Origin of the sequence: Mycobacterium gordonae, from assembly GCF_002101675.1 — a bacterium.
Classification (GTDB): Bacteria; Actinomycetota; Actinomycetes; order Mycobacteriales; family Mycobacteriaceae; genus Mycobacterium; species Mycobacterium gordonae.
The window spans coordinates 1-57,671 of sequence record NZ_LQOY01000251.1; the positions used below are offsets into that span (position 1 = coordinate 1).

At 66.8% G+C, this 57,671-nt stretch carries 50 protein-coding genes (1 of these 50 running past the window's edge); 15 read left to right on the top strand and 35 right to left on the bottom strand.

The genetic code is table 11. The features are described from left to right. Positions 1–126: 126 nt before the first annotated feature. On the bottom strand, positions 127–735 hold the full coding sequence (locus AWC08_RS32940; RefSeq protein ID WP_082986683.1) for a hypothetical protein: 609 nt from the start codon (positions 733–735) through the stop codon (positions 127–129). Between the two features lie 170 nt (positions 736–905). Further along, positions 906–1,748, bottom strand: a complete 843-nt coding sequence (locus AWC08_RS32945) for a hypothetical protein (RefSeq protein ID WP_065136576.1) — start codon at positions 1,746–1,748, stop codon at positions 906–908. Positions 1,749–1,932: 184 nt separating this feature from the next. Between AWC08_RS32945 and AWC08_RS32950 the strand changes: the two genes are divergently transcribed. Further along, positions 1,933–3,054 carry an acyl-CoA dehydrogenase family protein gene (locus AWC08_RS32950; protein WP_065136531.1) on the top strand — a complete coding sequence of 374 codons (1,122 nt, stop codon included), beginning with the start codon at positions 1,933–1,935 and terminating at the stop codon, positions 3,052–3,054. Continuing rightward, a complete protein-coding gene (locus AWC08_RS32955) occupies positions 3,051–4,286 on the top strand; it encodes an acyl-CoA dehydrogenase family protein (protein WP_085088769.1) in 1,236 nt (411 codons plus the stop codon). Before AWC08_RS32950 ends, AWC08_RS32955 begins: the two co-directional genes overlap by 4 nt. Before the next feature lie 6 nt (positions 4,287–4,292). Here AWC08_RS32955 and AWC08_RS32960 read toward each other — a convergent pair whose 3' ends face one another. The 4 genes from AWC08_RS32960 to AWC08_RS32975 form a co-directional block, all read right to left on the bottom strand. Continuing rightward, positions 4,293–6,257: a SpoIIE family protein phosphatase gene (locus AWC08_RS32960; protein ID WP_069434143.1), complete on the bottom strand. Its 1,965-nt coding sequence runs from the start codon at positions 6,255–6,257 to the stop codon at positions 4,293–4,295. Between the two features lie 140 nt (positions 6,258–6,397). Continuing rightward, complete coding sequence (locus AWC08_RS32965) at positions 6,398–6,823, bottom strand: anti-sigma factor antagonist (protein ID WP_065136534.1); 426 nt, start codon at positions 6,821–6,823, stop codon at positions 6,398–6,400. Between the two features lie 152 nt (positions 6,824–6,975). After that, the gene (locus tag AWC08_RS32970) at positions 6,976–8,181 is read right to left on the bottom strand and encodes an amidohydrolase family protein (RefSeq protein ID WP_069434144.1); all 1,206 of its coding nucleotides are present in this window, start codon (positions 8,179–8,181) and stop codon (positions 6,976–6,978) included. A gap of 69 nt (positions 8,182–8,250) precedes the next feature. After that, complete coding sequence (locus AWC08_RS32975; RefSeq protein WP_065136536.1) at positions 8,251–9,276, bottom strand: hotdog fold thioesterase; 1,026 nt, start codon at positions 9,274–9,276, stop codon at positions 8,251–8,253. A 132-nt stretch (positions 9,277–9,408) separates the two neighbouring features. On the opposite strand from AWC08_RS32975, the gene AWC08_RS32980 reads away from it, so the two are divergent. The 3 genes from AWC08_RS32980 (at position 9,409) to AWC08_RS32990 (ending at position 12,203) form a co-directional block, all read left to right on the top strand. Further along, positions 9,409–10,212, top strand: coding sequence for a hypothetical protein (locus AWC08_RS32980; protein WP_069434145.1), 804 nt, complete (start codon positions 9,409–9,411; stop codon positions 10,210–10,212). Between the two features lie 148 nt (positions 10,213–10,360). Next, positions 10,361–10,684 (top strand): hypothetical protein, encoded by a 324-nt coding sequence (locus AWC08_RS32985; protein ID WP_142283949.1) that lies wholly within the window; start codon positions 10,361–10,363, stop codon positions 10,682–10,684. Between the two features lie 37 nt (positions 10,685–10,721). Then, a complete protein-coding gene (locus tag AWC08_RS32990) occupies positions 10,722–12,203 on the top strand; it encodes a hypothetical protein (RefSeq protein ID WP_156803100.1) in 1,482 nt (493 codons plus the stop codon). Positions 12,204–12,209: 6 nt separating this feature from the next. Here AWC08_RS32990 and AWC08_RS32995 read toward each other — a convergent pair whose 3' ends face one another. The 10 genes from AWC08_RS32995 to AWC08_RS33050 form a co-directional block, all read right to left on the bottom strand. Beyond that, on the bottom strand, positions 12,210–12,980 hold the full coding sequence (locus AWC08_RS32995; RefSeq protein ID WP_159460045.1) for an ESX secretion-associated protein EspG: 771 nt from the start codon (positions 12,978–12,980) through the stop codon (positions 12,210–12,212). Positions 12,981–13,001: 21 nt separating this feature from the next. Beyond that, positions 13,002–14,387, bottom strand: coding sequence for a hypothetical protein (locus AWC08_RS33000; RefSeq protein WP_069434148.1), 1,386 nt, complete (start codon positions 14,385–14,387; stop codon positions 13,002–13,004). A 35-nt stretch (positions 14,388–14,422) separates the two neighbouring features. Beyond that, on the bottom strand, positions 14,423–14,749 hold the full coding sequence (locus AWC08_RS33005; RefSeq protein ID WP_142283951.1) for a hypothetical protein: 327 nt from the start codon (positions 14,747–14,749) through the stop codon (positions 14,423–14,425). Positions 14,750–14,960: 211 nt separating this feature from the next. Continuing rightward, on the bottom strand, positions 14,961–15,572 hold the full coding sequence (locus tag AWC08_RS33010) for a hypothetical protein (RefSeq protein WP_069434149.1): 612 nt from the start codon (positions 15,570–15,572) through the stop codon (positions 14,961–14,963). Further along, complete coding sequence (locus AWC08_RS38850) at positions 15,569–17,098, bottom strand: hypothetical protein (RefSeq protein WP_232007932.1); 1,530 nt, start codon at positions 17,096–17,098, stop codon at positions 15,569–15,571. Before AWC08_RS38850 ends, AWC08_RS33010 begins: the two co-directional genes overlap by 4 nt. 61 nt (positions 17,099–17,159) lie before the next feature. After that, a complete protein-coding gene (locus AWC08_RS33020; protein WP_069434151.1) occupies positions 17,160–17,411 on the bottom strand; it encodes a hypothetical protein in 252 nt (83 codons plus the stop codon). After that, positions 17,408–21,712 carry a glycohydrolase toxin TNT-related protein gene (locus AWC08_RS33025; RefSeq protein WP_069434152.1) on the bottom strand — a complete coding sequence of 1,435 codons (4,305 nt, stop codon included), beginning with the start codon at positions 21,710–21,712 and terminating at the stop codon, positions 17,408–17,410. The genes AWC08_RS33020 and AWC08_RS33025 overlap by 4 nt, the downstream gene beginning before the upstream one ends. A 75-nt stretch (positions 21,713–21,787) precedes the next feature. Further along, complete coding sequence (locus tag AWC08_RS33040) at positions 21,788–22,081, bottom strand: hypothetical protein (protein ID WP_065136547.1); 294 nt, start codon at positions 22,079–22,081, stop codon at positions 21,788–21,790. Positions 22,082–22,109: 28 nt separating this feature from the next. Then, the gene (locus AWC08_RS33045) at positions 22,110–22,625 is read right to left on the bottom strand and encodes a hypothetical protein (protein ID WP_065136548.1); all 516 of its coding nucleotides are present in this window, start codon (positions 22,623–22,625) and stop codon (positions 22,110–22,112) included. Positions 22,626–22,712: 87 nt separating this feature from the next. Beyond that, positions 22,713–23,030 (bottom strand): WhiB family transcriptional regulator, encoded by a 318-nt coding sequence (locus tag AWC08_RS33050; protein WP_065136549.1) that lies wholly within the window; start codon positions 23,028–23,030, stop codon positions 22,713–22,715. A gap of 347 nt (positions 23,031–23,377) precedes the next feature. Between AWC08_RS33050 and AWC08_RS33055 the strand changes: the two genes are divergently transcribed. After that, complete coding sequence (locus tag AWC08_RS33055; protein ID WP_083271214.1) at positions 23,378–24,505, top strand: FHA domain-containing protein; 1,128 nt, start codon at positions 23,378–23,380, stop codon at positions 24,503–24,505. Here the strand turns inward: AWC08_RS33055 and AWC08_RS33060 are convergent. Then, entirely contained in the window at positions 24,498–25,274 is a 777-nt protein-coding gene (locus AWC08_RS33060) for a DUF5336 domain-containing protein (RefSeq protein ID WP_069434153.1), read from the bottom strand. The two genes, AWC08_RS33055 and AWC08_RS33060, sit on opposite strands and share 8 nt — an antisense overlap. Positions 25,275–25,293: 19 nt before the next feature. Then, on the bottom strand, positions 25,294–27,003 hold the full coding sequence (gene eccE / locus AWC08_RS33065) for a type VII secretion protein EccE (protein WP_069434154.1): 1,710 nt from the start codon (positions 27,001–27,003) through the stop codon (positions 25,294–25,296). Positions 27,004–27,138: 135 nt separating this feature from the next. Between eccE and eccB the strand changes: the two genes are divergently transcribed. Continuing rightward, a complete protein-coding gene (eccB, locus tag AWC08_RS33070) occupies positions 27,139–28,626 on the top strand; it encodes a type VII secretion protein EccB (protein ID WP_232007934.1) in 1,488 nt (495 codons plus the stop codon). 6 nt (positions 28,627–28,632) lie between these two features. On the opposite strand, the gene eccD (AWC08_RS33075) is transcribed toward eccB, so the two are convergent. Continuing rightward, entirely contained in the window at positions 28,633–30,117 is a 1,485-nt protein-coding gene (eccD, locus tag AWC08_RS33075) for a type VII secretion integral membrane protein EccD (protein ID WP_069434155.1), read from the bottom strand. A gap of 118 nt (positions 30,118–30,235) precedes the next feature. On the opposite strand from eccD (AWC08_RS33075), the gene eccCa reads away from it, so the two are divergent. The 5 genes from eccCa (at position 30,236) to AWC08_RS36075 (ending at position 40,735) form a co-directional block, all read left to right on the top strand. Next, positions 30,236–34,246: a type VII secretion protein EccCa gene (eccCa, locus tag AWC08_RS33080; protein WP_085088772.1), complete on the top strand. Its 4,011-nt coding sequence runs from the start codon at positions 30,236–30,238 to the stop codon at positions 34,244–34,246. Next, positions 34,243–35,697, top strand: a complete 1,455-nt coding sequence (eccD, locus tag AWC08_RS33085) for a type VII secretion integral membrane protein EccD (protein WP_232007948.1) — start codon at positions 34,243–34,245, stop codon at positions 35,695–35,697. Before eccCa ends, eccD (AWC08_RS33085) begins: the two co-directional genes overlap by 4 nt. Then, positions 35,697–37,076 carry a type VII secretion-associated serine protease mycosin gene (gene mycP, locus AWC08_RS33090; RefSeq protein WP_065136553.1) on the top strand — a complete coding sequence of 460 codons (1,380 nt, stop codon included), beginning with the start codon at positions 35,697–35,699 and terminating at the stop codon, positions 37,074–37,076. The genes eccD (AWC08_RS33085) and mycP overlap by 1 nt, the downstream gene beginning before the upstream one ends. 98 nt (positions 37,077–37,174) lie before the next feature. Next, positions 37,175–40,126, top strand: a complete 2,952-nt coding sequence (locus tag AWC08_RS33095) for a nucleotide-binding protein (protein WP_069434231.1) — start codon at positions 37,175–37,177, stop codon at positions 40,124–40,126. A gap of 405 nt (positions 40,127–40,531) precedes the next feature. After that, on the top strand, positions 40,532–40,735 hold the full coding sequence (locus tag AWC08_RS36075) for a hypothetical protein (protein ID WP_069434232.1): 204 nt from the start codon (positions 40,532–40,534) through the stop codon (positions 40,733–40,735). A 99-nt stretch (positions 40,736–40,834) separates the two neighbouring features. On the opposite strand, the gene AWC08_RS33100 is transcribed toward AWC08_RS36075, so the two are convergent. From AWC08_RS33100 to AWC08_RS33140, 9 genes are all read right to left on the bottom strand, one after another. Then, complete coding sequence (locus AWC08_RS33100; RefSeq protein WP_065136556.1) at positions 40,835–41,131, bottom strand: hypothetical protein; 297 nt, start codon at positions 41,129–41,131, stop codon at positions 40,835–40,837. A 17-nt stretch (positions 41,132–41,148) separates the two neighbouring features. Next, positions 41,149–41,424: a hypothetical protein gene (locus tag AWC08_RS33105; RefSeq protein WP_065136557.1), complete on the bottom strand. Its 276-nt coding sequence runs from the start codon at positions 41,422–41,424 to the stop codon at positions 41,149–41,151. 66 nt (positions 41,425–41,490) lie between these two features. Beyond that, a complete protein-coding gene (locus AWC08_RS33110) occupies positions 41,491–42,309 on the bottom strand; it encodes an ESX secretion-associated protein EspG (protein ID WP_065136558.1) in 819 nt (272 codons plus the stop codon). Beyond that, a complete protein-coding gene (locus AWC08_RS33115; protein WP_069434233.1) occupies positions 42,306–43,385 on the bottom strand; it encodes a PPE domain-containing protein in 1,080 nt (359 codons plus the stop codon). The genes AWC08_RS33110 and AWC08_RS33115 overlap by 4 nt, the downstream gene beginning before the upstream one ends. A gap of 58 nt (positions 43,386–43,443) precedes the next feature. After that, entirely contained in the window at positions 43,444–43,734 is a 291-nt protein-coding gene (locus AWC08_RS33120; protein WP_065136560.1) for a PE family protein, read from the bottom strand. A gap of 10 nt (positions 43,735–43,744) precedes the next feature. Next, positions 43,745–45,115, bottom strand: a complete 1,371-nt coding sequence (locus tag AWC08_RS33125; protein WP_069434234.1) for a hypothetical protein — start codon at positions 45,113–45,115, stop codon at positions 43,745–43,747. Positions 45,116–45,125: 10 nt separating this feature from the next. Further along, entirely contained in the window at positions 45,126–45,413 is a 288-nt protein-coding gene (locus AWC08_RS33130) for a hypothetical protein (RefSeq protein ID WP_069434235.1), read from the bottom strand. 188 nt (positions 45,414–45,601) lie between these two features. Further along, complete coding sequence (locus AWC08_RS33135; RefSeq protein WP_065136563.1) at positions 45,602–45,952, bottom strand: YbaB/EbfC family nucleoid-associated protein; 351 nt, start codon at positions 45,950–45,952, stop codon at positions 45,602–45,604. Next, positions 45,949–46,290: a hypothetical protein gene (locus AWC08_RS33140; protein WP_232007949.1), complete on the bottom strand. Its 342-nt coding sequence runs from the start codon at positions 46,288–46,290 to the stop codon at positions 45,949–45,951. The genes AWC08_RS33135 and AWC08_RS33140 overlap by 4 nt, the downstream gene beginning before the upstream one ends. Positions 46,291–46,471: 181 nt before the next feature. On the opposite strand from AWC08_RS33140, the gene eccA reads away from it, so the two are divergent. Continuing rightward, the gene (eccA, locus tag AWC08_RS33145) at positions 46,472–48,307 is read left to right on the top strand and encodes a type VII secretion AAA-ATPase EccA (RefSeq protein ID WP_069434236.1); all 1,836 of its coding nucleotides are present in this window, start codon (positions 46,472–46,474) and stop codon (positions 48,305–48,307) included. Positions 48,308–48,432: 125 nt separating this feature from the next. Further along, entirely contained in the window at positions 48,433–49,851 is a 1,419-nt protein-coding gene (locus tag AWC08_RS33150) for a MinD/ParA family ATP-binding protein (protein ID WP_232007950.1), read from the top strand. A gap of 14 nt (positions 49,852–49,865) precedes the next feature. Here the strand turns inward: AWC08_RS33150 and AWC08_RS33155 are convergent, their stop codons facing one another. The 5 genes from AWC08_RS33155 to AWC08_RS33175 are packed head-to-tail and all read right to left on the bottom strand — an operon-like array spanning position 49,866 to position 55,594. Continuing rightward, positions 49,866–51,356 (bottom strand): class I adenylate-forming enzyme family protein, encoded by a 1,491-nt coding sequence (locus tag AWC08_RS33155; RefSeq protein ID WP_069434238.1) that lies wholly within the window; start codon positions 51,354–51,356, stop codon positions 49,866–49,868. After that, complete coding sequence (locus AWC08_RS33160) at positions 51,353–52,288, bottom strand: acyl-CoA dehydrogenase family protein (protein ID WP_069434239.1); 936 nt, start codon at positions 52,286–52,288, stop codon at positions 51,353–51,355. Before AWC08_RS33160 ends, AWC08_RS33155 begins: the two co-directional genes overlap by 4 nt. Continuing rightward, positions 52,285–53,442, bottom strand: coding sequence for an acyl-CoA dehydrogenase family protein (locus AWC08_RS33165; RefSeq protein ID WP_174900801.1), 1,158 nt, complete (start codon positions 53,440–53,442; stop codon positions 52,285–52,287). Before AWC08_RS33165 ends, AWC08_RS33160 begins: the two co-directional genes overlap by 4 nt. Further along, positions 53,439–54,533 (bottom strand): acyl-CoA dehydrogenase family protein, encoded by a 1,095-nt coding sequence (locus tag AWC08_RS33170; RefSeq protein ID WP_065136568.1) that lies wholly within the window; start codon positions 54,531–54,533, stop codon positions 53,439–53,441. Before AWC08_RS33170 ends, AWC08_RS33165 begins: the two co-directional genes overlap by 4 nt. Beyond that, the gene (locus AWC08_RS33175) at positions 54,530–55,594 is read right to left on the bottom strand and encodes an acyl-CoA dehydrogenase family protein (protein ID WP_069434240.1); all 1,065 of its coding nucleotides are present in this window, start codon (positions 55,592–55,594) and stop codon (positions 54,530–54,532) included. Before AWC08_RS33175 ends, AWC08_RS33170 begins: the two co-directional genes overlap by 4 nt. Before the next feature lie 76 nt (positions 55,595–55,670). Between AWC08_RS33175 and AWC08_RS33180 the strand changes: the two genes are divergently transcribed. After that, positions 55,671–56,522, top strand: a complete 852-nt coding sequence (locus AWC08_RS33180; RefSeq protein WP_069434241.1) for an LLM class flavin-dependent oxidoreductase — start codon at positions 55,671–55,673, stop codon at positions 56,520–56,522. Here the strand turns inward: AWC08_RS33180 and AWC08_RS33185 are convergent. Together AWC08_RS33185 and AWC08_RS33190 are read right to left on the bottom strand one after the other, a co-directional pair. Next, on the bottom strand, positions 56,485–57,213 hold the full coding sequence (locus AWC08_RS33185) for an SDR family oxidoreductase (RefSeq protein ID WP_069434242.1): 729 nt from the start codon (positions 57,211–57,213) through the stop codon (positions 56,485–56,487). The two genes, AWC08_RS33180 and AWC08_RS33185, sit on opposite strands and share 38 nt — an antisense overlap. Then, positions 57,210–57,671, bottom strand: the 3' portion of a protein-coding gene (locus AWC08_RS33190; RefSeq protein WP_069434243.1) for a FadR/GntR family transcriptional regulator. It continues 360 nt past the right edge of the window; only the last 462 of its 822 coding nucleotides appear in the window; the start codon falls outside the window, past its right edge; the stop codon is at positions 57,210–57,212. The genes AWC08_RS33185 and AWC08_RS33190 overlap by 4 nt, the downstream gene beginning before the upstream one ends.

Genomic DNA, 57,671 nt, shown 5'->3' on the forward strand with positions numbered 1-57,671 from the left:
GACACCCCCGCCCAACGCTTAGCAGCCCTGCTCGATCAAGCCGCCTAACCGCGTTGCACTAACCACTTGACATTGAGGCGCGATTCCCCGCCCTCAGTTCACGCTCGGCGACATGGACGGGCCCGGCTAAACCGGCGTGAACTTGGTGATCAGCCACTTCCCGTCGACCAGGGCGAGGTTCACCAGCGCACTGCTGGCCGCCATCGACGGTTCGGGGTTGTCCTTACTGGTCGTGCTCTGGTCCACGAACACCAGCACGACCGCGGAGTCGGGGTGCAGTTCCTGCACCGCAGCACGCATGACGTGAGCCGAGGTCTTCAGCGACTTCTGCTTGGCCGCGGGAGCGACGATCTGCTGGGTGAACTGGTCGTAGTACGACAGGAAGTCACCGGTCAGGTGCGAGCGGGCGGCGGCGAAGTCCTTGTCGAGGCTGTCGGGGGAGTAGGACAGCAATGCGACTGTCCCGTCCGAGGCCGCACTGACCGCCGCGCGTGCCACGCTGGGGCTGGTCCGCTGATCCGGCTTGTAGTAGTGGGCGTACAGCCACGCTGTCACACCACCGGACAACAGGACGAGCACGATCAGGATCACCGGGATGGGCTTCACGGTGATCTGCCGGCGCCAGATGTCGCGCCGCCAGTTCCGCTTGGGCTCGGCGGGCCGGGCCTCCTCGCCGGCGGCAACCTCGGTCTCGTCCTCGACGTCGGCCGCCGCGGCCCCGTCGACGTCGTCCACAAAGGCGTCGTCATCCACGTAGGCGTCGTCGTCCGCGTAGGCGTCGTCGGCGTAATTGTCGGGATGGTCGTCGGCGTAGCTGTCGAGTCCCGCGTCGTGCTCTTCGCCGACGGTGTCGATCACTGCGGTTTCGGCATCTTTGTTCGCGTCCCGGTCGCGCACGTCGTCGCTCACGGCACGAACTCGACTTTCGACATCTTGTACTGTCCGTCCTCTTCGGTCACGGTCACCCGCAGGCGCCAGGCGCGGGGTTCGTCCTTGGCGCCCGCGGAATTGGTGACCCGGGAGGTTGCCGACACCAGCACCTGAGCCGTACGGCCGTCCATGGATTCGATCGCTGCCGCGTTGACGGTTCCCTCGGTGACGACCTTGGACTGTTCGACCACCTTGGTGAAGTCGGCGGCCCGCTGCTGGAAGTCATCGCGGAATTCGCCGGTGGAGCTGTCGATGACTCGTTGGACGTCTTCCTTGGCCTTCTTGAAGTCCAGCGAGGTCATATTGACTACGCCTTTCTTGGCGCCGGCAATGAACGCCGCTGCCTTCTGCTCCCGGTCGGTGGCCTCGTGGTGTTGCCACATGAAGTACGTGCTGAGGCCGATGAAGCCCAGGATGAGCAGTACCGCCGCCAGTTTGGCGATCGTGGACAGCCTCGGGAACCGCACGGCGCCGCGGATCCGGTCCCGGCGCGAAGGCTTCGCCGGGGCTTCGGGCTCGACCTCGCTGTAGTTCTCCGACTCGTCGTATTCTTCCCGGTCTTCGTCGTCGTCGGCGTCTTCGTACTCCTCGGACTCGTCGTAGTCTTCGTAGTCCTCCGACTCGTCGTACTCATAGTCGTCGTCATCGTCGTCGTCGTCGGCCGCGGCGAGCGCTTCACGGCGCAGCCGGGCGGCACGGGCCTTAGCGCGCGCCGCGGCGGCCAGCGCTTCGGCTTCGGCTGCCTCGGCCTCGGCCTCCTCGGCCAGCGCCAGCACATCGGCCTTCGACGGCACCGCGCCGTCGTCTGTCTCAGCCATCACGGCCACCGATCGTCATTATCGACTGAACTCCGGTATCTCTTACGGTATCGCCCATTGGTAACATCGGAGTCGCCAGCGAACTCCGACGAGGACCGATCAGGCGGATGATCAATCACCCAATCTTTTCCCCCAGCTTCCTTCGCGACGGCGACGGAATGCCGAGGAAAGTCCGGTCGGCATCATGACCGCTGTCGACTCACCCGAAAAGATACTCTTTACCACCACCAGCCAAGCCTTTCTGTCCAAAGAAGCGTCGCTGCGTCATGTCCGCGAACTGCATGCCGCGGGCGCATCGTGGGATCCGGCGTGGTGGCGCCGCGCTGCCGAACTGGGCTGGACGGGCCTGCTGGTTCCGGAGGAACTGGGCGGCGGCAGCGTCTCCGGTGACGGGCTGGCCGATCTGGCCGTGGTCGCCGAACTGCTGGGCAAGACGGTGGCGCCCGGGCCGCTGTATCCGGTCAGTACCGTGCTCGCCGCCCTGGCGGACTGCGCGCAGCGCGACACCCATGCGGCCTTGATTGAATCGCTCATCTCTGGGGAAACGGTGGCGTCCTGGGCCGTGTCTGAGCCGCATCGGGGCTGGGCCCCTGATGATCCGACAGCGACCGCGACCGCGGTCGGGTCGGGATACCGCATTGACGGCACCAAGGACCGGGTCGAGGCCGGCGCGCAGAGCGCGGTGCTGTTGGTGGTGGCGCGCTGCGAGGACGGTGTGCGCCAGTTTCTGGTGCCGACGGATGCGCCCGGCGTGCGGATCACACCGCTGCAATCGGTCGATCTGGTCAAGCAGTTCGCGCGGGTGGAGTTCGACGGAGCGGTGGCCACGGCGGAGGTCGGGAGTGCCACCGAGTCCGCCGGGATCATCGACCGGCAGAGCCAGATCGCGCAGGTGCTGCAGTGCGCTGAATCGGTCGGCATACTCCAGACCGTTTTCGACTTCACCGTGCAATGGGCCCTGGACCGGCACAGCTTCGGCCGCCCGCTGGCGTCGTATCAGGCGCTCAAACACGGATTCGCCGATATGAAGCTGTGGCTGGAGGCCGCCCGCGCGACGACGGCCGCGGCGGTCGCCGATATCGCCGCGCGTGCGCCGGACGCCGGTCTGTCGGCCAGCATCGCCAAGTCCTACGTCGGTGAGGTGGGCGGTGAGATCGTGCAGCGGTGCGTGCAGATGCACGGCGGCATCGGTGTCACCTGGGAGCACGACCTGCACCTGTACCTGAGACGAATCACGTTGTATCGCTCCATGTTCGGCACCCCAGAGGAGCACAACGTCAGGGTGTACCGGGCTGGTGTGAAATGAGCTCCGTGGAGACCGTCGCCGACTTCGCCGCACGCGCCAGAAGCTGGCTGGCCGAGCACATGCCGCGCATCGATCCGGAATCGCCGCCGGCCGTGCCGCGCGACGCCGAGCAGTCCTGGCAGCGCGCGCGTGAGCTGCAAAGGCGTTTGTACGCAGGAGGATTCGCCGGCATTTGCTTTCCGCGTGAGTATGGCGGCCTCGGCTTGGATTACGAATACCAGCGGGCCTTCGACGTCGAATCCCTCAGCTACGAAATGCCGTTGATCCTCAACATCCCCACCTTCACCATCTGCTGCGCCACGCTGCTCGACACCGGCAGCGAGGAGCAGAAGAAGCAGCACATCGCCGCCTCGTTGCGTGGCGACGAGGTCCTGGTGCAGTTGCTGTCCGAGCCCAGCGGCGGATCGGATCTGGCCGGGGTGATCACGCGCGCCGAACGCCAGGGCGACCGCTGGGTCATCAACGGCGCCAAGACGTGGAGCACCAGCGCGTTCGCCGCCGACTACGGACTGTGCCTGGCGCGCACCAACTGGGACGTGCCCAAGCACGACGGGCTGACCATGTTCCTGGTGCCGATCAACCACCCCGGGATCACGTTGCGCCGCATCACCCAGGTGAGTGGTGGTGCGGAGTTCTGCGAGGAGTTTCTCGACGGAGTGGACGTCGGCGACGACGCGGTGGTCGGTGAGGTGAACAAAGGTTGGGCGGTGGCGTCACGCCAGCTCTATCACGAACGCCGCGCCGTCGGACAGGGCTCGGAGTTCGCCAGCGGCTCGGGCAGCGAGGGCGGACACAATACGCCGGTGGACTACGCCGACCTGCTGGCGCGGACCGGTCAGCCGGACAGCGAGCGCGCACAGGAACTCGCCGGCCGGGCCCTGGTGCATCGCGCGGTGGCCGAGCAGCTGATCAGTCATGTCTACCGCAGTGTCCAAGACGGCTCACTGCCGCCGGCGGGCGGAACGCTGATCAGGCTCTTCCACGCGGAGACGGTGATGCTGGAGATGGACACCGCCCTTGCGCTCGCCGGGGCCGCCGGCGTGGTGGGGGAGGTCGGCGAGGGGCTGCAATGCGGGCTTCGTTACCTGTCACGCCAGTCGGTCGCGATCGGCGGCGGCACCACCGAGATGGCCCGCAACGTGATCGGCGAGCGGGTGCTGAACTTCCCGCGGGAATACGCAGCCGACCGCGGCGTGCCGTTCAATCAGGTGCGGCACGGCAAGCCGCGGTAGTCCCGGTCAGTCTTCGACGAGGATGTCCTCGGAGTCGCCGCTGACGACGGGAATCTGAACCAGCGACAACACGTGGTGGGCGGGGCTTCCCGGCGGTGCCACCAGAACGCAGTCGCCGCCCTGTTTGCGGGCACGCTCGCGCGCCGCGGCCAGGGCGCTGACCCCGGCTGACCCGAGGTGGGTGACAGCGCTCAGGTCGATCATCAAAGATGCGATGCCCGAACGGCTTTCGACGGCAATCTGGCGATCCAGGGTAGCTGCGGTATTCGAGTCGACCTCGCCGCGAACCACGATCCGGCCGTCGTCGGTGACCAGTGAAACGAATTCGCTGTCGAGTTCCTGCGGTTGGCTGATCCGGCTGGCCACCGGGTCGCTGATGAAGTTCACCGGCCTGGTGAGGCGGTGACTGAGCGACGCGGTCGTGCCGTCGAGGCTGTGCGTGACGTGCGATTCGCTCACCAGCGCTTCGGCCATCGCCAGGCCGCGGCCGCGGCCTTTTTCTCCCTCACGATGGTCCTTCCATTCCCCACGATCGACGACCGAGGCTCGCAGCCTGCCGTCGCCGCCCAGCGAGGCTTCGACGATCAGGCCGTCGGAAACCTCAGTGCCGTAACCGTGTTCGACCGCGTTCTCGACGAATTCGGAGATGGCATGCACCACATCGGAGATGTCGGCGGAATCGGCACCGATCTCGGAGAGCCAGTCGCGCAGCTTGGACCGGATCGCCCGGGCGGCGTGGATGGTGGCATCCGACATGATGTACAGGGGCGGCGTCGGCGTTCGGCGCTGTACCGCCAGCAAGGTGACGTCGTCGCTGTAACCCGTGGAACGCAAGAGCAATTCAAGTGTTTCCGAACAGAGCCGGTCGACGGGCCGGGCGGGCAAGTCGAGCACGAAGCCGCGGGTGCCGGCGGCGATACTGGCCGCCAGGTCGGCGAATTCGGCGGTGCTGGCCATCAGCGGACGGCCCGGGCGTTCGATCAGGCCGTCGCTGTAGAGCAGCAGGGCGTCGCCGATGGCGAGGGTCTCGCTGCGCAGCGGAAAGCCCGTGCCGCTGCCCAACGGCCCGCCACCCGACGGTTGCACGTAACGCGCGCTGGCATCGGCCGCGACGATCAGCGGGGGCGGGTGCCCGGCGGTGCAGTACTGGAACTCGCCTGTCGCCAGGTCCAGTGAACCGACGCAAAGGGTGGCCGACTTCGACCCCGGCACGTGCTCGTGGAAGTCGTCGAGCGCCTCCAGCGCTTGGTTGATCGGGCGGCCCGTGGCCAGCTGCATCCGCAGGGCGGTGCGCAGCTGTGACATCACCGCGGCGGCTTCGACCCCGTGGCCGACGACGTCGCCGACGACGAGCACCAGGCGGTCACCGAGGGGCAGCGCGTCGAACCAGTCCCCGCCGGCGGCGGTGTCCTCGGCCGCGACGAGGTACTCGGCGGCGATGTCGGCGCCCGGAACGACCGGAACCGACGGGGCCAGCAGCGTCTGCTGCATCAGGATGGCCGAATCGCGGACATTGCGGTACCGCTTCGAAAGTTCCTCTACCCGTGCCTCTGAGGCCAGGCGCGCCTGGACACGGGCGGTGACATCGTCGAACACCAGCTGCACGCCTTCGATGGATCCGTCCGGCGCGCGCCGCGGCGTGACGAGGAAGTCGAAGTACCGCTCCTCGAGTCCGGACCCTTGCAGGTCGACCTGCAGCCGCCATTCGGATCCCTGCTGCGACTCGCCGGTGTGGTAGACCCGGTCGGACATGTCGTAGATCTGCTGGCCTTCCAGCTCCGGATAGATCTCCTTGGCCGTCTTGCCCACGATGTTCAGCGCTGTATTGAAGGCGCGGAAGGCCGCGTTGACCGCGATGAAGCGGTGCTCGGGCCCGTCCAGGCCGACCACCATCGCCGGGATGTTCTCGAAGATGCGCCGCACGTCATCAGCCGCGCCCACCGTTCCGTCCCAGTCCATCTCGGCCGACATTCTGGCCGTACCTCCCGCGGACCGATGTAGCAAACAAGTCGGGTGCGTTGACGACAGCGTCAAGCAACACATCCAGACTAGCAATGTGCGGGACATCTACCACGCACCAAAATTTTTGAGCGGCGCGGCGTCCGCTCAAGCTACGCCGCGGACAGCGCCGATTCCGTCGTGGGGTGAACCGGCAACATGTGCCCGAACCCGCATGCGTCCACGATGCGGGCGATGCCGGGGTCGCTGCTGACCAGCCGCAGCGTGACGCCGCGGCGGCGGCTGCGCTCCGCCTGGTCGGCCAGCACCGCGAACGCACAGCAGCCCATGAAGTCGAGTCCGCTGACGTCGACGATCAGCGGTCCGGGCCGGCTGGCCACTGCCGAAGCCTCGGCCAGCAGCCCACGCCAGGTGTGTTCGTTGGCAGCGTCGACTTCGCCGCCGGCGCGGATGACCACCGCCGAGCCGCTGCGCACCGTGCTGGCCCGCAGTGTGCTGCCCGGTTCACCCAGCTCCAGGGACAACCGGTCGCTCAACTGCACCGGGATCGAGAAAGAGTCGGATGGACCCAGGTTCATCGTGCACCCCCATTGAGGGCCGCGCCGGCAAAATCCCCCCGATGGAATGTCCACTGCGCGCCCGTAAGACAACGTGATGCCTTGTGTATAGCAGAAACTATTGCCGGTTTAGGGCGAATGGCCAGATCGGTAGAAGACCGTGAGCAGCGACGTCAGGCCGACACCGGCTTCTTGGCCGGCGCGGACACCTTCATGAGCTTCATCAGGTTGCCGCCCATGATCTTTGCGATGTCCGCCTCGTCGAAGTCGGTGAGCTCGTCGACGAACGAGATCGGGTCCTTCAGCCCTTCTGGGTGCGGCCAGTCGGAGCCGAACAGCACCCGGTCGGTGCCCACCATCTTGACGATCTCGGTGAACCGGTCCTCCCAGAACGGGGTGATGTAGACGCAGCGCTTGAATGCCTCGATCGGGTCCTCGCTGAACGCCTGCGGCATCTTCTTGTAGACACCCTTGAGGCCTTTGAACAGGTCCGGCACCCAGTCGGCGCCGTTCTCGATCGACAGGATGCGCAGCTCCGGGTTGCGGGACAGGGCGCCGTGGCACACCAGCGCACCCATCGCGTCCAGAATCGGCCGGTGCCCCATCGCGAAGCTGCGGAAGGCGGTCGGCTTGAATGGCAGAAACTCGTCGCCGGGCTCCCACACGTTCGCGAACTCCGAGTAGCCGCTGTCCGAGGCGTGCATCGACACCGGTAGCTCGGCCTTGATGCAGGCTTGCCAGAACGGGTCGAACTCCTCGAGCCCGAACGACCGGCTGCCCTTGTAGCCGGGCACCGGCGCGGGGCGGACCAGGACGGTGCGCGCGCCGCGCTCCAGGCACCATTGGAGTTCCTCAAGCGCGCGCTCGACGATCGGCAGGGTGATCACCGGGGTCGCGAAGATCCGGTCCTGGTAGTTGAACGACCACTGCTCGTACATCCACTGGTTGAGCGCGTGGATGACGTCGTGCGTCATCTCCGGGTCGTCCTTCATCCGCTCCTCGACCAGACTGGCCAGCGTCGGGAACATCAGGGCGTAGTCGATGCCGAGCTCGTCCATGACCTCGAGGCGCGCGCCCGGTTCGCGGAAGGCGGGGATGGCCTTCATCGGTTCGCCGAGGATCTCGCGGTACGACTTGCCCTGCGCGCCGTTGCGGAAGTAGTCCTCCTGGGCGCCGGGGCGTGCCACCACCTCGAACGTCGGGTTGGGAATGTATTCGCTGATGTGGCCGCGCACGACGATCTTGGTGCGGCCGCGCACCTGCACATAGTCGATGACACGCTTGCGGTTTTCGGGCAGGAACTTGGTCAGCGCTTCCTGCGGCTCGTACATATGGTTGTCGGCGTCGAAGACGGGGAAGTGAAGTTCGCGAGACGGCATGGCGATCTCCTGTAGAAGTCCGGATCTCAGTGTCTGGTAATCACGTTACCACCCGGTGCAAGCGGGGCGTCAGCGGTCGGCGGCGGCTTCGCGGTCCGGGTTGCCGATGATGGCGAAATTCACGGTGGCAGTGGCGGCGAGCTCGCTGTCGCTGTCGCCGTAGATGTCGATCTGCATGACCAGCGAGCGCCGGCCGGCTCGCAGCACCTTCGGGACGGCCAGGGCCGAGCCCTGCCTGATCGGTCGCAGGTAGCGGATGACCAGGTCCGAGGTCGTCATCGCGGTGCCCGGTTGCAAGTACTCCAGACCCAACTGGCCGCCCGCCACGTCGGCCAGGGTTGCGATCAGGCCGCCCTGTAGGGCACCCGAGGTGTTGACCACCTGCGGGCTGACCGGCATCGTCATCGCGAATCCATCGTGAAAGCTGGCCGGGCGCAACCCGATCTGCGCGAACAGTTCGGCCAGCGAGGGTTCCGGGGTCTCGTCGTCGGTCTCACGGATACCCAGAGCGCGGCTGCAGAAGTCATACAGCTGGCCCGAGTCGATCGGGGTACCGTTCAATTCCGTTCCCAGCCAATGCAACCGGAGCGCGCCGACCATGGTCTGCATGACGATCGCCGCGGCTGCGCCGACATCCAGGCCCGGGTTGAACACGCCCTCGGTGATGCCCTGCACGATGATGTCGCGCATCAGTCGGTGCAGGGGCGACAAGACCCGGGCGTACTCGCGGGGCCGGGTCTCGGCCAGGTTCTGGTTGTACAGGCTCAGCGCGCGATTGAGGCTGTCCTGCGTCGTGGACTCCGGTTGGGCGCCGACGCGGTCGATGATCAGCTTGAGCGCCGCGGTGCTGCTCAGGTCGGCGGTCTCGGCGCGCCAGGTCTGCGCCGCCTGCGCCATCGTGCGCTCGAAGAGCGCCAGCAGCAGTTCGTCCTTGCTGGCGAAATGTTGGTAGAACGCGCGCAGCGAGGTTTTTGAGCGGGCGACGACTTCTTGGACGGTGAAGTCCGTGCGTCCGGTCTCGCCCAGGATCTCGACCGCTGTCTTGATGAAGCGGTCGGCGCGGGTGACTTCGGCTTCGTCGGCAGGGCCGGCCATGGGCAGTCTCCTCTTCAGGCGTCAGAACCTGTGAGAATGAGGTTACCGCCTGTGCGCGTTCGTATGCTCACGGTGGGAGCCGCGGCGATTCAGATCCGCGGCTTCGCGTGCCTCCGTCGGTAGGGTTGACCCGTGAACGCCGGCGCCATTGGTGGGGGAGCGGTCGATGATCGTGGCCTGGTAGAGCAGGCGGTTGCCCTGGTGCTTGGCGAAGCGCCGCCGGGTTGGACGCGCCTGAATATCGCATTCGACGCGGCATCGTCGGAGGTGACGGTGACGGCGGACGGACGGGTGGTGCAATTGCCGGTGTCTCCCCAAGCGGTCGAAGTGCTCAGTGAATACCACCGTCAGGCCGTGTTCAATGGCTCGTCGTGGCGGCGCCTGTCGATCGGTTGCGGGTCCGACGGGACGTTGTCAATGCGCAAAGATGATGGTGCGCGCGGTGTTTCGCGGCGGTGGCCGCAGCGCGTACTGGCGGCGATCACGGTGTCCTGTCTGGCCGCAGCCGCGGTGGTGTTTGCGGTCGGATGGCGGCGGTCGGAGCCACCTCGCCTGGGTGTGCTCGCCGTGCCACCCCCGGCACGTGCCAAGGCGGCGTTCGCGGTGCTCGAGGAATGGTATGCCGCCGAAGACCATGGCGACGCCGCACGCATGCGGGAACTGTCCTGCGCTCATCCGACGCAGTCGCTTAGCGATTGGATCAACACCATCGCGTACTACGGGCAGGACCAGGGTCTGGTTTTTCCCGATGCGTTGACCCAGTTCCGCGACGACGGGGCGGCAGTGTGGGTGAAAGTGGCGGTGCGGATCCGGCCGATCGACGACCGGATGAAGCGCGAAGTCGAGGAGGCGCAGGCCCATGGCGGGTTCTTCTTCGAGACGGTGACCTTCTCCGACGAAGGCGGCACGCTCAAGGTGTGCGATGGCCAGCGCTGAATTGGGTGGGGCCCGGCGCCGGGCGCGAATCATGTTGTGTCTTTGGTCTTTCGCGGCCGTATCTTCGATCGCGCTGTTGGTGGTCGCGGTCGTCGGTCGAGACCATGGAGACGGGCCGACGCTACGGCCGAGGGCGGTCAGTGACTCGATGAGCGAATCGCAGGCTTACGAGGCTGCCGATTCCACGGTGCGGGCGTGGGTGCGCGAACGCAACGCACGAAACCTGGCCAACCTCGAGGCGCTGACGTGCCCGGATAACGAGGGCACTGTGACCGCCGAGGTCAGTGCGGTCCGGAAGAAGGAGGCGCTCGGCAAGCCGATGCACGTGGTCTCCACGGGGGCGCTCGGCCGCCACGAGTCGCTCTGGACCATCAGCACGCACTTCGACAATGACGTCAGCGTTCAGTTCGTGCTGGGGGTGCGCGGCGGCGAGTTGCAGGTCTGTCGGATCGCGTCGGCTCCGGTGCCATGACTAGCGTGATCGCCAAGACACTGTCGAAGGGCGGGTGGTGATGGTGCCGGAATCCTCGATGCCGCCGAAGGGGTTTCGCTGGGTCGAGCCGCCGCCACCGCAGCGGCGCGCGCGGCGTTACTGGTGGATCGGTGCGGCGGTCGTCGTCATGCTTGCGGTTGTCGCGGTAGGGGTTGTCGTGGTGTTGTGCCGTAATGCGCCAAGCCATGGCGCCGAGGCACCCGCCGGATCCCCACCCATCGGGACACCGCAAGACCTGCTCGTGTCTTTTCCGCTGAATCGCCAACCCGTTCCGGGTTGGCAGGTCAGCGGCGCTGACATCGGACTGCCGCCCGGGGTCAAGGTCGGAGACCTGTTCTCCCGCAACGGCACCAAGGCCTACTTCATCGCCTTGGAGGGCTGCGACAAGTCCTGCCTCAATCCGACGGGCTGGGTGTACGGTCTCGAAACGACGACTGGTGCACGGCTTTTCCCGCCGCTGGCGCTGCCGGGCTTCTTCGGCACCAACTCGGATTGCCATAGCAATGGTCCTGCGGTGGCCGTCTGCACGAGCCGCACCGAAGGACAGGAAGCTCATCTCCCGCCACCGGGAGCATGGGTGATCGACCTCGACCACGGCGCCTTGACGTATCACGGGCCAAACACCCTCAATCCCAGCATCATTGGCGGTAGCCTCCAACTCGAGGCGGTGGGCTACAAATACGGCCCCTCTTACCTGTTGGCCGCGCGCCCCGGAGAGGGTCTGCACGGTATCGGCGCACATGCCGAGCTGACCTGGTTCCTGCCCGGCAGCGGGGAGATTCAAGATCCGGGAGCTTGGAATCCCGACATTCCGCCACTGACTCTTGCCGTGCAACCGGTGAAGTCTCCCAGCGATAAGCGGGGAGATCAGGTCTTTTCGGTGGTTGACGGCAAAGACCTGACCCCCACAGCGCCTTCCGGCACGCGACTGGAGGAGGCTGTCGTATACAACGGCGGGTTTGCCTACCAGGTGGACGCGGGCACGGCAACGGGCACCCGGATGTACGACGCCACCGGACGTGAAGTGGGTCGGCAGGCACCCGAGCGCAGTTACCCGCAGCAGAACGCCGCGATGTTGACGCTCGTGGTGGGTGGCAACTTCCAGATCTACGATGCGGCAGGCAAACTCGTGACGACGATCCCGTCGCGCGGCCTGGCCGCTAATTTCATGACCATCGGCGCCAAGGTGTACATCAGGACAGCGGGCAGTGGTGACGGCACGGAATCTGCCTGGCAGCAATGGGACCTGCAGACCGCAGCGCCCGGTGCTACCTGCACCATGGCCCTGGGGCCGGACTACGCCGCCTCCGATGGAACCGTCGTGGTCACCAACAGCCATAGCGGCGACGGGTCCCACTACGTGGCCATCGACACCAAGAACTGCGAAAGCCGTTGGGAAATAACCGGAAAGACCTGGATCCACAAGGTAGGCACGGGCCTGATCCAAGTGGACCATGACCGGGACATGGTCTTTTCGCTGCGGGAACCTCCGAAGTAGCGGTCGTCACTGACGTGACTCGCGCAGATTGGCTATGTCCTCGGCGATCATGGCGTCGATCCGGTCGCGAAGATTCTGGACGGTCATCGGCGTCAGGTAGTCGAACCCTGGCGAGTAGATGTAGTCGCCGTCGTTCTTGACTGCTAAGCACGCGACAGTGGTCTTGCGACGGTCGAATCCCCAGTTTCGCGCTGGCTGCCAACGACTTTGAATGCGGGTGTACCGCGTCACCGCCGTCCGAGATATCGACGGTAGACCAAACGCGCTATCGCGTTGCCGGACTGTTGACCGCCCTTCAACGGGTATGCCGCGTTGAGGTGGTTGCCGCACTAAATCGGGAATGACGATTCGTGGGTGCATGCCGGGTTGCGTATGTGCGAGTGAACCGGCTACTGCCGAGCCGAGCTCATAAGGTGGTACTTCGAAGATGTCGACACAATGGTCCCCCGGGTTCTGGGCGGCGATGAATCCCAGTTGACCACGGCGATGTGCCAATAGCCGTCCCCGCTGGGAGCCGACGATGCTGACAACGCATTCGACCCGGATATCGGCCTCCACGTATGACTTAAGCCACCTGCTCATGTCAACAAGATCGCCGTGGGCGAGCCGATCGGGAACTGCCGCCACATAGGCCCGGTACTCCTGAAAACTGCCGAAGCGTGACGGCCGAGTCACGACAAACGGGTGCGGTAGAAAGTCCCGTCCGAGGCTGTCGCTGATTGCTTGCAGGTCGACCAGGTCGAGACTGCCGACTCGGCTCAACGCGGTGCGCTTCACGATGAATTGCTTTGCGCTTGTTTACATCCGATCTGTTGGATTGGCGCCCTTGGACTCGTCGCCGACGACGGGAACCACCCCTTCGGTTTCACCGATCACCTCTTGGCCGTGCTTGGTGTGGCGCATCGCCTTGCCGATTCTATGTTCTTTGGCGGCGCCACCTTGGCCGCGCTGACCGGCGACTGGCGTGCCCGCGCCGGCTGACCCGCCTCCGGCAGCCACCCCTGACCTCGCGGCCTGCGCGGGCGTGACAGCCTTGCTCGGTTGCGTCAGTTGGCTGGACGGCCTGCTGACGGCAGGAGATCGTGTGCCCGTACCGCCGGCCCCTCCGGCGCGCGCGCCCGATTCCGAACCGGTGGTCGCGCCCTTGAGCCCTCTTGGCCCTAAACCCAACACACCCTCCGGCAGGCCACCCGTGTCGCCCTGCCCGGCTTTCGGCGTCTGACCGAGTGCTTGGTTGGGGGCATTGCCAGCCTGGCCGGCGGCATTCTGCGCCTGCTGGCCCGCTTTGTCGGCCGCGTCGCCGGCGCCCTTCGCGGCGTCGCCGAGGCCCTGAAGCCCATTCGCCGGCATGGTCGGTGGGCCGGGCTGCGGTGTCGTCGCGGCGGGTAGCGCGAGTCCACCGGGTGACGGAATTTCCGGTGTTCCCAGACCGCCGGGCTTCAGGCCGCCAGCGGGCCCGCCGCCCAACCCGCCCGCGCCGGGTGAAGGAGAGCCCGCGACCTGTGGCGGTCCGGCCGACATGTCGGGATGCCGTTGGCCGATCCATTCGATGGGTGGGTTGTAAAACGCATGGATTGTTTGCTGAGCCTCACGGTTGTAATGAGCTACAAGTAGGTCGTCTCTGGCCTCGTTTTCCGGTATGTCCATATACGCGGCCCTGGCTTTGGCATCGGTGTCCAACTGTGCCTTGGCGGTCATGAACCAGTCACGCGTTTCTTTGATGTCCCGCGAAAACGTGTCGACCAGCGGATCCATCCGCTGGGTCGCGTCGGTCAGCGCTGTGAGATAGTCAAGCGATTCCCTGGCTTTCTGAAATACGGCCGCCGCCGTTGCACCCGACAAGCTGTTTTCGGCTGCTGCAATCGCATCCCGGAAGGCATCGTGAGCGCGTTGTAGCGCGGTGCTGATGTCCTTCCAGAGGTTATGGTGTCCGACCGCGATATCGTCCGCGGCGTCCTTCAAACCGTCATATCCCTCGAAGAACGTGTTGATGTGCTCCAGTGGGGCAGCTTTGATCGCCTGACCCGCGTTCTTAGTGCTGTCGAGGTTGTTCAAGTCGTTGAAAAGTGTCTGGCCGATATACGACTTGATGAGGTGGGGCAGCTTATAGTCCTCGGGGCCGGGGTCGCCGAGATATTGGTCGTCGTGAACCGTCCACTCTAGATCGGCGGGATCATTGGACATTGTTGAAGCTCTGAATCGTCAATGGCCGACATTCCTCAACGGTCGGCGTTGAGGAGCGCGTTGTATGCCGCGTTGGAGAAGTCCCGCAGTGCCGTGGCAAAGGCTGCATACTCGCTGATCCGCTGTCGGATAGCGTCGCCCGTGTCATTCAGATTGCGAGCGGTGACTCTTGCTGACTGGAAGTTGCCGACGACGCCCTCGTTGATTTTCAGGTTGCTGGCGGCGGCCGCTTGTTCGTTCAGCGCATCCACGAGTCGTCCTGCCGCGGCGAACCATTGGCTCATCGCTGCCCGGTCGAGTTTGAGGATGTCCTCCGGTACGTTCTGCCCCCACTGTCGCAGTTGTCGGGTCGGATCGGTCAACGACCCCAAGGACGGCGGTTCGTCAACAGACATGGCAGATATCTCCCCTCGTTCCCCCGCAACGATCGCTGGTGCCGAGCGCCGACCCGGTGGCCAACGATACGTTCTGCCAGCATAAGACACGCGGTCAGCACTATTCCGCGCCAGATTTTCGCCCCCGGTCGTCTCGCCCCGGTGCGCGTTCTCGCTCGGCGGTTCTTCGGCGTGCCATCTACGGGGGTGGGGGCGATGCCCGCTGTACTACGCGTCCGTCTCTGCCGACGAGGAACACCCCGCGCCCCGCAGGTGTGCCCGAGGCGGTCGCCGGGTGGTAGACCACCCAGCCGGTACCGCACCGGTCTGCCACCAAACCTGTTGTGGGATAAGCGATTCGCGCCTTACGAAGGTGCTCGATCACAACGTTCACTGCCCGTTCGGAATCGTCGATGGTCTCAGAGGCGAAAGCACGGCGCAACGCAGCCTGAGGGTTCTCCACGAATGGCCCGCCCATTCGGGTGTACTGCACCCAGTCGGTGAGTCCGACGAGGGTCGCGTACCACGCTGCGAAACCGAGGGGAACCGCGACCAGCGGGTAGTAGAACGTGGGCCCGCTCGCCGTCCAGGCCAGAGCCAGTGCCGCGATGTAGATCCCGAAAAGCAGGCACGTCGGCACTGCCAGCGCTACCGCGCGCTGCAGCGTGTCGCGTCGGCCAGGGCGGGGTTGCTGCTGATCCACGGCGACACCGGCAGTGAAGACACCGAACGGCAGGCCGAAGAAGAGCACGAATGGCGCGCTGACGGCGAATCCGGCGATGGTGAGCGCGGTATCGGTGGCCGGGCTCATCGGGTCAGGCCCGCGCTCTCGAGCTGTTCGAGTGCGGTGTCGAGATCCGGGTTCGTGAAGTGGGCGAATACGGCGGCAAGGTCGTCCTTGTCGACTTCACGGCCCTTTGCTTTCGAGAGAAGCCGGTAGCAGGCGGATTCCATGCCCGGACCGACGATGGCAAGCATGGCGTCCACCGTTTCTTCGGGTGTCCAGATGACCGGTAGCGGTTCGTCGAGTTCGTCGAAGGTGTCGGTGGCACCGCGCCACCAGCGGCCGTCAACCCACCAGTAGCAAAAGCTCAGTAGGCCGTTGCGGTTGCGGGTGTTGAGAACTGAATCGTCGATCCAGGCGGGTGCCCCGCAGTAGAGGTCAGGTAGCTGCTGCCCGCCCTGGTAGGCGGCAACCAGCAGCTCGGAGTTCCACCGTCCGCCCGACAGCACCGCTCGATTGTCGGGCAGGACATACAAACTCGATCCGCTGCGTGCGTCGGATTCGTACCAGGCCAACCCCGGGGCGATACGGGGCCCCCACTGCGAACGGGCTCCCGAATAGATCGCTGCCAGCACCGACCATCGGGTCCAGGTGTCGGGCAGCGGTTCGATGTCTTGTGTTTCGACGGCGCGACGGCCGGCGGCCCGATCCGCCGCCACCGCCGCCGTAGCTTGGGCCGGCGTACGCCCCTGAGCGGCGGGCCCGGCGATGTAGCCGGCAAGCCAGACAGGTAGCCGGGGGCGAGGGTAGGCGACGATGTCGTCGCGATAGCTGTCCGGGGGCTGTAGCTGGTTTTCGGGGAACGGTTGGTCTCCGTAGTCGTAGTCGGCTCTCAATTGGCCGTCGTTCGTTACGGTGAGCAGCAATCGCCACCAGGGCCCGGCCGACATCTGGGCGCTTGTCTCCCGCTGGGCCTGCACGAGTTCCATGACATGGCGCGGCACCGTGACCGGCTGCCACCCGTTTTCGGTGGCGAACACACACTGCGCGCTGCCGCCTCGCACCGTCAGCGCAAAAACTGAGGTGAACTCCTGCCAGCCCGCTGGCCCCAGCTTCGCCAGTTCCTGGGCGATGGGGTCCAGCATCGCTGAAGCTCTCTCACCAATCTGTTCATCGCGGTGCGACGACTCCGGATCGGGCGCCGGGCCGTCATCAACCATCGTGAAGTCGCTTGCAACCGACTGGTGCCCGGTCGACACCTGGTTGAACGACTCGGCCAAATCGGTGATGAAGTCCTCTGGGCGGGTGAAATGCCTCCGTGAGGCAAGGGCATGCTCCCGCTCGGCGAACCGTTGCCGTGCCAGCTGTGGCGGCATCGAAGACGACGTCTGCTCAATCCGTCCGCTGTCGCCGATCAAGAACACCGCCCGATCGACCGGCATCATCAGGAACGCGTTCGGATCGTTGGTATCGACGTGGACCGGCTCGTACACCGACCAGCCGGCTTCAAAGCGGTCGGCTCGCAAACCGACTGTCGGATAGTCGATTCCCGCCGCCCGAATGTAATCACTGACTGCGGCAATCGCCTGGGCAGCACTGATGCTCACCGTCACCGACCGCCTGCGTCGTGCGGTATTTGAGGCGCCCCGCCGAGGGACATTCGACGTGTCACATTCATGCGGGCCGAATCGCGCCTGCGAGTAGCTGGCTGTAGGCCAACCGGCCAAGCAACTGGTAACACGCGTCCGTCTGGGTGAGCAGCCGGACGAGCCCGTTCTTGTTTCCGCGCTCCAGCCAGTACACCTCCCACGCACCGTCCGGAGCCTGTTCGATGCACCACGAATAATCAGCATGACCGCCCAAGGCCAGTACTTGGGAAGAAATGCCGATTGCTTCCAGTACGCGTGCCAGTTCGTCCAGGTTCACAGCGGGATCTCCCTCAGGTAGCCGGCATTCACCAGATCGATGATCGAGCGCGGGAAGTAGTACTGGACACCGCCGCCGGGCTGGCCCATGGCGGGTGCGATATGACCCTCCCAGACCGGAACGGGGCGCAGCACTTCATAGCGATGGAAGCCTGCGTCGAGGCTGTGCGGCGGCAACGCGCGTTCGGGAAACGACGTGCCCACAGGAGAGCCGAACACGCCGAACGCCGGCCCGAATCGATCGAAGAACTGTCCCGGATTGAGCACGACGGGAGTGCGTGACTCGGGAGTGAGGAAACCTTGCGGATGTACTCCGGGGTCCGGCCAGACTAGCTCCGGGTTGCCGTGTGCGTCCCGGTTGCCGGTTGGCCAGTACCTGTCATTCCAGGCATCCTGGCTCAGGCCGGCGTGCGGGTCGTAGCTGTCGGGAACCATGTGCTGAACTTCCGCATGTGTGCTGGGTACGCCTGGTGCCAACGCATCGCTGACCCGGTGCGGGTTGTTAGCCGCGCTGTCCAGCAGGCTCAGATCCAGCAGATCGGCCTGGGGATGGACAAGTCGGTCGGTGGGAATTGTGTGGCCGTTGGCATCGTAATCGCGCCGCGGGGCCGCGGGTCCATGGCTGTCGTCACCGGCGGACGTTTCCTCACCCGCCACGTGTCCTACCGACTCGGCGGCTTGCAGCTGGTCGGGCCGTCCGGACAGGGGGTCGATCGGGTCGCCGTGCCGATCCAAGTAGCCGACGGCGGTCCTGTCGACCGCGTTTTGGCCCCAGGACGGCGGCCATCGGGACTGCTCGAAGCTGTCGTGGAGGTAGACGACGCCGCGGTCGTTCACTGCGACGTAGGCATGTCCTCCTTGCCCGGGACCTCCTGCCCACTGAGACGCGATCAGCGCGGCCGACCCGTCACCATGGCGTATCAACGCGTCGTGGATTTCGTTGTAGCTCGCAAACCGCGACGCGGATCCCCACGCCTCGAACAGATCCCTGGCGGGTACGCCCGGGGGCACCGACTCGGTCTGCAGTGCGATGTCGCGACCGTAACGCTCGCGGAGAAATTCGCTGACCTTGTGAGCGCACCCGCCGTCGTGCGCAACGTCGACCCGGTGACGCAGGTCGTCGACCTGTGGGGAATGTTCGGCATCACCGGAGTGCCAGTCAGGGTCCCAGACCCGGCGGCGAACCGAATACGGTTCACCGTTCGTCGGCTCCAGCCGAAGCGGACGGCCCACGGCGGGTTCATCTGTGAGTTTGCCCGCGCCCCACCACGGGCGCGCGGTTCGATGCTGCTCGAGTTGTACCTGGTCGAAGTGACCCGCGGCGATGCGGCCGAAGTTGGCGAGCGACTCGGCGCGAACCCCGAGTTTGGCATCGAAGGCGTAGTACGCCGTGTGAGTGCCCTTGGTGTCCCAATTGTCCATGTGGTGCGGGAATTCGGCGGTGATCCGGGTCGCCCCGAAGCTGTGCATGGCGGGATCGATTCCGAGCCCGATGCCCCGAACCCTTCCACGCCATATGGGAGTGCGAGCACCGGCCGCGGTCACCGGGTCACGTGATGACGATGCGACGAAGACGCGGTCGCCGATCTTGAAGTCGCCGGCGCGGTGTTGGCCTGCGGCACCCGGCGAGCCCAGCAGCGTGACGGAGCGGACATGTCCGGCCAGCCCTCCGTCGCGGCCGGCGAAGCTGGTGGTGGTGGAACCGTAGGAATGACCAAACACATGGTTGTCGTTGAGGCGTCCCCGGATGACATTGACGGCGGAGTTGAAAGCTGCGATGTCGCCTCGCAGGATGGCCCCTCCGGCTCGGGCCAGCCCGCGAAAAGGCGTCCGGATCAATCCCTTACCGCTCGGCGCGTCATAACCGATCCATGCGACCGAAGAGGCTGTGAGGTGGGGGTCTTCTCTGCGGGTCGATTCGAGATGGTTCAGTGCATTCGTGAGGTTGATGTCGAGGCTGGCGATGGTGGTGGTGATCCCGGGAACATGCCAGGAGACCGACTCGGCGTGGTGGGGGTCGTGTCCCACGCTGACCACGATCCGGCCGTCTCCGCCGAAGGCGTGCGGATCAAACGCAAGGATGTGGACTTCACCGTGGCCTGCGAGTTCGGCGCGGGCGTTGTCGAGGGTGTTTCGGATCTGGTCGAAGCGCCTCAGCTGCTTGACCTCTCGACGGCTCAGATGCTCGCCCGCATCTCTGCGAGCCTGCAACTCGTCGTGCAACCGGGACAGCTGGTGCTCGTTCGCCTCGGTGCGCGCCCAGGCCGGAATCCCTTCGGCGTTACCGATTTCGCGGGAGTATGAGTCGATCAGCGCGCGCTGTTCCTCGCCGCTGAGCTCGCGCCACCAGATGGCGTTGTCGCTCGCCCGCTGCTCACCGAAGGTGCTGTCCGCCAGGTGATGCCGAACCTCGTCGGGACTCACCGGCGGAATGCGTTTCCACAGTGCCTCATTCGCTACACCCAGCGCGTGTTCGGGATCCGGGTCAGAGGCGACCGTGCGCCCGCGGTCGCCGGCGTCCGGGTCAGGAGCAGGAGCGTCTAACGCACCGTCGTCGCTTCCTGGGGCCAGGTTCCCCGGTTCTGCGGGCTCGTCCACATGGCGCGCGACATCGCCACCCGGATCCCGGCCGGCCGCCCGGACCGGTTGGCCGTCGCGTGGGTCTAGGCGACCATGTTGGTCGCCAGCTCGCCTTTGACCGTTGCGGGGCGGCTGTCCGTCGGGTGGCGGCACAGCGTCGCGTCGTGGCTGCACCTCGGGTGCGCGGTGGGCGTCCTGCGGGGATGGTGGGTCACGTGGCGGCGGTGCGTCGCGCGGTGTGGGCAGATCGCGCGGAGGGGTTGCCTCGCGCGCGATTTCGTGGTGAGGGACTGCGACGCTTTCACGCGCCGCTGTGTTCCCGCCGCGCACCGGATGCGTGTCGGCGACTTCTCGAAGACCCGCACCGGCCGGTGCGGCGGCGTCGGCCCCGCGCACCGGAGGTGCGGCTGGTGCGGCTAAGTCGGAAAGGCCGGCGCGAGCGGCCGGCACCTGCGGATTGGCCGTCGACGGGCCGGCATGGCCGGCCGGCGGCGCGGTAGGTGATCCCCCCGACGCGGTTGCGGCATGTTGGCCGGCCGAGGGTGGCGCGGTGGACGGTGAAACGCCGGCGGGGGCGTCGCCGGCGCCGGTATGGGGGGCGGAGGTGGTCTGCGGTGGCGCGGCTGGATTGTTGAATTCGTTGGGGCTCAGAGGAATTGGGTCGTGCGGGCGTGACCCCAAATTCAAAGGCACGTCGACTTCGGCCGGCCGTGCGCCGGTACCGTCGGTGGAGTGGCCGGGCACGGTCGCCGAAGACTCGATCAGCGGCGTCGCGGGAAAGGGCCCGATTGATGGTGCGCCCGGCCGGTCACCCGTCAACGCGGTCGTCTCCGGGCCCCCACTGTGCACGCCGGGACTTCGCACCCCGTCCACCGCACCGAAGACTGCTCCCGCGCCGAGGGCATCGGCGAGATTGACGTGCCCGGTCAGGGCCTGCTGCGCTGCCGCAGCGCCGCCGGCATTGCCGACGAAGGACGCGCCGAAATTCTTGGCGCGATTACCCAGCGCGGAGCCCGCATCGAAATCGTGCGCTCCCCTTATGACCGGGCCCATGACAGCGCCCGAGATGGCACCGGACGCCACGTCGTTTCGCCAGGACTGCCAATCGAAGTCGGGCCGATTGCCCTGCGCCATCTGCTGGCCCTGAATCCCCGCGTTGAGGCCGGCCGAGATGCCGGCGTTGATCGCCGCACCGCCCAATGCGCGGGTGACGAGCTGCGCGATGACCCGGGCCAGGGCCTCGGATGCCACCTTCGCGGCCGCGGCCCGAATCCCTTGGCTGATTACAAGTTCGATGGCCGCGATGGCCGCGGCGGCCTCGACGGGAGCGCCCCAGTTGATCCACGCCGACGCCGCAAGGGCCACCAGAGTCGCCGCCAGCGCAGCCAGGTTCGCAATGAACATTTCCTTGGCGAACTCGATTTCGGTCGCCACACTGTCGACCGCGTCGGCCAACTGTCGCAGCTGACCGGCAATCTGGTCGATCGAAGACCCGTAGGGTTTGAGCAGGCGGTCCAGCGTGTCGTGAATCTCGCCGGTCTTGAATCCGGACAGCGTCGTCTGCGTAGCGGCGGCAAGTCCCTCCCTATGGGACTCCAATTGGTCGGCGTAATACCGCCATCGGTCAGCCTGGCGACGGCACGCGGTCTCGTCTCCTTCCGGAAACGGCTCGCCGATCAGGTCGCCCACCCACCGCAACCAGCCGGGAATCTCGATGCCCACCGATCACCCGCCGGGGACGGATGAGGGTGGCCAAAAGCAGGTCACGGCAATGTCTTCGGTGGAAGAAGGCGGCGGTTATTCGGCCACGCCGCCGTCCTGAGCGACGATGTTGTCGGCCGCGTCGGTGAGTGTCGGCGCCACGCTCTGTATCGCCTTGCGCAGATCGACCGCATTGCTGATCACTTTCGAGCGATCCGGATCGAACTTTCCGGCGAAGCTGGAACCGATCTTGTCGTGGGACCACGGTGAGTCGCCGGACAGCTCGCCGCTCAAGCTGTCGATCAGCGATCCCAGCGAAGCTCCCAGCTCGTCGAACTGGCTGATTGCGGCCCGGGCCGTCCCGTCGTCGTATTCGAATTGCTCTGCCATGTATCGCTCCTTAACCGCTGGACGGGAATCAGTCGGTGTCTCGAATGGTTGGTTGCCAGTCGTGCGGGTCGGCGTGGGCGGTGCGGAATGTGGCGTGCGGTTCTTCGGCGAGCACGCGCCGCTCCCGTGAACCGGGGCCGGACAGCGGTACCTGTGGGTGCATCGCCTTGAACTCCTCTATCTCGTTGATCGGCCGGACGCCGAACTGAGATACCCGCTGCCACAACGCAGCCTGGAATTCATCGGTCTTCGTCCGCATCTTGGCCGCCGCTGCCTGGGCGGCCTGCACGACGGCAGCACCGGCGTCGGCGCCGGTGGCTTCGGCGAAGAGTCGGTCGTCGAACTCGACTTGGATGACGACGCCCTGGGCGTTCACCCAGACGTGCGCCAGGTCGTCCTTGGACCAGGCGTCCGCGGTCTCGATCGCCATCCGCTGCGCCGACTGTGCGGCCGCGCCGGTGAAATCCGCCAACTGCGACCGCAACTGCTCGACATCGAGGCCGTCGGGATCCACGCCGCCGAACAGGTCACCGAGACCGCTCACTGATTCCCCCATAACGACCTGAGCTGTGCCGATAGTTTACGGTGCCGCCGCCGGACAAGTATGCACGCGTTTTCCCAGCCCGGCTATTCAGTTGCGCGAACCACGGGGCCGGCCGCGACGGCGCGGACGGACGTGGTAACCGCCGCGCTCGGCCAGGGCGCGCAGTCGGCGCAACGCAAAGTCACGTGCCCGTCCGGACTCGGGCACCACTACGCCCGCCCACAAGCCCTCGACGCCGGTGACTTGATAGGCCTCGCTGGCGCACAACCATCGCCGCGGGCACGCAAGACAGAGCGCCTTGGCATCTTCGTCGGGCTCGGTCGTCGTCCATCGTTCTGGCTCGCTGGTGCACGCCGGAACGTACTCGTTCAGCGGTGTGGACAACGGAATTGCCGGAGCAGTCATCGCTTTCCTCCCAATTCGGGCGCCCATGCGCCGTCGATGCGACGACATAACCACAAATCTAGCATCAGCGCAACATGTAAACCGTAGCAGCTACAACTTACAACCGAACTTGCCCGTGTTAGACATGTGTACTACAACTGAACCGTGGCACACGTCTTGGTCGGATTATTACCGCGCCACGGTGCCTTCTGGGCGAAAATCGCAGATAAGCCGGTAAAAATATGTTTACCGGCCCATGTCGGGTGCGAACGCGTAGCGGGAAAGATGTAGCATCTACAAACGTAGTGCCGGAGGAAGGCTGAGGCGAGTGCCCGAAATGTCGGGGTTCGAGCCGGGGGAGAAGCGCAGTGACGTCTGATCAGGCCGTGTACAAGTGGCCGCCCGCGCTGGTCGTGCGACTTGGCGATGAGGTGCACACCCTGGACCCGCGAGCGGGCATTGCCATCATCGGCCGGGACAACTCAGCTACCGTCCGGCTTTCCGACGACCGGATTTCGCGGTGGCACGTTCGTCTGGAACCGCACCGCGAAGGATGGCATGCGATCGACACCAGCACCAACGGCATGTACGTGGACGGCGTGCGACGCAGCTCGGTGCTGCTCTCCGGCGCGACCACCCTGCATCTGGCCAATCCGGAGGGCTTTCCGGTCACGCTGACGCCCGAGGCGGACGACGTCACCGGTGTGATCGATCTGCCCGAAGCGGACGAAGACGAATGGTGGGACGCCGACCTCGACCCAGGGGTCGCGCGTGCGGGGCAGGCCGTAGCCGCGCGCCGTAACGAACTGGAGATCACTCAGCGTGGGCTGGCGAAGGACAAGATCATCAACGCCGGCACCCTGATCGCGTTCGAGAAAGGCCGTAGCTGGCCGCGCCGCGGCACGCTGGCCAAGCTGGAAAAAGCCTTGCAGTGGTCACCGGGCACCATCGCCCGCATCCGCAGCGGGTCGGCGGTGATACCCATACCGGGACCGGCGACCGCGCCCGCGGAGATGCCGGGCGCCACCGAAGAGGCCACCGAGTCACTCACCGACACCGTCCGGGCGCCGCTGATGGCCGAGGCCGTCGAATTGGCGATGCACACCATCAGTGCGGCCACCACCGAGCTGCCCGAGCCGTCGGACCCGGCGTTCAGCCCGAAGGTCACCAAGATCCTGGCCGACTTGCGCAAACTCGAGAACGTGGCGGCAAGTGCGGCCCGCAACGCCAAGGGCACTCCGTCGGTGGTTTTGGCGTTGAGCACCGTGCGCCGCACCTACAACGAGGTGATGGCCAGGGCCGCGCAATCGCCGAACGCGACTCTGGGACAGCGGCTTTACCAAGCCCGCCACCGTGCCGAACTCAGTATCGACGAGGCTGCCGCCGCCGCGGGCCTGCCCGCTGACTTCCTCGCCGACGCCGAGGCAGAACGTCCGATACCCGATGACGTCGCGGGCGCGATCAGGACGCTGATCGGGCAGCTCTCGGTCAGTTAGACGCCCGGTACCCCGGCTCGCTCACGACCTGCTGGGCGGGGGTCGCTGACTGTCCCACATTGGGCAGGCCCGCCTGCGGCGGTGCCGCCTGCGGGGCGGACGCCGGCCCGGGCGGTGCGTGACCGCCGACGAATTCGTCGTAGCTCGCCTCCTGTGGCGCAGCGGGCGGCCGCGGCTGCGGGGCCGACACCTGGTGCACCTGTTGGGCTTGCGCGGTCCCGCTCTCGTCCGCGACGTCGGCCTGCTCGCCATCGGCGTACTGGCCGTAATACTGGGCCGCGGCCTGCGCATATTGCTCGGCGTACGCCGCGTACCAGGCCTGCTGATCTGCTGAGGCGGTCGGCTGTGTCACTAGTGCGCCGACGGCGGCGCCGGCCTGCAGACCGTTGAGCACCACCACGACCCACATCGCCCAGCCCGGCTGGACCCCTTCGGGAAGGACGAGAACTCGCGACAGCGCGTCGAGGAATCCGATAGCGGCCAGTGCCGCGACGATCTTGGCAACTGGTGTTTGACCGGGCAGCAGCCCGAACGCGGCGAGCAGACCAGCCAGCACGGCGAACCGCACATCCCAGTCGATGCCGAAGCCGCTGAGCATCGGCCCGAAGCTCACCAGGTAGGAGCAAAGGCCCAAAAGTGCTACGGCCCAGCTTAATTGGCGATGCGAGACCTTGCCGCCGGTCTCCGGCCCGGGAGACCACGGCGAATAGCCGCCGTAGTAATTGCTCGGTTCGGCCTGGTAATAGCCCTGGCTGTCGGGGTAGGCCATGCTCACTCCTTTGAAAGGGTCAGTCTTCGGCGGCGAACGACGCTTTGAGATAGCGCATCTCTTCGTCGGTGGCGACCATCGTGACCACCGACGAGCCGGTGCGGGTGCTCACCTTGACGGTATCGGTGTCGATGTTGAGCGACTCGAGCGCGACGTCGGCGTTTGCGGTCACCGGGGTCTTGGGCGGCACCACCACGATGGCGGTCACTCCTACCCGCACGGATTGCTCGGCCACCCCGTCGAACATCTCGACCGAGTAGTTGCGATCGGCGCCTGCCTGCATGGACCCGCGGTTGAAATCCGAGACCCACAGCAGATCGTGGTCGTCAACCTCGTCGACCATGGTGCGCCACTTGGTCGGTCGCCGGCTGTGCACCAGCACGTGCGCTCCCAGCGCCAGGGAACGCAACACCACCTGCTGCGCCAGATGCAAGGTGCCGGCGATCTCCACCCGCCGGATCTGCGGACCGAACAGCGACAGTGCCACCGCGCGGCCGTGATCGTCGGCGCCAATCACCTGTCCGCAGCCGGAGGCCGGCACGTACAGATCCTGAAAATCCCGGTCTGGCGCGCCAGCGCGGGTGGTGGAAAGGCTTGAATACGACCATTTTCCGACGGGACGCGGCGGCGCAGGCACCGGCAGGCTGGCGGCCAGGGCGCAGTATTGCTGCCCACGCAGGTGAGTCAGACCGCGCAATTGAATGCGAGCCCGGCCGTGGGTGTCGAATCGGGCCAACCCGCGAACCTGGATCGGCCCGCGTGGATCATCTCGGCGCAACGACAGCGACATGGTGGTCGAGTAGCTGGGGATGGTCCACAGCAGGCCGAGCCCCGCGGTGGTGAGCATGCGCGGCTTGATCGCGAAGCTGCGCAACCGGAAGCGGCCTTCCCGGCAACTCCGCCAGGTCTCCTCGACCGTGCTGAGATCGACGCCGTCGGTCAGTTGGTTGGTGGCCTGACCGATCTCGCCGGCGGTCAACACCCGGGTGCGCAGGCCCCCCTCGGTCAGCCTGTTCGCGACCCGGCGGGTGGCGGTGGTGGCGGTGCGGAGGATTCCGTTGCGACCGCCGCCGCGCCGGCGCACCGCGGCCGCACACCGCGACGGGTCGAGCCGGATGACGATCCACACGTTGCGCTGGGCGATCGCCGGCAGTGGACCCAGCACCGCGTCGTACACCGCGGCCACCTGGCTGTGTCCCTGCGACCTGGCACCCTGACTGATCACGTCGATCGAATCCAGGGTGATATCGAACTGCTGCAGGCAGTCCACGAGGGCCTGCACCGGCACCGTCTCCCCGGAGACCGTCATGCCCGGTTCCATGATCGTCATCGCCTGAGGGTTCTCTTCGATCTGTAGCAGCGACATCAAAGTGCTTCCGTCCCAACGGAAGCCGATCAGGGAACCGTCGGCCATCGGCACGTCGAAGGGTTCGGCCGGTGTGGTCTTGCGGGTTCGTTTACGTCGCTGCCACCAGAATCCGCTGCGCAACGCGACCAGCCGCGGCAGCGTCGTCCCGCGCAAGCGGACCACCAGGGCCAGGGCCAGCGCCAGCCCGGCGAGGCCGCCCTGCCAACCGGGGAAGCCGAGCAGCGGCGCCGTCACCGTCCCGGCGGCGACGATCAGTTGCAGGACCAGCAGGTCGGGCAGGGGGAGCAGACGCGCAGCGCCGATATCGGTCGTCGACCGCAGTTCGTTCTGCTCCGAAGTCGCGCCCCTGGGGGGCGTCACGGGACGACGCGGCACGAAGCGATCCTATCCAGAGCGCCGGCCGAAAATTTGCGCGTATTTGCCGGTTGACGTTGTTATACGCTACCGAGGCTCGGTGCTTGCCCGACGCTGATGGGGGTGTTTATGCCCGCGCAAGTGACTACGCGCGCGCAGGTCAATGGCTATCGGTTCTTGATTCGCCGGTTGGAGCATGCGCTGATTCGCGCCGACTCCCGGATGATCCACGACCCGATGCGCGGCCAGATCCGCTCCCTGCTGGTGGGTCTGGTGATCGCCATTCTGATCACCGGGGCTGCCGGTGTGCTCGCGTTCTTCAAGCCGTCGCCCAACATCGGCAACGCACAGATCCTGCTCAGTGCATCCAACGGCGGTCTGTATGTCCGCATCGGCGATCGCTTGCACCCGGTGCTCAACCTCGCATCCGCGCGACTGATCACTGGGAAGCCGGACGCCCCGAAGTCGGTCAGCGACAAATGGCTCAACCAGTTGCCCCGCGGGCCCATGGTGGGAATCATCGGCGCGCCCAACAGCATTCACGCCGGGGCGGACATGCGGACGTCGGTATGGACGGCGTGTGACTCGGTCGCAACCCCGGATGTGGCCAAGAGTGTCGGGGTGGCCAGCGTGCAGACCACGGTGGTCGCGGGCGACCTGACGCTCGACGACGACATCCGCAAGGCGACGCCGGCGCAGATGCTGCTGGTCCGATCGGGCGACGCCGTCTATCTGATCTTCGACGGCGTGCGCGCGGTGATCGACCCCAACGACGCGGTGGTGGTAAATGCCCTGCACCTGCAGAACGCCGCGACCCGGGCGATCTCGGGGGCGCTGCTCAACGCGTTTCCGCTGGTGCCGCCGATTCGCCCGGTAATGATCCCCGGCGCCGGCAGCGCGATGCCCGGCCTGCCCGCCGGATATCCGGTGGGTTCGGTCGTCAAGACCGTCGACTCGCGCGGTGAACAGCTTTACGTCGTCCTGCCCGACGGACTGCAACCCGTTTCGCCGGCCGCCGCCGACATCATCCGGTACAGCAACCCCGCCGCCCCGGAAGCGCGTGAAGTGCCGCCGTCCGTGGTCAGCCGGGTGCCGATCGTGCACACTTTGGCGATCGATCACTACCCCGGCGTGTCGCCGCAGATCGTCAACGCCGAGCCGGACCGGGTGGTGTGCATGCAGTGGGAACGCGCGAACTCCGCCGCGCAGGCCACTGTCCGGCTGCTGGTCGGTCACCGGCTGCCCATTCCGGACGGAGCCCAGCCTGTGGGTCTGGCGACCGGTGACGGCAACGGGCCCGGCGTCGACTCGGTGTACGTGAAGCCCGGCACCGGCGAATACATTCAGGCCACCGGCGGCGAAGCGGACAGCCGCGCACTGGGTCAGCTGTTCTACGTCTCCGACGCCGGGGTTCGCTATCACATCAAGGATCTGCCTACGGCCGCCGCACTCGGGGTCACCGGCGTGCACGACCCCAAGCTCGACACGGACGTGCCGCAACTGGCTCCGTGGCCCGTGGTGTCGCTGTTGCCGGCCGGGCCCGATTTGTCTCAGGAGGCGGCGCTGGTCGCCCACGACGGGATGGGCGCCGACCCCCGCGGCTCCAAGGTCGAACCGCCGAGGTCCTGAGCTGCGCTACAAGCGCAGCTCGCGGAACACCGCGTAGAGCCGCACGATCCAAAAACACAGCGGGAACACCACGACGATCGCGAGGTATTCCAGGATCTCCACCTGGCGGCGCAGCACCGGTGAGAACTCCAGCCGCGGCGCGACGACACCGCAGGCGACCATCAGCACCATCAGCCCCGCCAGAGCCAACGTGGCGTACAACTCCCAGTCGTCGAGGCCGGCCGCCATCTTGACGATGGACAGCAGCGCGATCGCCATGCCGGCGGCGATCAGCGTCGCCGACTGCACCAGATCGTGATGACTGCGTCCGCGCAGGCACAGTACCGTGGCCACCGCGACCGCGAAAACCGTTCCTTGCCAATAGAACCCACCGCTGAAGTCGAGCGCCAGATAGCAGCCGGCGGTCGCGGTGATCGCGGCTGCCGCCAGAATGCCGGTCAGGTACTGGCTGGCCCGCCGAACCCGCACGATCATGCCTTCCTCGGTCGGGATCACCTGCTTGCCAACGGCATTGACACCTTCCACGGTGGTCCCGCCCTGCGTCTCGATGTCGTCCAGCGGCTCGCCGGCCGTCGGCACCCGCGGCACCGGCAGTTTGGCCAGCAGGATGGTCACCCGGGGCGACAGGTAGACGACGATCACCGACACCGTCGCCAGTACCGCTCCGGTGGCGCGCGGCGCCGGATCCCACAAGAGGTCGGCCACGCCCGCCGCCCCGCCGATGACCGCCACCGAGATCACGGCGGTGTGCAGCGCGCGACCACGGCCGGTGATCAGCAGCACCAGCAGCGAGGCGAGCCCGGTCAGCCCACAGGCCATCGGCAGCGACTTCGCGCCGAAGCCGTCGGGAACCACGTACAGCGCGCCGCCGAACAGCAGGGGGGTGGCCACCGCGGCCAGCCACTCCGAGCGCCGGGTGCCCGCCGAACGGTGGGCGATCACGCACGCGACGAGCACGGCCACGGCGCCGACTCCCAGCGCGGTGGCGGGCACGTAGAACTCGCCGGCATGCCGGGGCAGCAGGAAAGCGGCGGTGAGGGTGGCGGCCAGTCCGACACCGAAACTGGCGACGAGGCGCGCGTCGCGGGCTAGCCAACCGAAGGTGGGGTGCTTATCCGGGCCGGGCTCGTCTTCCACATCGTCGAAGAGCATCGGACGGGCCGGCTGACCCATCTCCCGAATGACCAGCAACTCGCCGTCGTAGACGTTGGCTTCGTTCAGTGAGCGGCCGGGGTCGATCGCGTCGTCACCGAGACGGGCCAGGGTCCACTTTGCCTCGGTGGTGTCGAACATCAGGTCCTCGCCGCCGGGGTGCGCAGCGAGCTGTTCATTGGCGATGTCGATCACGTCGTCGATGAACCCGGCAATGCTGTCGTTGGGCGGTAAGCCGACGTCAAGCCGCAGATCACCGACCACCAAGGTGACCCGGCTGAGGGTGGGTTCGGCCTCGGATTCTGCGTCTAATTCCGACAGCGACGGCGGTAGAGTCATCGCTGTCGGCCTCCTGCGGGTTGTGTCATTTGCTGGTGACATTACTTTGGCGCCGAGGGCCAAATCTGAGCCAATTTCGAGTTTCGCGGGATTTTGGGGGATCAAAAGGGATGTGGCGTTGAGTACGCAGGGCTTCGTGCGCCGCCTGCGGGTTTCGCCGCCGCGCATGCCGGGCGGTGAAGTCAATCTGCAGCCGCCACCGGAGGTGCCGCGAGTCATTCCCGGCAGCCTGTTGATGCGGTTGCTGCCCTTCGTGATGATCGTCGCCGTGATCGGGATGATCGCGTTGATGGTGACCGTCGGGGGCCGGGATCTGATGAAGAACCCGATGTTCCTGATCTTCCCGATGATGATGGTCATGTCGATGGCCGGCATGTTCATCGGCGGTGGTGGCCGCTCCGGCAAGGCCGCCGCCGAACTCAACGAAGAGCGCAAAGACTACTTCAGTTACCTGGCCAACCTGCGCGATGACGCCGACATGACCGGTGCGGGCCAGCGGGCGGCCCTGGAGTGGAGCCACCCTGATCCGCGGGCGCTGGCCGACGTGGTGGGCACCCGCCGGATGTGGGAACGCCGTCCCACCGACAACGACTTCTGCCATGTCCGGGTCGGTCTGGGCACCCATCGACTGGCCACCCGGCTGCTGGCGCCGGAGACCGGCCCGCCCGAGGACCTGGAGCCGGTATCGACGGTGGCGCTGCGCCGGTTCGTCAAGACGCACTCGGTGGTGCACGCGTTGCCCACTGCGGTATCGCTGCGCGCGTTCCCGGCGATCACGTTCGAGGGCGACCGCAAGCTGGCGCGGCAGTTGGTGCGGTCAATGATCCTGGAGCTGTGCGCATTTCACGGACCCGACCACGTGCAGGTTGCCGTAGTAACGGCCAATCCGGACGGCGAGAACTGGAGCTGGGTGAAGTGGTTGCCGCACGCCCAGCACGCCACGGCACGCGACGGCATGGGTTCGATGCGGCTGCTGTTCCCGGGACTCGAGTTGCTGGAGCGGGCGCTGGCAACGGATTTGGGGGAGCGGGGCCGGTTCAGCCGCAACGCCGAGCCGACCAAAGGCCTCAAGCACCTGGTGGTGGTGATCGACGACGGATACATCACCGGCACCGAGCGTCTGGTCACCGACGCCGGCCTGGACAGTGTCACGCTGCTGGATCTCAATGGCGCCGACGCCCCCGCCAACCGGCGCGGCCTGCAACTAGTGGTGGAAGGCGATGACGTCGGGGCGCGCACCGCGGTCGGCGTCGAACGGTTCGCCACCCCCGACGCCATCACCATCGCCGAAGCCGAAGCGACCGCCCGCCGAATCGGCCGTTACCGGCTGGCCAGCGCCGCGCACATCGTCAACCTCGAAGCCGACGCACGCGCCACCGACCCGGGCCTGATGGCACTGCTGAAGATTCCCGACGCCGCCGAGATCGTGCCCGAGCAGATCTGGCGGAAGCGCTCACCGCGCGAACGGTTACGAGTCCCGATCGGGTACACGCCCAACGGCCAGCCGCTGGAACTGGATATCAAGGAGTCAGCGGAATCCGGCATGGGCCCGCACGGACTCTGCATCGGCGCCACTGGCTCGGGTAAGTCCGAGTTCCTTCGCACGCTGGTGCTGTCGATGGTCACCTCCCACTCGCCCGAGGTGCTCAACCTGGTGCTCGTCGACTTCAAGGGCGGCGCAACGTTTCTCGGACTGGAGGGGGTGCCGCACATCGCGGCGATCATCACCAACCTCGAGGACGAGCTGATCCTGGTCGACCGGATGCGTGACGCGCTGGCCGGTGAGCTGAACCGCCGCCAGGAGCTGCTGCGATCGGCCGGCAACTTCCCAAACGTCAACGAATACGAGCGTGCCCGGGCGGCCGGCGCCGAACTGGATCCGCTGCCGGCGCTGTTCGTGATCGTCGACGAATTCTCCGAACTGCTCTCTCAGAAGCCGGATTTCGCCGAGTTATTCGTGATGATCGGCCGGCTGGGCCGGTCGCTGCATGTGCATCTGTTGCTGGCATCGCAGCGGTTGGAGGAGGGCAAGCTGCGCGGACTGGATTCGCACCTGTCCTACCGGATCGGTCTCAAGACATTCTCGGCCGGGGAGTCGCGCAGTGTGCTCGGAGTGCCCGACGCCTACCACCTGCCCAGCGTTCCCGGGTCGGCATTCCTGAAATGCGATGCCTCCGAACCGGTTCGGTTCAACACCTGCTACGTCTCCGGTGAGTACGTCCGGCCGCGCCGCACGCCGACTGGCCGCGGCAGGCAACTCGGCGCGCTGGCGCCGAAGCTGTTCACCGCGACGCCGGTCAAGAAGGATGCGGTGCCGGCTGCCCCAGTCGAAACAGAGGCACCCAGCGTCTCGTCGTCTCCAGTCCGGACCACCCTGCTCGATGTCGTGGTGTCGCGGCTGCGGGGTCATGGGCGACCGGCCCATGAGGTGTGGCTACCGCCGCTGGATGAGAGTCCTGCGGTGAATCAACTGCTGGCGGATGCCAACTGGTCTGCCCCCGAGAATCTCGACGGGCGGCTGTGGCTGCCGATGGGGGTCGTCGACCGGCCTTACGATCAGCGCCGCGACGTGCTGATGGTCGACCTGTCCGGCGCCCAGGGCAACGTGGCGGTGGTCGGTGGCCCGCAGTCGGGTAAGTCCACGGCGTTGCGCACCCTGATCATGTCGGCCGCGGCCACCCACACTCCGGAGCAGGTGCAGTTCTTCTGCCTGGATTTCGGCGGCGGCACGCTGGCGAGCCTGGTCAACCTGCCGCATGTCGGTGGTGTCGCCGGCCGGATGGACGCCGACGGGATCCGGCGCACCGTGGCTGAGGTGGCCGGGGTGTTGCGCGCCCGGGAGGTGCGGTTCCGTGATCTGGGCATCGAATCGATGCGCGATTTCCGGCAGCGCAAAGCGCACCTGGCGACCTTGCCGCCTGAGGTGGCCGCACGAGATCCGTTGAGCCAAGACAAGTTCGGTGACCTCTTCCTGGTGATCGACGGCTGGGCCTCGATCCGCAGTGATTTCGAGATACTCGAACCAACGCTGAACTCGCTTGCCGTCCAGGGGCTTTCGTACGGGATCCACTTGGTAATCTCGGCAACGCGCTGGATGGAGATGCGGGCCGCGGTCAAGGACATGCTGGGCACCCGCATCGAGCTGAAGCTGGGTGACGCGCTGGACAGCGACGTGGGCCGCAGGTTCAACGAACTCATCCCGGTCGGCCGGCCAGGCCGGGGCATGAGCCACGAACGGCTGCACATTCTCATCGCACTGCCGCGCCTGGATTCCAGTTCGGGGGTGGAAGACTTGCCCGAGGGTGTGGCGGCCGCGGTCAAGGCGATGCGGGCGCACTACGGCAAACGGCAAGCGCCGCGAGTGCGGATGCTGCCGCACAAGGTTGACCGCGCGGCGGTGGTGCGCGTGGCGCGATCGGCCGGAATCTTGAGCAAGGCCCGCTTCGCCATCGGCATCAACGAAGCGGACTTGATGCCCGTCGTCCTGGATTTCGAGGCGCAGCCGCATCTGGTGGTGTTCGGTGAAGCGGAATGCGGCAAGACCGGTTTGCTGCGCAACATCGCCACTGGGCTGATGGAGAACGCCACTCCCGAGCAATGCAAGATCGTGCTGGTCGACTACCGCCGCTCGATGCTCGGTGTCGTGGCCAACGACTATCTGGGCGGCTACGCCACGGCGTCACAATCCTGTTCCGAGCTGATGAGCGCCCTGGCGGAGACGTTGCGCGAGCGGATCCCGCCCAGCGACATCACCCAGCAGCAACTCAAGGAGCGGTCCTGGTGGTCCGGCCCGGACATCTTCGTGATGATCGACGACTACGACCTGGTGGCGACCGGATCTATCAGCAGCCCGTTGAGCCCGCTGGCGGAGTTCCTTCCGCAGGCGCGTGATATCGGCCTGCGCGTAGTGGTGGCCCGACGGATCGGAGGCGCCGGGCGCGCGATGATGGACCCGTTCGTCGGCCGGCTGAAGGACCTGTCCTGCAATGCTCTGGTGATGAGTGGGAGCAAAGACGAAGGAGCGCTGTTCGGTTACAAGGCCACCGAAATGCCTCCCGGCCGGGGGATGCTGATCTCCCGCACGGCCAGGAGCGGCGTGATCCAGCTGTCCAGGATGCCCGAACTGTGACCGGCGTCAGCGAACTGAGACGGGTCCGGGTGGTCTCGGCCGCACCCGACCACATCCGGGTGTCGATCTTCGGGGGCCAGACGCAGCTGGACATTGCTCTGCCCCTTGACGTTCCGGTATCGAGCTTCGTCCCGGACGTGGCACGACTGATCAGTTCCCGTGACACCGACGAGGATTCGAAAGACGAGCGCCGCACGTTCTGGGTGCTCAGCCGATTCGATGGCGACACCGAGCTACGACCCGACCAGACGCTGCGTGACGCCGGGGTGGCCAGCGGGGAATTGCTGCGTCTCGCGCCGCGCCAAGCGCTGTCGCCGCCCACTCTCTACGACGACGTGGTGGACGCGGTCGGCCGGTTGAACAAGGCGGCCTACGCCGCGTGGGATTCGGTGTCCGCGCGCTGGATGGCCTTCGCCGGAGTCCACCTCGCCGCCCTGGCGATGGTGTACTGCCTGGTGCGCCGGACCGGCGCGGCGAACTTCTATGTGACCGTCGGGGTGGCCGGCGCGGTGGTGCTGGCGCTGGTGGGCGGGGCCACCATGGCGCATCGTTCGTACGGTTTGGACGACGTGGCCGCGGCGCTGGGGTGGGCGGCGATCCCGATCACGGCGGGGCTTGCCTTCGCGCTGCTGGGCCGATACGGGGACTTCGGGCTGGCCGGTGCGTGCGGGGCAGTAATGCTGCTGTGTGTCCTGTACGACCGGGTTTGCGGGTCTGGGCACTGGGCCTATCTGGCTGCAGCGTTGAGCTTTGGGTTGGTAGGGGTTTCGCTGCTGGCTCGCGCCTTTCACGTGCGCGCCGACATCGTGTTCGTGACGGCCGCGGTAGTGGTGACTTTGAGTTGTCTGGCGGTGCGGCGGGCGACGGCTCGGCTGGGCCGGTTTCAGACCCCGACGGTCACCGTCGAAACCAGTCGCGAAGACTGGGATTTCGAGAACCCGTTCGAGCCGTCGGCGGCGACGGAGAATGGCGATTCGGGTACGGCGATGCCGACTGCGGAAGCCGTGTGGAACAGGGCAAAGTCCGCCGCGATCACGCGGTCGGGCCTGCTGACCGGATTAGCCACGCCCGCAGCGGTTTACGTGACGCTGCTGCTGCGTAACGGGCCCGACTGGCCCGTGTTCGCGTTCGCGCTGGCGGTCGCCGCAGTGCTGGCCGTGCGAAGCCGGACGTTCGGCACCTGGTTCGAGCGCGCCGCCACGGCGGCGCCGGCCGTGATCATCCTGGTAATCACTTGCGTGATGGCTCAGGACGGGTTGGGGCCCATGCCGTTGGTGGCGCTCGGCGTGTTGCTCGCCGTGGCGCTGGGCGCCGCGGTGGCGGGGGTCGCCTTGTCCGCAGGGCAGCACCGCGTGGCCACGGTGCTTGCGTACCTCGACTATCTGGCCGTCGGATCACTGATCCCGTTGGCCCTCTGGGTGATCGGCGTGTACCAGCGCCTGGGCTTGTAATGAAGCGGTTCGTCGCCCTTTCGGCCGCGGTGATGCTGGCGGCCTTGGCGAACCCAGTACCGGCGTGGGCGATTCAGCCGCCGGTGGTGGAACCCGGACCCCCGCCGAACGGGCCGCTCGGTCCGATTGAGCCGACCGACCTGAAAGCGATCTGCGGGGTCCCCACCGGGGTGTTGCCGCAGACCGATTTCACCCTGCAGACCAGCGCCGAAGCCATGCTCAACTACACCGACGCATGGCGGTTTTCCCGCGGCGCCGGACAGAAGGTCGCGGTGATCGACACCGGCGTCAACCGGCACCTGCGGCTGCCGCTGCTGGAAGGCGGCGGCGACTACGTGTCCAACACCGACGGTCTGCAGGACTGTGACGCCCACGGGACCTTGGTGGCCGGACTGATCGCCGGTGCGCCCAGCCCTGCCGACGGCTTTGCGGGCGTGGCACCCGAGGCGACCATCCTCTCGATCCGCCAGAACAGCACCGTCTACGGCGTCAAGGAGGGCGGCTCCGGCCAGGCCAACGACCCCAATGCCACCTCGCCGGGCTATGGCAACACCGTCACGCTGGCCTATGCCATCACCCGCGCGGTCAGCCTCGGCGCCACCGTCATCAACCTGTCGGAGGTGGCCTGCAGCCCGGTCGGCGGCGGCCTGGACGACGCCCAGCTCGGGCGCGCGGTGCGATTCGCCTACGAACACAACGTCGTCGTGGTGGCCGCGGCCGGCAACTTCAACAACCAGGGGCTGTGTAAGACGCAGAACGCGATGCCCGACCCCAACATGCCACTGAAGAGTGGATGGGATTCGGTGCGCACCATCGCCAGCCCGGCCTGGTTCAGCGACTACGTGCTGACCGTCGGTGCGTTGACGACATCGGGGGAGCCCGCCGATTTCAGCCTGCACGGGCCGTGGGTCGGCGTCGCGGCGCCGGGTGAACGCATCCTCTCACTGGACTCCAACGGCCCCGGCCTGATCAACGCCGTGATGAGCCAACAAGGGTTGGCGCCGGTCAACGGCACCAGCTTCGCGGCGCCGTTCGTGTCCGGTGTGGTGGCCCTGATCCGGTCACGCTTTCCCGAGCTGAACGCCGGTCAGGTGATCGATCTAGTCAAGCGCACCGCCCACACTCCGGGGGCCGGCCCCAACGAGGCCACCGGTTACGGCGTCGTCGACCCGGTCGCCGCGTTGACTTACCGGCTGCCGGCGGCGAACCAGATGCCCAACCCGGAGGCGCCGACGCCGATCGCGGGTCGGCCACATCGTGACCCGGGCAGTCAGCGCGCGCGGATCATCGTGTTGTCGGTGACCGCAGGAGCCGTCGCGCTGGCCGCGGTGGCGTGGGCGGCTTCAGTGGCCAGACGTCGACGCGATTCTGGCCGCTGAATTGATAACGCTTGCTAAATGGAAAATTATGCGTTTAGCCCTACGTAGAATTGAATACGGTCTGTAGCGAATTCCGGCGATGGAAAGGGGGGACGACCGTGTCAAAGCAAACGCCCGAGCAGACACCTGACGAAGACGAACGCGGGTCGCTGGCACGTCCTCCCTGGTTGCCGGGGGAGAAGAAGCGCCGCCGCGTTCAGCTCGGCCGCGGGAAGCGGCATGACGAGGTAGACGAGCGTCGGGATGACAAATCCGACCGGTTGTCGAGCCCCCCTGAGGACACCGCGGTATTACCGAATCGGGAGCGTGTGCCGGTGGAGCCGCGCAGGCCGGACGCCGCCGCCGAGTCCGAGGCGGCGCTGGCGCAAGATATGCCGGAGTCTCGGCCTAAGCGGGTCGCGGTCCCCTTCGACCGCATCCGGCGTCTGCAGCAAATCGAGCCCGAGCCGGCCCCGCCTGTCTCTGAGCTTCCGGCGGAGCCTGAGTCCCCGGCGCCTGACTTGCCGACGGCTGAGGTTGCCGGCGCATTCGCTGCCGGAGAACCGGCGCCTGACGCGCCGACGGCTGAGGTTTCGGCCGAGGCGGAATCGGTCGAGTGGGTGTCCGAAGCGCTGACACGCTTGGAATGGCAATACGATTCGTTGCTTGCCTCGTCGCTGGTGATGCCCGAGGCGGCTGTGGAGGTCTCGGCGGAACCTGAATCTGAACCGGTTGCTGCAGCTTCGGCTGAGTTCGGCTCTGCTGACAATGAGGCGGACTCCGAGCCTGAGCTGCCGTTGGGATTTGAGCAGCCGGTGGAACCTGTTGCGCCAGTTGTTGTTTCAGACATCGAAGCCGAATCGGACCTTGCGCTCTCGGGGGAGCTGGAGATTCCTGAGGTGTCGGCCGAGCCCGAGCCGGCCGCTGAGGTTTCGGCCGAGCAGGAGTGGTTTTCCGAGTCGTCGGTGGAGGCTGAGCCGGTTTCCGGGCGCGTGGAACCCGAGCCCGTGCCGGTTTCTACCGAACGACTGTGGGAACCACCGCTACCTACCGAACCCGACCCGGCCATCGATGTTTTGCCGGAGCCCCAGTGGGACCCCGAATTCTTCCTGGAGCCTGTGGCTGAAACTGTTGCAGCACCAGTGGAACCCGAACCCGTGCCGGCCTCCAGTGAACAGTTCTGGGAACCGCCGCCGACGGAACCCGAGCCGGTCGTCGCAGCAGTCCAATCAGAGAAGATGACGGAGGAATCGGGATCCGGCGAACTGGATGAGATCGAGTTGAGGGCCGCGGCCTTACTCCAGCAGATGGCTGCCAAGCGGGCCCAGGCCACGGCCGCCCCGCAGGAACCGGAGGTTGACCCCATCGCCGATGACGCAGCGGATGCAGAAGCGTCGGACCGGCGCTTCACCGAACAGGCCGATGGCACTGATGCGGCTGATCAATTCGAGCCCCGCGGGGACGAGGAACCAGCCGACGATGCGGTGCCGACGCAATGGCTGCCGACGGATCTGGTCAGCGATGTTGCTGCGCACGAGGACTCGCCGATCTCCGACTCCGAGTGGTTCGCCGGCGAGGCTCCCACGATCCCGTCACCGGCTAGCCGGGTAGCCGAGGACGAATTGGCCGACGAGGCCGTCGTAACCCAGGTCGAATCTCCCTCACGCGACGAGGTTTACGACGTTGGGCGGGCCACTGCGGAACGCGCGAATGGACCTCGACGACCGGCGCCACCCCCATGGCAGACGCCCAGCCCCGCCATGGCGGCGGAGATCGAGGAGGTGGCGATGGACGCTCCGGTGCCGCAACATCAGCCCGCACCGGCGCCCGAACGACACCAGCCGCCAACGCAGCAGGGTCCGTCAGCTCCCAGCCCGCAACCGCCCGCACCGGCGCCACCGGCCAGACTAAGGCCACGCTCGGGCGGCCGACCCCCTTGGCCGCCACCCCCGCCACCCGGACCGTTTCCGCCACCGCCGTGGTGGCCGGGACCGCCTCCGGGTCAGCGGATCCCGCCGCAAACACGTCCGGCGGCGTCAGCCCCACCGCCGCGGGCGCCACAGCCGGTACCTCCGCCGGCCCGGCCGCAGCCGCCGGTCGGCGGTCCGCCGCCGGGCTACCAGCCCTTCCGGGTCCCGCCATCCATCGACGAGGCGGAGATCACCAATCTGGATCGTTTTGCACCGCCGTCGGGCTGGCGTCGCGCGGTGCATAAAGCCACCGGTGGCCATGTCAATCCGGGTGTCTCACGCAAGGAGCGTCAGCAGGAGCATCTGCTTGCCGAGATCCGGCAGCCGATCGTCGGAGACTTCCGCATCGCCGTGCTCTCGATCAAGGGCGGGGTCGGAAAGACCACCACCACCTTCGGATTGGGCTCGGCGCTGGCGACCGTACGGCACGACCGAGTGATCGCTGTCGATGCCAACCCCGACCGCGGCACCCTGGGGGAGCGGGTAGGTGACACGTCGACGCGATCGACCGTCCGCGACCTGCTGTCGGATCCCAACATCAATCGCTACGCCGACGTTCGAAACCACACGTTGATGGCGACCAGCCGCTTGGAAGTGCTGGCCAGCGAACAAGATCCGGCGGTGTCCGAAGTGTTCGGCGCTGATGACTACCGGCGGACGGTCGACATCCTGCGGCACTACTACAACATCATTCTGACCGACTGTGGCACCGGCATCATGCATTCGGCGATGTCGGCGGTCCTGGACCTCGCGCACACTATCGTCTTGGTCAGTTCACCGGCGATCGACGCCGCGCGCAGCGCCTCGGCCACATTGGATTGGCTGATGCAGCACGGGCATTCGGGGCTGGTTCGGGAGGCTCATGTGGTGCTGAGTGCTTCTCGCCCAGGCTCGGCGGCACTCAAGCTGGACAAGGTATACGAGCACTTCCAATCGCGTTGCCGCTCCATCCATCTCATTCCATTCGACCCGCACCTGGCGGAGGGCGCCGACGTCGACTTCGGTCGGTTGAACCCCGCCACCAGGCAGGCCTACCTCGAACTCGCGGGGTCGGTGGCGGAAAACTTTGGACGGTTGCGGGCGCCGCGGGAACAGTCCTGATCGGTGCGTTCTCCCAAGTTCGAGGCCGGACGTGTCGGACCATGGTGACGTCTGCGGAAGAAACGCCCGTACGGCCGCGGCTCTGGCGCCTGCGCAGGTTTCTGACAAGCGTGGGCTTGGGCGTCGTCTGGGCTTCTGCCAGCGTCGCGGTCGTCTCCCCGGTGTTCGCCCTGTCGAGTGCCAGCCCTTCACGACCAGCCGCTATGGCCGGATTCGTCGCTATATGGGTGTTCGTTCTGCTATTGCTTTCTGCGGCGACGCGTCGATCAGGCAGGGCCACGTTATCCAAAACCCTCGGTCTAGCGGCCCTCGGCGCGGGCGGGTGGGGCCTTTGGGACGTCAAGGCATGTTTTGAATCCCGGGCTGTGCTTCCGGTGGTGCCCGTCTCAACGGGAGCCTGCGTCATTGCGGCGGCTGGCGTTCTTCGTGCCCGGCGAATTACAACCGGTGCTCATCATTGACCCGGCTGCGCTGACTATCGAACCGGTGAGCATCGAAAGGATTTGTCTGCTTCGGCAGACCATTCGACGTCTACAGGCTGTGGCCGGCGCTGTCATTGCAGACTGTGGAGATAACGAACTTGTCGGTCTGGTGCCGGAAGGCTTTTAGCGTTCACACATATTCGGGCTACCGGTCGCACGTCCGGAACTGAGAAACCCGGACCCACCGAAACCGGTGAGTCCGGGCCCCAATCGAAACCACGGGCGATCAGCAGCTGATGTTGGCCGCCTGGCTGTTGTCGAGGTCCTGCACCTGCTGGTTCTGGTCGACGGCGCGCGCCCTGGTGGTGTGCAGATCGTTGATGATCTCGTCCATCTCGTTGGAGAACTGGGTGCGCAGAGCGTGGATCTGCTCCGGCGCGTGGCCGGTGTACGCGCCCGAGGTCAACGCATTGAACAGGTTGTCGACCTCGGCTCGCATCTGCTCGGCATCGGCGGTGATGCTGCCGATCAGGTCCAGCGATTCGTAGTTCGCGCCGAAGTTGTACTTGATGCTGTGCGTCATGATTTTCTCCTGAATTCTTAGCCGTCGAGGTTTTGGTGGGCCTGGATGTATTGCATCGAGCTTTCCGCGAGATTCTTGGTGCGCAGCTGGATTTGCGTCAGGTGGTCGAGGTGCTCGGTCATGCGGCCGTGGAACAGTTGGGCCTGGTTGCCGGCCCAGTTCGGACCGACCATGAGATTGACTTCGTCTTCCATCTTGCGCAGCAAGCGGTCGGTCTCCACCAGGTGTTCGTGAATTTGCTTGACCTGCGGCGGTGCGTCTTCGGTGACTTCAAACTGTCCTGGAACTGCCATTGTTTCTCCTTGTTCGGGTGCCCTGAATCGCCGGACACGATGGGTCTGGTCTCATCGAATACCGTGCTAAACCAATGACGCCTCCCACTGGTCCGTCGATAACTCGACAAGCTGACTGATCGCCTGGCCGACCGAGTGATCCGAGCCCGGCTTTAACGTCGTCCACAGTTGCCCGCTCGGTGAGGCACTCGGCGCCCCGACAATGCGGCCCTTCCTGGTGTAGAAGACCCCTACCGCGGCCGGCCGACGGGTGATTCGGTCCTGGTCGGGACACAGCGCGTAGTACACGATCTCCGCGAACGCCATCCGGGAGGCCAATGCCGCCCCCAGCGTCATCGCCGCGCGAGGTTCGGCACCCAGCGCGCGCACCCGATCGGCCAGCAACCTCGCGTCGTGGGTTCCGATCAGCTTGCGGGTCACTGTGTCCGTCGGCGCTCCCACCGGCGTCACCTGCGCCGCCTGCGCCCGGGGCAGCTGACCGATGAGCGCCTGGATGGCCCACGACAAACCCGCGGCGCCGTCGGCCGCCTGCAGGCTGATGTTGTCACCCACCCGGCGTGCCACCACACCCAAAGCGCCGCAACGCAATACGCATACCCGGGCGATGCCGTCCGGTGTCACGAGCCGCATCGCCAACTCACGGTCCGGCCGGCGCAATGCACGCAGAATCGGCACCAAGTCGGGATCGATCGCGCCGTCGGTGATCAGGCCGCGCGCGATCAGGCTCCGGGTGGCCATGTCGAACGCGGCTTCGAGGGCGTCGACGCGTTCATACCGGGGACGCACGTTCAGCACCGTGGGGAAGCCCTGCACCCCGACTCGCTCGCCGACGACCTGCAGTTCGTTGTCGGTCAGGGTGAACCCCGACAGCACGGCGGCGGTCACAGGCTCACCTCCTGCTCAGCGCCGATCACGGGCGGGGAGACCCAACGGTCGGACACCTGCTGCAGCGTCCGCTCGGGCTCCTCGGCGAAGCCCTCGGCCTGTTGCGGGTCCGGCGCGGCCAGGTCGTCGAAGATCGCTGTGTTCGGGCCCCAGCTGACGTGTGAAACCTCAAACGGCGCGTCGCTCTGCTGCGCGGCCGGCAACCACGATTGGCCGCCGTCGGACAGGCTGGCGCCGGGTTCTCCCGCCCCTTCCAGGGTGCCTGCCTCGCGGAATGACTCGTAGGACTGACCGCTACCGTCGCGCCGGTGCCCGGCCATCGGGGCGTAACCGGCACCGCCGCGGCCCATCCCGCCGCCGCTGGAACCGTCGGACTTGAAGCCGGTTTTCTTGAGCTCCTTGGCCTCGCCACTGGCGGCCACCGGTGTGGCCAGCATGGGCGACAGCTGCCGCGCCGCCCCGCCGCCACCGCCGCCACCGCCGCGCGAACCACCGCGAGACTTGCCGTCCTTCTCGGCTTTGAGCGCAGCGGAATTGGCGACCTGCGGCGGAACCGGCTGTTCCCAGGGCTCGGCCAGTTCGGTGACGGCGTCCTCGTAGCGATGCATCACCGCCGCGGCATCGGCCTGCTGCGCGGCGGCGGCCTCCTCGAACTCGGCGAAATGGCCCTGCACGATCGCGCCGTTGTAGGCCGACAGCGAGGCCATCATGTCTTGGGCCGCTTTGGCTTCGACGGCCTCGGACACGCTGGGCATCGACAGGATGGCGACGGTGTTCGCGACGGCGGCCTCCTCGGCCCGTCGGCCATTGGCCGCGGCGCTCAGGCTGGCCGCCTGTAGCCACTTTCCGAACGTTTCCAGCTTGTGCACGGCGGCTTCGGAGGCGTTGCTTTCCCATGAGCCCCGGATGCTTTCGACCAGCCGGTCGTAGTCAGCCGAGATCTTGGCGAACTCGTTGGCCACCCGGATCCAGGCGGCGCCGGCCTCACCGACCGAGGAAGGGCCGGGGCCTTCGGTCAGATCGCGCGCGAGCTGCTCGGTGCTGCGCGACTCCCACATCACATTGGTGAATCCCATTGCCTCAACCCCCCTTCCGGTGTGTTCTGGGATGCCGCAGTCGGTATCGACCGAGTCCTCAGTCCGCGAGGTCGGTGTCGGAAATGCGCCCCGCGTGGGTGCGCATCGTCGCCGAGACTTCGCGAATCTCGTTGGCGCCCTGGTCGGATGCCTTGGTGAACGAGCCGTGCACCTCGTTGAGGGTGTGGGCGACACGCTGCGACACCTCGTCCTGACCGGAGGCGATGGTGGTCAGGTTGGGCCGCTCGGTTTCCAGCACGTGCTGCATCCGGTTGGCGAGCTCGTCGAGTTGCCGGGAGACCTCGGTGACCTCGTCAGGACGGATGGACAGGCGGTTGTAATCGGTCATGCCAGTGCTCCTAAATTCGAAGTTTGATGTCGGGGCTGTCGTCGGGATCGATTGTGGTGTCACCGATTACGGCCGGGCTGGCGTGGCCGAGGTCGCCTACGATCTCGCCGCCCTGATCCGTCGTGTGCAGGAAGGACGCGGCGCTGTGGCTGCCGCTGGCGCCGGCTTTCCCACCTTGGCCGCCGTACCCGGCCGCGCCCGGCATCATGCCCGCGCCGCCCATTCCGGCCGCGCCGGCTGTGGGCCGTGCGATCGCCGACCGTGCCGCCGCTGCGGCACCGCTGTTCTCGTTCTGCACCAGCGGCGAGGAAGCGGGACTCCGGGCCGGAGTCGTCGCCCCGACACCGCCGCCCCCACCGTGTCCGCCACCGCCAGTGGGATGCGTCGCGCTGACCATCCGGCCGGTGTGCCCCAGAGCGGAGGCGGGCGCGGCGCCCGCGCCCTGACCGGCCTGGCCCAGGCTCGATATCAGTCCCGTTCCGGCCTGCATGCCGGCCTGCAGGGCCTGGGTTCCTGCCTGCATGCCCATGGTCAGCGGCATCATGCCCATCTGCATTGCCGGGCCGATCATGCTCATCCCCACCGAGAGCATCGGGCCGACCATCCCCATGGCCATCTGGGGCCCTTGCGCTATCGCTATCGGAGCGCCGGTCGCGGTGGTGGTTGCGGCCTGGCTGGTCAAGGTGCTCTCCAGCTCGGTGATGCATTCGGTGGCCAGCGCGCTGGCCCGGGATGCGGACTCGACCATGTTGGCCGCGGTCCAGGGCAACCCGGCGGCAAGGCCCTCCAACTCGTGTTGGCACTCCTGCAGGATTTGCAGCAGCCGCGCCTGGCCCTGGGCCACATTGGCTGCCGCCGCGCTGTACTCGCCACCGAGTGCGGTGCCCTGCGCAGCGACGGCGGCGCCGTTCGCCAGGGTCTCGCCGGTCTTTGCGGCGGCGGCTCCGGCCCCGGCACCCGACCAGCCCTGGCCGCCCATGCCACCCATCATCTGGCTCATTGCCTGTTGCACACTGCCGGCTGCCTGCTGAAAGGCCTGGCTGATGCCGCCGAACAGCTGCGTCGGATTCAGGCCCTGGAATAGGCCCGGTCCCAAAGTGCCGAGCATGTCGGTGACCGGTTTGAGCAATCCACTGGCGAAGTTGCTGCCCATTCCGCCGGGCGCGGCGGCACCGGTGAGTTCGGCCGGGATGTCCTCGCCTGGCAGTCCGGCGAACTCCGGGCCGCCGGTGGGCAGCTGTCCCAGGTTGAACTGGTTCAGGATGTCCTGAACCGGACGATTCAGCCACGCTTGCAGGTCGTTTTCCATCTGGTTGACGACCGGCGTGTGATCGAAGTCGGGGATCGTCCCCGGCTGCGGTGCTGGGTCGGTAGTGCCCACGACCGGTCGCCTAGACGTCGGTGGCGTCGACGGCGGTGTGGGTCGCGCCGACGATATGGGTTGCTACGCCGAGCATCCCGTGTTTGGCGGCCGTCATCATGCCGCTGGCGACGTTGTTCGCCGTGGATTCGAACATCGCCGGGATCATGTTCGCCGCGGCGATCGGGCCGAGCGCCATCGAGAACGAGCTCAGCTGCGCCGGGGTGACCGCACCGAAGGCGGTGGTGATCGCGGTGCCCGCCGCCTCCTGGGCGTCGGTGAGCGCCTCCATGAACTCAGGCTGCATTTCAAATGTCATAGTCGGCTTCTTTCCCCCAGATTGTCCGCTGAGCTGCCGCTGGCGCTGGTCTCTCAACCTTAAGCGCCGTCTCCACCAATAAATTGCACGAATTTAAGCAGACTTCCGTAATGCCCGCAGTTCACGTGTGTGCAATAACGCCGGAGCAACTGTGCTCGACATATGTGTAATAAGCGCCGCGTTCGCGGCTATCTCGGTTCGATAACGGTGCCGTCCGAGCGGGCCAGCGGAGACTTCTGCAGCTCCTCCATGCGGGCCGTGAACTCCTTGAGGAGGAAGTTGTAGCGTTCCGCGGCCAGCCTGGCCGCGGCGTGTGCGGTTTCGACGATCAGGGTGGCCAGGGCGTCGGGGTCCAGGCGGCTGGCGGGCGGACCCAGCCACAGTCCGGTCAGGCTGCCGAGCCCGTCCACCTCGGCGCTCACCGCCCGGTCGCGGCTGGTCACCCGCGCCGTGATGGTCTTGGACTGCTCGGTCATCGCCTGCATGAGGTCGCGTTGTTTGATGGCCCGCGCGATCACGGACTGCGCCAGGCTGGTCATACCGACCTCATCCAGGTGGCTGGGGGATCGTCGTCGTGGCCGAACAGTTCCTCTTCGAGCCGGGTGAGGTCTTCCTCGGTGGGCAGCCCCATCTGCCGGAGGGTCGAAGCGGTGTAGCCCTTGCCCGCCAGGTCGCGCCGAAAAGCCACCTGGGCCCGCAGCGCCGACAGCTTGCACAGCGACAGGATCTCGTCGGCCAACTCCTGAGGGGGCCGGGCGAGTTCGGAGCGGTCGAGCTTGAGCGCCGTGGGCAGTCCGCGTTCGGTGGTGACGACGGCGATGGTCCCGGTGCGTGACCGCACCGGTTGCCGCTGGTGTGGCTGTTGCTGGTGTGGCATTCGGCCTCGATTTGGCTGGCTGGATTTGACGGCGAATTGAAAGTCGCCACATCGGTACAATAACTTTCTACCGCGATGTCATGGCATAAGACGTTGACGTGCATGATTACGCGGGACACCTCGAGGGGCAGCGGGAATATCGGGGGCGACACCATGGCGCGGCAGTAAGGACACCGAGTAGATGCCTGGCACCAGGGACGCGCAGCGGGTCTTCGACGCCGGCGTGCTCTCCCTCGGGATTCCCATCGACGGTTTGGAAACCGACCGCGACGTCCAGTACGCGGCCCTTGCTTTCAAACGCGCCACCGAGCACGACCCGCAGATGAGCGACGCCTGGCTGGGGCGTGCCGCCGCCGGCGACGTCAGCAGCGAGGTGCTCTACAACCTGTGGCGGACCAGCACAGACAACCTCAATCGCGAGCAACGCCGACTCGGATTGCCGCGCCGTGCGCTCAGCGGCCGCTTCCAAACGGGCCTGTACCTGGACTACACCCTGAGCACGCTCACCGAGGTGTGGCTCGCCTACGCGGCCAGCATGATCGCGGGCCAGGATTACGACGAAGCCGAGCGGGTGCTCGACGAGCTCCAGACTCTGCGGCGCTCGATGCCCGACGGTGACGCGGAGAACAACGAGATCTGCGCCTACATCCGGGGAGTGCTGCACTTCACCACCCAGCGCTGGCCGGATGTCCTTACCGCGCTTGCTAATTCGGCTTCGTTCAGTGACGAGTACATCGGCGCCGGGGCGCATCTGATGGTGGGTTCGGCGTGCGCGCAGATGGGTTTGTTCGGCGAGGCCATTCGCCGGCTCGATCAGGCGATCGACGGGCCGATCCCGGCCGCCAGCCGGGCTGCCGAGTTCTGCAAGGGGCTGACCCTGCGCGAGATGGGCAAGGAGTCCGAAGCCCGCACCATTTTCGAGCGCATCTACAGCGAGGAGCCCGGCTTCGAGGCCAACGCGGCCGCGCTGCACGACCCGAAGTACCGCCTGATCGTCAGCACCAGAGAAGACATCGACTCCCGCACCGACAAATGGGATCCTTCGACCGCCCGCAGCGCCCGTGAAGTCAGCGCCGAGAGCTTGACCGAACGCGGCAACGAATACCTGCGCGCCGCTCAGATCGAGTTGGACCGTCAGATCGGTCTGACCGACGTCAAGCTGCAGGTGGCCAAGCTGCGCTCGGCCGCCAAGTTGGCCAAGGTGCGTGAAGGTAAGGGCTTGAGCGCCGCTGCGCGCAGCCTGCATCTGGCGTTCACCGGACCGCCCGGCACCGGCAAGACCACCATCGCCCGCGTCGTCGCGCAGGTCTACTGCGGCCTCGGATTGCTGAAGACCCCGGCGGTCGTCGAGGCCAAGCGCAGTGATTTCGTCGGCGAACACCTCGGGAGTACGGCGATCAAGACGTCGGCGCTCATCGACTCGGCGATGGACGGGGTGCTGTTCATCGACGAGGCCTACAGCCTGATTCAGACCGGGTTGTCCGGCGGCGACGCATTCGGCCGTGAGGCCGTCGACACGCTGCTTGCCCGGATGGAGAACGACCGCGACCGGCTGGTGGTGATCATCGCCGGGTATGACGCGGAAATCGACCGGTTTCTGGCATCCAACGAGGGCATGGCGTCGCGGTTCACCAAGCGGATCCGGTTCGCGTCCTACAGTCCGGCCGAACTCGGGGACATCGGCCGGCTGATCGCCAAGACCAGGGATTCCGAGCTCACCGAGGCGGCTTACGACGAGCTGGTCGCCGCGTGCGAGGTCCTCTACAGCAACCAGTCCGTCGACGACACCGGTGCGCTGCGCCGCGAAATCGACCTCGTCGGCAATGGGCGCTTTGTCCGCAACGTCATCGAATCGGCCGAAGAGGAGCGGGAGTATCGCTTGAGCGAGCGCCTGGACGTCGACGTGGAGGATCTCGACGAAACCGAACTGATGCGCATCGAGCTTGGCGACATGCGCGCTGCGTTGGAAAACGTGCTCGGTATGACCACCGGCCAACTGATTTCGAGAAACCGATAGTGAGCGGATCAGACGCGCCCAAGCCAGGGTTCAAGCGCAGCAGTGACGCGGACACCAACCCGATCCCCGTCCGTGAGATTCGGGCCAAGCTGGCCGAGGAGGCGGGGGAGTCCGTCGTCGAAGACGTGCCGGCTGCCCCGGTCCCATCCGCGGCGAACACCCGGGAGGTGGACGCGCCGCCGGCGCCCGAACCCGAGCCTGAGCCGGCGCCCCAATCCGAGCCTGAACCCGAACCGGTGTGTCCCGCCCCCACTACCGAGGGCACCCGAGTGATGGACCTGCCGCCGCTGCCGCGGCGTCCGGTGACCGAGCCGCCGGCCCGCCCGGCTCCGGTTTTCAGCAAGCCGCCGGTGTTCAGCGAGCCACCACCGCCGGAACGACGGGAAGCGACTGCGGTCATTGAGATTCCGGAGCAGCCGCCGATACGACCCGCGCCGCTTCCCGGCCGGCCCGCGCCGGAACCTCCGCCGGCACCGCCGCCTCCCGCACCGCCGCCGGCTGCCGTCGCACCGCCGGATCCGAGGCTCAATCCGCCCGCACCGCCGCCGGTGGCGACGCCGTTCACCCGGGCCGCGCCCAGCGCTGCGCCGCAGCATCCCCAGGACCCGCGGATGCCCTCGCATACCGACCTGGGGCTGGTGCGTCGCGTCCGGCCGCTTCCGCAGAGCGGCTGGCGCAAGGTGGTGCATCGCGTCACCGGGCTCAATCCCAAGGAGTCCGAACAGGAGAACACCCGGCAGAAGCTGGTCGCGCGGGTGAGCCAACCGGTGCGCGGTGACTACAGCATCGCCGTTCTGTCGATGAAGGGCGGCGTCGGCAAGACCACGACGGCGGTCGGGCTTGGGTCCACCTTCGCGGCAATCCGGGGTGACCGCGTCATCGCAGTCGACGCCAACCCCGACTTCGGCACACTGGCCCAGCGTGGTCCCGACCAGAGCCGGTCGACGGTGCGGGATTTGTTGTTGGACGACAACATCTTTCGGTATTCCGATATCCGGCGGCACACCTCGCAGAGCACGAGCCGGCTGGAAATCCTCGCCTCCGAACGTGATCCGGCGACATCCGAGGCGTTCTCCGACGCCGATTACCGGGTGGTGATCCGGCTGCTGCAGCGGTTCTACAACCTGATCCTCACCGATTGCGGGACCGGGCTGGTGCACTCGGCGATGTCGGCGGTGCTGGACGAGGCCGACGCGATCGTGTTGGTCGCCTCACCCGCGATCGACGCGGCGCGCAGCGCGTTCGCCACGCTGGACTGGCTGGAACACCACGGTCGTGGACATCTGGTGCCCAACGCGACGGTGGTGATCAGCGCGTCGCGGCCCGGGAAGTCGTCGGTGGAGTTGGACAAGCTGGCCGCGCAGTTCCTCACCCGGATTCGCGCGGTCCACGTGATCCCGTTCGACGACCACCTGGCCCAGGGCTCAGAGATTGTCCTGGATCTGATGGCCAGTCGCACCCGTCAGGCGTTCCTGGAATTGGCGGCGTCCATCGCCGACGGGTTCGCGCACACCAAGCGGACGGATCGGACCTCGCGCGGCTGAATCGCTTGCTCCGGCTACCCGCCCCGCGCGGCCACCATCGCGGACCGGTTCACCTTGGTGGCCGCAGTGCGGGGGATGCTGTCGACGAATTCCACCGTTTTGGGGACTTTGTACGGCGCGAGGCGGCCCTTGGCGTACTCGATCACCTGCTGCTCGGTCATCGGACCCGCCGCGTGCACGACGGCGTGCACCCGCCGCCCCCACCGCGGGTCGGCCAGGCCGATGACGACGACGTCGACGATGCCCGGGTGCCCGGACAGCGCCGATTCCACTTCTGCGGGAAAGACATTGGCGCCGCCGCTGATGATCATGTCGGCGCGCCGGTCGGTGATGTGCAGGTAGCCGTCCTCGTCCAGATGGCCGATGTCACCCGCCGAACGGAATCCGTCCTGGGTCGACGGCAGCGGCGGCGCCCCGCCCAGGTACCGGTAGCCGGCGCTCATCGGCGCCCGCAGATACACGTCGCCCTGCTCGCCGGGTGCCAGAGGCCGCTTGTCGTCGTCCAGAATCTTGATCTCGGTGTCCCGGAAGCCGCGGCCGACGCTGCCCGGATGGCTCAGCCACTCGTCGCCGCGCAATGCTGTGAGCCCCAGGTTCTCGGTCATGCCGTAGGCCATCACGATCTGTTCCGGGCTGAGCAACTCGAACCAGGTGTGCAGCAGCGACGGCGGCATCACGGCCGCGCCCTGCAGGATGAACACGATGCTGGACAGGTCGCGGCGCCTGATGTCCGGCAGCGCGGCGACCCGGGACAACATCGTCGGCGTGGCCGTGAAGTTGGTGATGCGGAAGCGCTCGATGGTGTCGACGAACGTTGGGGCGTGGAACTTTTCGAGGATCACCAGGTGGTCGCCGCCGAGCAGCATCAGCAGCGGAGCGAAGCCGTTGGTGTGATACATCGGCGCGGGCACCATGATCCGCTGCGGCTTGGGCACCGGCGTCCAGTTCTCCAGGAACGGCTCCCCCTGCTGGGGTATCCACAGCGACGGCGCCAGGTTGAGGATTACCTTCGGCACACCGGTGGACCCGCTGGAACAGATGCCGTTGGCGGTGGGTGACACGGCGGTCGGCAGCGGACTCGCGGGGGCGCCGGCCGCGTACGCGTCCAGCTCCCAACGGCTGACGTCGTCGACCACCACGGCGGGGTTGATCACGGTGCGCACCCGGTCGCGTTCCCACTCGGGCAGGTCCCAGTGCATCGGGACCGGAACGGCGCCAATCTTCCAGCAGCCCAATGTCGTCAGCACCAGGTGCATCGAGTTCGGGATGGCGATGGCCACTAGCGAACCCGTCCCGGCGCCGCGCGCCTCCAGCGCCCGGCCCCACTGATTGGCCTGGGCCTCGAGTTCGCCGAAGGTGACTGCCTGCACGCTGCCGTCCAACGAGACGATCGTTACCGCGGTGTCGTCACGTTGTTGTTCGGCCAGCTCGGTCAGCTTGGTCGCGAACGGGACGCCATCCTCGAACGGGTTAGGGGGCACCGCTTCGGTGACTGGTTGATTCATGCCGGAATACGCCCACTGAACAGGGTCTCGAAGGAACCGTCGGCCACGTCCGGAATCAGTCGCAAGGCCAGCGCCTCAGCACTCAACGGCAACCGGATCAACGGTTGGGTGTGCCGGTCGAGCACGCTGATGTCGGACTCGTCGCAGAAGCCGAGCGCGCCCAGCAGTTGATGCGCGGTCCGCAATACCTGACGCGCCGTGTCAGCCGCCTTCAGTCGCAGCACCAGCGCGTCAGCCGAAAGAATCCGCGCCGGTACGGATTTCGGCCGGGATAGGGTGTACTTGGCAAGCTCGTGCAGTCCGCGCACCAAGACCGCGGCATCCGCGATGGCGAAACGGACGGCCTGGAAATCGGCGAGGGGCTTGCCGAACTGCACCCGCGCCTGCACATGACCGGTGGCGATGTCCAGCGCCTGCTGCACCGCACCCAGAATCCGCCATGATCCCAGCACGAGATGAAGGTTAACGTCGGTAGCCGACACCGTGCCCTCGGGTGCCGACAACGTGGCCGGCACCAGAAACGGCCCCAACTTGGCGGCCGTCCGCGCCGCCGGGCGCGCCTGATAACGCGTGCCGTCGATATCGGCGGCGAGCCAGCGACCCGGCAGGTCTCCATGGTCGATGCGCGGCGCTTGCGGATTGACCAGACTCAGCCGGGCCCCGTCGACGGTCAGCAGTTCCTCGACGAGCGGATACGGCAGGGCCGTCGCCCCGGCAGCCTGGCAGAGCACCGCGGCGGCCAACAGATCGTCGGATCCCGACCGGATGTCGAGGTCGAAGGCGCCCAGTTCGCCCAGTGCGTCGCCTGCCGCGCAGCGGACGCTGTCGTCGGTCTCGGCGCGCAGTGCCGCCGGTGGGCCGCCCAACCGGGCCAGTCGCTTGACAGCGACGGCAGCGAAGTCGGTAACGTCCTGTGGCAGTTCGGTATTCAACGATGTTCTCCCAACACGTCACGCGCCACCATCATCCGCTGCACTTCGATGGTGCCCGAGGCCACGGTCGCCGCTTGCGCATAGCGCCAATGATCGTCGACCGCCCCGTACAGCGCCGCGGAGCTGCCGCTGTCCAGTGCCGTCGGGCCCAGTACGTCGAAGAGCAACTCGGCGACCAGCTGATCGCAGGTGGTGGTGGCGATGCGCGCCGCACTTGCAGCGGCACCGGCCGCCGGATCGTCCTGCAGGGACACAGCACGGTAGGCCATCAACCGGGCTACCCGCAGATCGACAAGTGCCCGAACCCAGCGCACCCGAATCGACTCGGGCAGCCGGTCCCAGTCGGCGCCGAGTTCGTCCTGCATGCGGTGCAGCAGCGACTCGCAGCGGGCGTAGCGGGCGATGCCGACCCGCTCGAATGCCAGTGCCTCCCGCATCACCCGCCAGCCGTCACCGGGCTCACCGAGCACGTCACCGGAGTAGGCCGGCAGGTCGTCGAGGAACACTTCGTTGAGGTGGTGCGGCCCCAGCATCGAGGGAATGCCCCGGACGGTGAAGCCGGGCCGGTCCATCGGAATCAGAAACAGGCTCAGCCGCTTGGATTTCGGCGCATCGGGGTGGGTGCAAGCGGCCAGCACACACCAGGACGCCATGCGGGCGTAGGACGTCCAGACCTTCTGGCCGGTGATCCGCCAGCCGTCACCGTCGGGAACCGCCCGGGTCCGCAGGGACGCGAGATCGGTCCCGGCTTCGGGTTCGGAGAAGCCCTGGCACCAGATCACCTCTCCGGACGCGATGCCGGACAGATGTTTGGCCTTCTGCTCGTCGGTCCCGTAGCGCATGATCGCCGGGCCGACCCAGTTGATGCCCATGTACTGCGGACCGCGCGGCTCGTAGTTGGCCCACATCTCCTCACGCAGCACGGTCTGTTGCCAGATCGAACCGCCGCCCCCGCCATGTTCTTTCGGCCACGCGAGGGCCAGCAGACCCTCGGAGGCCAGCAGCTTGCAGAACGATTCGGTGGTCGCCAGATCGTCGGGATCGTCGGTGCAGGCGCCCAGGAAGTCGATAGGGATGTGCTCGGCGATCAGCTGCCGCAACCGGTTTCGCAGTTCACCGGCGTCGGCACCGAGGTCGTAGTCCATCGTGGTCATCCCTTCGGCAGCCCGAGCAGCCGCTCGGCGATGATGTTGCGCTGAACTTCGGAGGTCCCGCCGTAGATGGTCGCGGCCAGGGCGTCTTGCCGTTCGAACAGCAGGTCGCGGTCACGGTTCGAAGCCGGGCCGGCGGCGGCCGCGCTGAGTTCCCAAACACGCTGCAAAGTAACGGATCCGAGCAGCTTCATGATGTCGGCTTCCGGACTGGGCCGGCCGGCGAGCTCGTTGCCCAGGGCACGGTATCCGGTGGCGCGCAGCGCTTGGGCGTCGGCGAGCAGCGCGCCGAGTTCGGGGTAAATATCCTCAGATGCGTTGTCTCGGGCCGAGTGCAGCCCACGCTGGATCTCGACCCAGTTCATGATCCAGATCATCTGGCGCTCATGATGTAACGACGACATCGCGACGTTCCAGCCGCCGTGCAGCGGGCCCAGCAGGTTCTCGGCCGGCACCTCGACGTCGTCGAGGAAGACCTCGCAGAACGTCTCATCGGAAATAGACGCCATGCGGATGGGCTCGATTCGCACCCTCGGTGACTGCAGGTCCAGGATCAGGCACGAGATGCCGCGGTGCTTGGGCGCGTCGGGATCGGTGCGGGCGTATAAGGTGCACCAGCGTGACACATGCGCGTGGGTGGTCCAGATCTTGTGGCCGTTGACCCGGAACACCTCACCGTCGCGCACGGCGCGGGTGCGCAACCCGGCGAAGTCCGAACCGGCCTCGGGCTCGGACATGCCCAGCGCCCACCATTCGTCGCCGCGCAGCAGCGGCACGAGTAACCGGTCGATTTGCTCGGGTGTCCCGAACTGGCGGATGCCGGGCGCCGCGACGCCAGGTCCCTGGACGTTGGGCAGCTTGGGTGCCGACCGCACCGCGGCCTCGATGCGAATCTCCATCGCCTCGCGCAGGCCCAGGGACCGCCCGCCGTGTTCGCGGGGCCAGGTGGGCTGCAGCCAGCCGGCCTCGAAGGCGGCGCGCTGATAGTCGCGGCGCAACGGGATGTCCCAGCGGTACTCCCGATAGCGGTCGTAGTAGTCAGGTGGCAGGAAGTCGCTCAACCAGGCACCGAATTCCTCAGTGACGGTGGTCATTTCGCGCCTTCTGCGAACCGCCGGCCCACCTCGTAATACAGCGCGCGGCTATCGCCCAGCAGAGCTGCCCCCTGCCAGGCGTGCCGGACATAGAGGTGCGCGTCGTGCTCCCAGGTCTGCCCCAGGGCGCCGTGTACCTGCACCATGGTGCGCGCGCAGGCACTCGCGGCATCCGCGGCGGCCGCTTTGGCCAAGGCGGCCGGGGCCCAAGGATCAGGCTTGTCGAGCTGCGTGGCGGCTGCATAGGTCAGACTGCGCGCGCGTTCGACGCTGACGTAGTTGTCCGCCAGTGCATGTTTGACGCCCTGGAAAGCGCCGATCGGGCTGCCGAACTGACGGCGCGTCTTGGCGTGCTCGACGGAGCGTTGGAGTGCCGCTGAGGCCACACCGACCAAATCCGCGGCGATTGACACCAAAGGTGCCGCCAGGGCGGATTCGACGGACGGCACAGGCGCCACGGCCAGGGGAGCGGTGTCGAGCTCGACGTCGGCGACGGGCTGGGCGGGGTCGGTGGATTCGCCGGTCACGACGGTGACGCCGTCGCCGGCGCGGACGACCGCGGCCAGCACACCGCGATCGTCCGTGTTCGCCAGCGTGACGATGAGTTCGGCCCGGGCGGCGTTGGGAACCGCGACCGCCCGTCCATGCAGCCGCCCGTCACGCAGTGTCACGGGCGTACCCGGCAACCGGGTGCCGGGGCAGTGGACCGCCAGGGTTGCGACGACCCCAGAGGCGATCTCGGCGAGCACCTCGTCGATGTCCGGGCCGGCACCGCGCAACGCGCCGGCGGCCATGCCGACGCTGCTCAGCAACGGCACCGGCGCGATGGCGGCGCCGCATTCCTCCAGCACGACCGCCAGTTCGAGCGGACCGAATTCCCCGGTGGCGTCGCACCGGGCCAGCTCGGTCCAGCCGAGGTCGACGAGTGTCTTCCACAGGGTGCGCCAGCGTTCCGGGTCGTCGCCCGCCTGGCGAGCGGCGTCGGGTGGACACTCGGCGCGCAGGACGGCGCGCACGGTGTCACGCAGCGCCAGCTGCTCCGAAGTCAGACCAACATCCATAAGACCCCTAACATAATAAAAATAGTAAACTAGCGAGCGGCACGCAATCGCGGCCGCGGGGAAAAGGTGGCGTCGGATGGTCGAGTGGTATCTGTTTCTGCCGCAGGTGCGGCTCTCGGTCGCTGACATTGTGGAGCGCGCTCAGTGCGCCGAGGCGGCCGGATTCGACGGCATTGCCTTCATCGACCACCTCGAGGCGCCCGGTCAGCCAGATGAAAACATCTGGGAGGCAATGGGCATTGCCACTTGGGTCGCCGCCAGGACGCAGCGGCTGCGCGTCGGCCATCTGGTGCTGTGCGATGCGTTCCGGCATCCGGCCGTGCTGGCTAAGCAGGCCGTCACACTGTCCGCGGCGTCCGACGGTCGTTTCGAGCTGGGCCTGGGATCCGGTTCCTGGCCGGCGGAGTTCGCCAAATTCAAAGTAGGTCAGCAGGATCCGGTGGCCCGGGTCGAACAGCTGGGTCGTCATCTCGAGTTGATCAGCCAGTATTGGGCAAGCGGCCAGAATCCGGGTCCGGCGCACCCGATACCGCTGATTCTCGGTGGCAGCGGTCCGCAGATGATGAAACTCGTTGCCGAGCATGCGGATTGGTGGAATCTGCAGGTCAATCGCCTGGACCGGCTGCCCCGACTGGCCGAGTCCGCAGGGTCGGCGCGCATCTCCGTTCAGCAGATGGTCGGCTTCGTCCGGGCGGGCAGCGATCCCGCTGTCGTGCGAGACGTCAGCGTCCGACGGTTCGGCCACCTGGGGGCGGGGCTGGTCTGCGGTGGCGCCGACGAGTTGATCGCTCACTTCGCGGGCCTGGCCGCCCAGCGCGTCGAACGCTTTTACGTGTGGTTTGCCGACTTTGCGGCGCCGCAGACCCTCGGAGAATTCGGTGAGTCGGTGATCAGGAAGTTTCCGAGCGGTGCCGCAGCACTTCGGTAGGAACGACGGGCGGGCGGGCGTAGGGTCCCCGCTGCACCGCGCTGAGCCGGATTTCCGGCAGGTCGACCGACGGAGCGACCGTGTCCAGCCACGCCACGGCGTTGGCGATGTCCGACACTTGGATCGCGTACATCTCGAACGGAACATCCTGCAGCATTTCGGTTTCCACCGGCCCGGGTGTCACCAGGTGCACGGCGATGCCGTCGCGGTCGACTTCCAGGGCCAGGGCGCGGGCAAAGGCGTTCATGCCGGCCTTGGACGCCGAGTACGCGGTGCGTCCCATCATCGGTTCGTGTGACGCCGATGAAGAGATGAAGATCAGACGAGAGCCCGGTCGCATCCTGGGCAGCACCGCCGAGGTCACCACGAAACAGGAATCCAGGTTGGCCGAGATGATGGTGCGCCACTGTTCGAATGTCTGCCTACGCGCGTACGTTCCGCCGAGCGCCCCGGCGGCGTGCACGACCAGGTCGATGTGCCCGAGTGGGCTTATCGCGGCGGCAAATTCGTCGGGGTCGGATGCGTCGGCAACGATGGCGCGGGCACCGATTTCTTCGGCCGCCGCGCGCAGCGGGCCGGCACGGCGCGCCACCACCACGACGTCGTAGCCGAGCTGACTCAGCTTGTCAGCACACGCTTTTCCGATGCCACCGCTGCCGCCGGTGACCAACGCTGTTCTCGGAGTTGTCAAGGGCGCCGTACGTCTCGCGGCCGCGACAACGCTTGCGGGGACAGCGCGTAGATTCGTTGTTCCGGCCGGCCGGAGAGCACGTAGGTCTGGGTGTCGGCGAGGTGACGGCCGGCGATGCGCCGGGCCCGGTCGACGTCACCCTCGGCGATGGTCTCGGTGAGCTTGACGTGGGTGTTCAGTGCCGCGCGGCGCTTGGCCAGCGAGGGATAGGTGCCACGCGCGGAGCTTTCGTCGGCCCATTGCTGCTCGTGGCTGCTCCATAAGGTTTCCAGGCTGCCGACGACGGCGATGATGGTGTGGTTGCCGCACCCGCGGACGATCAGATTGTGGAATTCGCGACCGATCTCGGTGAACAACCGCCCGTCTTCCAGGTTGTCGGCCATGGCGTCGTTGACCCGCTTCAATTCCGGCACCAGGGTGTCGGCGCGGTCGGGCCGCTGGGCGGCCAGCGCCGCGCA

Coding starts and splice junctions, on each gene's coding strand:
- AWC08_RS32945 (WP_065136576.1), bottom strand. CDS start 1,748: ATGGCTGAGACAGACGACGGCGCGGTGCCGTCGAAGGCCGATGTGCTG.
- AWC08_RS32950 (WP_065136531.1), top strand. CDS start 1,933: ATGACCGCTGTCGACTCACCCGAAAAGATACTCTTTACCACCACCAGC.
- AWC08_RS32955 (WP_085088769.1), top strand. CDS start 3,051: ATGAGCTCCGTGGAGACCGTCGCCGACTTCGCCGCACGCGCCAGAAGC.
- AWC08_RS32960 (WP_069434143.1), bottom strand. CDS start 6,257: ATGTCGGCCGAGATGGACTGGGACGGAACGGTGGGCGCGGCTGATGAC.
- AWC08_RS32965 (WP_065136534.1), bottom strand. CDS start 6,823: ATGAACCTGGGTCCATCCGACTCTTTCTCGATCCCGGTGCAGTTGAGC.
- AWC08_RS32970 (WP_069434144.1), bottom strand. CDS start 8,181: ATGCCGTCTCGCGAACTTCACTTCCCCGTCTTCGACGCCGACAACCAT.
- AWC08_RS32975 (WP_065136536.1), bottom strand. CDS start 9,276: ATGGCCGGCCCTGCCGACGAAGCCGAAGTCACCCGCGCCGACCGCTTC.
- AWC08_RS32985 (WP_142283949.1), top strand. CDS start 10,361: ATGAGCGAATCGCAGGCTTACGAGGCTGCCGATTCCACGGTGCGGGCG.
- AWC08_RS33000 (WP_069434148.1), bottom strand. CDS start 14,387: ATGTCCAATGATCCCGCCGATCTAGAGTGGACGGTTCACGACGACCAA.
- AWC08_RS33010 (WP_069434149.1), bottom strand. CDS start 15,572: ATGAGCCCGGCCACCGATACCGCGCTCACCATCGCCGGATTCGCCGTC.
- AWC08_RS33040 (WP_065136547.1), bottom strand. CDS start 22,081: ATGGCAGAGCAATTCGAATACGACGACGGGACGGCCCGGGCCGCAATC.
- AWC08_RS33050 (WP_065136549.1), bottom strand. CDS start 23,030: ATGACTGCTCCGGCAATTCCGTTGTCCACACCGCTGAACGAGTACGTT.
- AWC08_RS33060 (WP_069434153.1), bottom strand. CDS start 25,274: ATGGCCTACCCCGACAGCCAGGGCTATTACCAGGCCGAACCGAGCAAT.
- eccD (WP_069434155.1), bottom strand. CDS start 30,117: ATGACTCTACCGCCGTCGCTGTCGGAATTAGACGCAGAATCCGAGGCC.
- mycP (WP_065136553.1), top strand. CDS start 35,697: ATGAAGCGGTTCGTCGCCCTTTCGGCCGCGGTGATGCTGGCGGCCTTG.
- AWC08_RS33100 (WP_065136556.1), bottom strand. CDS start 41,131: ATGACGCACAGCATCAAGTACAACTTCGGCGCGAACTACGAATCGCTG.
- AWC08_RS33105 (WP_065136557.1), bottom strand. CDS start 41,424: ATGGCAGTTCCAGGACAGTTTGAAGTCACCGAAGACGCACCGCCGCAG.
- AWC08_RS33115 (WP_069434233.1), bottom strand. CDS start 43,385: ATGGGATTCACCAATGTGATGTGGGAGTCGCGCAGCACCGAGCAGCTC.
- AWC08_RS33120 (WP_065136560.1), bottom strand. CDS start 43,734: ATGACCGATTACAACCGCCTGTCCATCCGTCCTGACGAGGTCACCGAG.
- AWC08_RS33130 (WP_069434235.1), bottom strand. CDS start 45,413: ATGACATTTGAAATGCAGCCTGAGTTCATGGAGGCGCTCACCGACGCC.
- AWC08_RS33135 (WP_065136563.1), bottom strand. CDS start 45,952: ATGACCAGCCTGGCGCAGTCCGTGATCGCGCGGGCCATCAAACAACGC.
- AWC08_RS33140 (WP_232007949.1), bottom strand. CDS start 46,290: ATGCCACACCAGCAACAGCCACACCAGCGGCAACCGGTGCGGTCACGC.
- eccA (WP_069434236.1), top strand. CDS start 46,472: ATGCCTGGCACCAGGGACGCGCAGCGGGTCTTCGACGCCGGCGTGCTC.
- AWC08_RS33155 (WP_069434238.1), bottom strand. CDS start 51,356: ATGAATCAACCAGTCACCGAAGCGGTGCCCCCTAACCCGTTCGAGGAT.
- AWC08_RS33165 (WP_174900801.1), bottom strand. CDS start 53,442: ATGACCACGATGGACTACGACCTCGGTGCCGACGCCGGTGAACTGCGA.
- AWC08_RS33170 (WP_065136568.1), bottom strand. CDS start 54,533: ATGACCACCGTCACTGAGGAATTCGGTGCCTGGTTGAGCGACTTCCTG.
- AWC08_RS33175 (WP_069434240.1), bottom strand. CDS start 55,594: ATGGATGTTGGTCTGACTTCGGAGCAGCTGGCGCTGCGTGACACCGTG.
- AWC08_RS33180 (WP_069434241.1), top strand. CDS start 55,671: ATGGTCGAGTGGTATCTGTTTCTGCCGCAGGTGCGGCTCTCGGTCGCT.